We start from the raw sequence: 57001 nt of genomic DNA, 5'->3' as shown, positions 1-57001 counted from the left end.
TGTCAGCGCTGGCGATGTCAGGGAGGTCCGGAACGCCCTGAGTGAGATGTCGGGCATCAAGAGCCAGTAACACAGCGTCGGGAGCAAACGCGCGTAGTGCGTCGCTCGGCGTCTCAAGGTCGGTGACATACTGACCGTAGTCACCCTCCAGAAATGTGATCCAAATCCCACGGCGAAGGGCAGCGACCTTGATCGACGGCAGGAGATGGGACGTTGTTGACGAGCCGAGGACGGCGAGACGTACCGGCCGTGTAGACAGATGCGAAGGTGCCTCAGGGAAGCGCTTCGTAAGCGAGTGAGCGAGCCTCGTAATACCAGCGTGATCAAGGTTCGTGAGCGACAGCGCTCTTAATTCCGACCAAGCCCGAATGGGATCAGAGTCTGTCGTAGCAGCGGAAGCACGCTGGCGCCAATCCTGCGGCGGGATGGGAAGCCAGTGAAGACTTGCAGATTTCATAATATATAATATCTCAGCCTAGGTGATGAATGTACATTTTTGTATATTCTTCCCACGTAGGATGTCCCAGCGGAGCGTAGTGATAACGCCTGTCAGGCTGAGCCCAATCGAGACCTAATTGGTCAGCGACCATGGGGTGAATCGGAACTTGCATAGTACCCCACCCGTCAAGCGAAGATGGATCGGGTAGATGTATAGATAATCTCAGCTTATCGCAGCAATAGGACATCAACTCGCGATACAGCAATCCACTCGGATGGCCCAGCCAATGAAATAATTGCTTTGATCTTGCGTTTTGGCGCAAATATGCACCGAGCGCACATCCATAAGTTTGATCTAGATTTTCTAAGTTTTCATTTTCCATCTCAAGAAGTCGAGTGAAATTTTTTACTAGTCCGCGAACGTTCAAGTCTCGATAGGCATTAAATCGAGCCCCATGATCGGCAATCTCATTGCGGAGCTTCGCGAGGACGCCATCAGTGAAACGAACAGGCCCTCCGCGGGCTGCGTCAGCTTCTGCGATTGTGTCGCGGCCGTAGATTAGACCGTCAAAGGGCCAGAACGCCCGCCGAAGCAGATTGGGATAGCCGACGCGATGGACGCTATTCGGCACGAGCGTCCGCTCGAAATTCTCGGCTTCGGCAATGCCTTGGATGAAAATTGTGTCGGCAGCCTCGACCATTTTCATCATTTCAGGGCCTGGGACCGGAGTGATGTGAAAAGCGATAGGGTGAAACTCGAAATCATCTTTCAAAACCTCGACAGACGAGAAGAATCCGGCGAGATCAGTGGCGTTGCAATTGCCAGCAAATATAATTATCTTTTTAGATGATTTCATGGCTTTAATCTTGTTTTTGGATGTCGGACCGCAGATTGTTGTCTGCGTCTCTCGATCGTATAGTATTAACACGCGCTTTGTATGACAACCCCATTTTCGTCGAGCCCGTGTTATGCAATTTTAATTTTCGATATGCCGCATATACGGCCCGAAATTAGTGTTGCTGTCGACGGCGACGACAATAGCTCAGGATATGTGTCAGACATAGGCATGTGCTACGGAGCTAAAATTCAGACTTTTGTGGCAAACAGCATATTGCCACATGCAAGTTCAGCGAAGGCTTCTTTGGATAATGCGTTGAGAAATTTCCACCAAAGTGGATCTTGCTGTGACATCGAGACTAGATCGCTGACAGTCATCTGTGTGAATTCGTGCCTCAATGCCGGATCATTTAGATTGTGTGCGAAACGGCCAAGCAACCATTGTATGCTGTAAGCTGCTGTTTGATGCGCTCCAGTGAAAGCATGATCAACTTCGAACCCTTCATCTTCAAAGATCGAGGTAAGTCCTTCGCGTGTCGCATTGAAAAAGTGCGACGGATACCCATGCACAGGCTGCAGAAATGGCCAATCAATAAAAACTTGTCCGCCGGGTTTCAGCATTCGACGCATTTCCTGAACGACAATCCAGGGTTTTCTGGTATGTTCCAGGACTGCGAAGCATCCGATGCCGCGGAGAGAAGCGTCTCTTATGGGATATCGACAATTTGGCTCAACTATAAGGTCCGCAGATGCTGATGGATACACCTCAACATAGAGGACGTTATCCAAAGTGACCGCGCGCCTGCCGCAGCCAAGATCCATGAATAATTCGTCCGGCAAGGCTTTTGCTAAATTATCAAAGCTCTCGACTGAGTGATTTGCGCTTTCTTGTGCATAATCTTCAATATTAAAGTGCTTATCCGTCGTGTATGCCGGAAAGCGCGGCGGATCTATATTGTCGTATGGCGCCGACAATATTTCACGAAAGCGCTCGTATTTTTGATCTCGGGCGATAGACATCATCATCCGATCTTCAAGTATGCTTTGTTATAGCCACCCTTATCCCACCGCTATCATGGCGGCTTAAAGCCTGTCGATATAATTTTTCATCTTGAGGTTGCGACGAGAGCATCTGCCAGGACCCAACCATAGGTAGATACGTGGGAATTCTGCACACGCATCTGATGCACAAAGACTTTTCGGCGCTGTTGCCAATTGCAGACACCGATCGACTTTTGCCATGTGGACGACGTGAGGGGTCAAGATAGGCACCTCATCTGCGGTGAACCTATTGCAAGAGCCGACCCAAACTCGTTGAACCATCTATGCGCGGTCGCTTCGAAGGAACCCTATTTTTCTTCCGAATGCCCGGTCGGTGATGGCGCAAAATCTTTGCTTTATGACAATTCGTCAATATTTAGCTTCCGTTGCCACTTGTAGGGCGCCTACGACATTCGATCTGACCTTGCCCCGTGTTTGCCCCCGTTCATAACCAGAGTCCGTTCTGGTTCTGGTCCTGTTGGGACCGGGTTGCAAACGCGTTCTGGGTGAGCCCATCGAGGCTCGTGTGGGGGCGGCAGGTGTTGTAGTCGACCCGCCACGCCTCGATGATTGTCCGGGCCGCCGGCAGGCTCCGGAAGAGATGCTCGTTCAGGCACTCGTCGCGCAAGCGCCCGTTCAGGCTTTCGACAAGACCGTTATCCGGTATGTACCTGTGCGGTGCCTTCTCGTTCCGCTGCTCTCCCCGGAGAACGGCATTATGGTGAGCCCATCTGGGACGCGGGGCACCGGGAGCACGAAGGTGCGGGCAGGCCGTCGATAGACAGTGGGCTGAGAGCCCGAACTCGTTACATGGCCGCCCCTTGCGACTTTCCCGGATGCGCTGCGAGCGCGGATCAGTAGGTGTCGTGTTGCCCGCCAGCTCCCGTTTTTGTCGACGAACCATCATGGGGAGTGGGCATGCGGATTATCGGACTGGATATTCACCGCGCCTTCGCGGAAGCGGTAGCGTGGGATGATGGCAAGCTGAGGCGGCTGGGTCGCGTCGACATGCGTCGCGATCTTCTGACCGCCTTCGCTGAGCAACTTTCGGCGGATGACGTCGTGGTCGTTGAGGCCACCGGCAATGCCTCGGCCGTTGTGGCGGTTCTCGCGCCGCACGTGAAGAAGGTGGTGATCGCCAACCCGATGCAGGTGCGGATGATCGCGCATGCCAAGATCAAGACCGACACGATCGACGCCGGCGTGCTGGCGCAGCTCTACGCGAGCGGGTTCCTGCCGGAGGTGTGGGTTCCAGACGAGCCGACCCAGGCGCTGCGCCGGCAGGTTACCCGCCGCAACCAGATCGTCCGGCAGCGATCCCGGCTAAAAAACATCATCCAGTCGATCCTGCACAGCCACCTGATCCCATCCTGTCCCCACGCTGACCTCTGCGGGGCCAAGGGCCGGGCCTGGCTCGTCGAACAGGTCGTGCCAGAGGACGAACGGCTCGCGATCGAGCGGCACCTGCGCGAGTTTGACAGGCTTGGCGAGGACCTGAAGGTCATCGAGCGCGATCTCGCCCGTTCGGCCCTCGCTGACGAAAGCGTCAAGCGACTGATGACGGTCCCCGGCATCGACATGGTGGTGGCGCTTGCGTTGACAGCGGCCATCGGCGAGGTGACCCGCTTCGACGAGCCGCAAAAGCTTGTCAGCTACCTCGGTCTGAACCCGAGCGTGCGGCAATCAGGACCGGGACCCGCGCACCACGGCCGGATCACCAAGCAGGGTCGCGGTCACGCCCGCGGCATGTTGGTCGAGGCCGCCTGGGCCGCAGCCCGCGCTCCAGGCCCACTCCGAGCCTTTTTCCTGCGGGTCAGGGCGCGACGCGGCCAGCACGTTGCCGCTGTCGCAACCGCCCGCAAGCTCGCGGTCGTGATCTGGCATCTTTTGACCAAGAGCGAGAGCTACGTCTGGGCCCGCCCCTCGCTTCACGCGAAGAAGCTTCGCGATCTTGAGCTGAGGGCCGGCTACAAGGCGGCTCGCGGTCAGAAGGGGGCAGCTCACGCCTACAACAGCAAGAGCCACCGCGATGGGGAGCGGCGCTGGGTCGAACAGGCTGAGACGGTCTACGCCCGCTTCGTGACGGGCTGGAATCCGCAAGGGCCCAAGAAGGTGCGCACGGGCGCCGCAACTGAGGTGCGCCGATAGAGGCTGCGCGGCAGGGCTCCCACCTCACGCCCTGCTCTTCGCCACGCGGTCGCCCGTGCGCCAGCCGAAAATAGCGCAGATCTACGAAGAAAGCTCTTGTCGATTACATCAGTCTGCTGCGGCTTGCCGGGGGCGATCTAGTGCCACTCAACCGTACGCTCCTCCTGCCAGCGCAGGATGGCGTGCGAGGTCAGCTCGGTGCCGTAGCACATCGGGAAGATGGCTCGACGGTTCTGGGGCGGCGCGCGAAGCCGTGCTGAGCGCAGCGCGCCGCCCTAGGCGGTCATGGTCGATCGGCAGGTCTCTAGAGTGACGGTGTTCGAAGCCTCATTCCGGAGACGGATCGACCATGACCAGACCACAGCTTACGCCGCCGGCCGGCGTTCTCGTAGCCATCGACGTCGCAAAGGCCCGCAACGAGGTCCTGATCGAGGTGCCCGGCTCCGGCCGACGACGCCGGTTGAGCGTCCTCAACACCCGCGCCGAGCACGACCGCCTGATCGCGCTGCTGTCGGACCTCGGTCAGCCGGTGACCTGCGGCTTCGAGGCCACCGGCAACTATCACCGTCCGATCGCCTGGCGCCTGCTCCAGGCCGGCTTTGCCGTGCGCCTGATCTCCTCCGTGGGGCTCGCCCGCACCCGCGAGGCCCTGCACAACGGCTGGGACAAGAACGACCCGAAGGACGCCCAGGTCATGCTGCACATGATCCGCATCGGCACCTCGCAGGTGTACCACGACCCGCTCGCCGCCGGCATCAACGACGTGCAGGAACTGTCCAAGACGCACGACGCCGTCTCGAAGGCCAAGACCGAGGTGCTGCATCGGATCCTGACCCACTACCTGCCGCTGTACTTCCCGGAGGTCGACCGCTTCCGCCACAACAGCCGCTCGGACTGGTTCTTCGCCTTCCTCGATCGCTTCCCCACGCCCGCCAGCATCACCGCGCTGAGCAAGGAGGCCTTCATTGCCGCCGCCTGGGATGTCGTCGGGCGCAAGGTCGCCAAGGCGCAACTGCTCGGCGACATCTACGAGACGGCCCGCAGCTCGATCGGCCTGCCGGTGCCGCCTGACGCTCCGGCGGTGAGCATGTTCCGGCTCGTCATCGGCGAGGTGCGCGGGCTGATCCAGCAGCGCGACGCCATCGAGGCCACGGCCGACGCCCTCCTGACGGACAGCTCCGACTACAAGCTGCTGCGCCGCATCCCCGGCATCGGCCCGATCAACGCCCTGACCATCCTGGCTGAGGCCGGCGACCTGCGCCGCTTCGGCCATCACCGGCAGTTCCTGAAGTTCTGCGGGCTCGATCTGGCCACCCAGCAATCCGGCACCTTCCGTGGCCAGACCAAGCTGTCGAAGTACGGCAACGCCCGGCTCCGGCGTACGCTCTGGCTGGATGGGCAGGTGGCCATCCGGCAGCGGGAGAACGGCTTCCGCGACAAGTTCGAGCGCTATATCGCCTGCGACCGGCACAATGCCGACCTGCGGCGCAAGGCGCTGACCGCGATCACCGCCAAGATGGCGCGCGTGGTGCACGCCGTCATCAAGACCGGTGCCGATTACCGGCCCTTCGTCGAGGGGCCGGTGCCAGGTGGGAGAACCCCTCTCAGCAGAGCCGTGAGGGCGTGAGAACCACGACCCTGTAGACAATGCTCGGGTCTCCTGCCTGGATCGACATCTCGTGTTGAGGACGGTGAGGACCACGGCGCCACGTGCATCGGCTGGATCCTGTGTTCGCTATGGGCGAGAGTTCTTCCGGATCGGCAGGAGCCGCCTGGATCGACGTTGACGACAAACACACCGCGGGCGCATGTTCGCGGACGGAGACGTGTTGCCCGATCAGCCGTCCTTCCTCGCTACGTAGGACGTTGTCGACCCGCAGGCTCTTGGGCCGCCCCCGCAGCCGGACCAGGGCGTCCAGGGTCTCGGTCACCTGGAAGGCGCGGAAGTTGGCTTTCGGTGTGAGCGAGAGCGCCTCTCGCGTATGGCAATCGACCACCGTCAGGATCCGGAACGGACGTCCGTCGAACAGGCGATCAGACATGAAGTCCATGGCCCAGACCTCGTTGGGTCCACCGATGGCCGGCCGCCCTTGCCGGTAGCGCCAGGCCCGTTTGCGCTTGGGCAGCTTGGGCCGGATCGACAGTCCCTCGTCCCGGTAGATCCGGTAGGTGCGCTTGTGGTTCACCTCCCAGCCTTCCCGCCGCAACAGGATGTGCAGCCTTCGGTAGCCGTAGCGCGCCCGTGCGGCAGCGAGTTCCTTCAGCCGCATTCGCAGCGCCACCTGCGGGTCGGAGCGCTTCCTGTAACGCTGGGACGAGCGGCCGAAACCGGTGGCTTGGCAGGCCCGACGCTCGCTGATGTCGTAGGCCACCTGCAGGTGACCGGCGACCTCGCGGCGAGCGGCGGGCCTCACCACTTTCGCTTGAGCACATCCTGCAGCATGGAGCGGTCCAGCGTCAGGTCGGCCACCAGTCGTTTGAGCTTGCTGTTCTCGTCCTCCAGCTGCTTCAGCCGCCGGATCTCCGGCACGCCCATGCCGACGAACTGCTTCTTCCAGCGGTAAAACGTCGGCTCGGACACGCCCATCTTCCGGCAGACTTCGTCCACCGTCGCGCCGTTCTCCGCCTGCCGCAGGGCAAAGGCGATCTGTTCGTTCGTAAAGCGTTTGCGAGGCATGGCATCCACCCTCCTTCAGGGTTCAGGATGCCCGAAAATCTTGCGCTCGGCGCGGACCAGTTTGCTGGGTCAGGGTCACTCGCGGCTCCACTGGCCTCCGTGCCGGCTATCGCCTCCCCGACGTCCGACCTCGCTGAGGCTTGCAATGAAGCGGCCAAGAGATGGGCGTATGCCACGGACCGTCGTCATCCGGCCGAGCTTTTCACGGATGAAGAAATCGACGTAGAGATTAACCACTGCACCACTGTCTTAGAGCGGTGTATTCAAGAGCCGAGCCAAAGCTTTTCAGACCTTGCCGCGAAGGCGCGGCTGATGATTGCGGAGCACGACGACGGCGACCAATTCGTAGGGCACCGCGCGCTCATCGTCCTGTTGAAAGAGGTGGTGGCGCTATGCGGCTGATCTATGCCTTCCTCGCGGTCCGGATGCTTCGGCTCGCCCGCTTCGATCTCGCCCGGTCCGACATGCTGCACCGAAGCGCCGATGAGGCCTTCGAGCGGTCGCGCGATCGAGTCCGCCTAGCGGAGGTCCTGGCCGCGCGGGCGGAGCTGACCTCCTAAGTTTGACTTAGGGAGATGGCATTTCACCACCTCCTTCAGCGTCCACGCCCGCTATCCGAAGGATTGAGGGACCACCAGGCGGCGGGCGTGGAGGTCAGTGGCGCGGGGCTGCCACTGACTCAGTCAGACCATGCTGAAGTAGGCAACCAGCGACGGTCTTAAGGTGTGCGTGGTCGGTTCAAGTGGCAGACTTTGCCACTTGGGCGACCGAGGGTTTGGCAAGGCGGGGAGAGCACCCACGTCCGCTGACCTATCGCCCGAAGAGGGTGTGGCGATCACCGCGGACGTGGGCTGTCGAAGGCCCCATCCAGCCCCTCGACTACTGTACTTAACCTAGATCGTGCCGATCTTCGAATGGGGCGACAATCCCAGGCATCCACGCCCGCCTTTGTCGCTGAGGGGCGAACGGTAGGCGGACGTGGACGGCCAGCCCGAAGCCGGCGGCGGCGGCCTAATGTAAGTTAGTAAGCATATCAATCCGAAACCTGCAGCCCTTCCCACGAACGCCGCTCGCGCACCCGGCGTGAGACTACCCCTTCGCGACGCACACGGTGATCGCGGAAGCGCCAGCAAACGGACGGCCAGAGTCGGCGATCGCCTTCGACGCCGCTTGGCACGCTTCCTTGGTGTTGAACTCAACGGATCCGACCGACGCGCCGGATCCAGCCAGCATGATGATAAGCACGTAGACCATCGCATCCTCCTCAGTTCGAGGATGCCACCTAGGCCACAGAACGCCGCTCGCGCATCCGGTGCGGGCGGCAAACTCCACCGGGGTCCAAGAGCGTTTATTGGACAACGCTTGGACGGGAAGAGCTAGCGATTGAGCTAAGTCATTGATAAGATTGGCGCACCCGACACGATTCGAACGTGTGACCTTTGCCTTCGGAGGGCAACGCTCTATCCAGCTGAGCTACGGGTGCTGGCCGTGGCCATTCCCTAGCCCAAGCGCGCGAGGAGCGCAACGGCGGCGATACGATCACGCTCTGCCTCCAATCGCCTCGACGGGGACGTCGCGGGGGCTCCTGCGGCCAAGGTCGCAGGTTCGACGCGTGTCGGGAGCGCGTTTCGCTTCGAAAGCGTTGCGTCCCCGACCTTCGCCTACAGCCAGACCGATGCCGGCTTCGCGGTCCACGGATCCGACGAGGGCACGGAGGGTTGGGGATCAGGGTTGGGGACGAGGGCTCGGCCGAGGTCGACGGGGCGGCCTCTCGACCGCAAGACGCTGTTCCACCTCGATCAGGACGAGCAACGGTCGGTACGGAGGCGCGGCGCGCGCTGGAGCCGCGACGTCGCCCCCGACACGCGCGACGAGGGACGGCGCTTCCAGCATCCGCGTCGTGGTCGACGGTAGCTCGCGGGCGTGCGCGGCGCTTGGGACGACCATGCGGGTGGCGACAGAAGGCACACCCGTGTCGGCACGCCGGATCGTCCAGGACGTCACCCGCGCGGCAGCGGAGGTGCCGATACCGACACGAGCCCGACAGGCTGGATCTCGCGCGGCACTTGGGGTGGTGTAGGGAGGAACAGTGCCGTTGAAGGCGCACGTCGATCGTGCCGGACCGCCGGCCCGGCCCGACGGACGCGGCTTTCAGACGCGGCTTGCCCGCTGCGGAAGGCGGTCGCGGCGAGTTGCCCGATGAGGCCCAACGGCGCCGGGGGCGCGCCACACGCGATGACCGGCAGTTCGGCGATCGGCTCAGAGACTGAATTCTATCGCAGCCCTCAGCACCTTGGAGGGCCGGCCCCTCCAGCTTCGGAGGGCGACGCGCTGTCCGGCCGAGCTGCGGGCCCGGGCCACGGCCATGCCCTGATCCGACTGCGTCGACCGTGCAACGGCGCCCGTCCCATCGCGCGGCGCCGCCCGATCCCCATCCGGTGTGGCGCCGGCGTCCTTGCCTTCGCGCGCCGCTTCTTGACCCCTGAACACCGGGCAGAGGGGTCGGGAGCGAACAGCGGTGGCGGAGGTGACGGGCGGCCGGGATCCGCGGGCGAACAATTTCGGGTCCCTGCGCCTCCTGTTCGCGACCCTCGTGATCCTGGCCCACGCCCCCGAACTCGTGGACGGGAACCGGTCGCGCGAGTTGCTGACGCAGGCCTTCGGCACCCTGTCCCTCGGGGAGATCGCCGTCGACGGGTTCTTCCTCGTGAGCGGCTACCTGATCACCGCGAGCTACCGCGCCAAGCGCTCCTTCGCGGATTACCTGATGCGGCGGGCGCTGCGGATCTACCCGGCCTTCGTGGTGGCGTCCCTGCTCTGCATCGCCGTGGTCGCGCCCCTGGGCGGCGGCGACCTCGCGGCGGCCTCGCCGCTGGAGGCCCTGGCGCGGCTGTCGCTGCTCCTCATGCCGGTGGTCCCCGGCACCTTCGCCGGGCTGCCCTATCCGCTGCTCAACGGATCGATGTGGACGATCCCCTGCGAGTTCGGCTGCTACCTGCTGCTCGGCCTCGTCGGCACCGCCCGCGCCCTGCGCCGGCGCGGGCGCTATCTCGGTCTCCTCACGGGTCTCGGCATCCTCCTCGCCCTGCGCTGGCTCTACCTGCCCATCGGGCATCCAGGGGATGCCCTCGGCTCCCTGTCGGAGATGATCCGCCTCACCTTCGTATTCTGCTGCGGCGGCGCCTTCCGGCTCTTCGCCGACCGGATCGCCTACACGCGCCGCGGCGCCGGCCTCGCCGCCCTGCTGCTGGTGCCGCTCCTGTTCAGCCGGCCATTGGCCGAGCCGGCCTTCGCGCTCCTCGGCGGGTATCTGATCTTCTGGTTCGCCTTCGCGGTGCGTCCCAATGCCCTCAGCCGCGCCACCGCCCAGATCGATCCGTCCTACGGGCTCTACCTCTACGCTTGGCCGCTGCAGAACCTGCTGATCGCCCGGATCCCCGGCATTTCCCCTTGGGCGGTCGCGGCCCTGGCGCTCGGGGGCGCCATGCCCCTCGGCCTGCTGAGCTGGTTTCTGATCGAACGGCCGATGCTCCGGTTCCGCGCGGGAACGGGCGCCGCCGCAAGCCCCGAGCCCGGCCCCATCCCGGCGGCGCGTCCGGCGCTCAGCGCCTAGCGCCGGACGCGCCGCCGGGTAACCGGGGCCGCCCGGGCGCGTTTCGCGATAGACCATCGGGTCGCGGCCGGGGAGGGCGGGGCATGACGCAGGGTCTGGATCGCGGCACGCTCGACCGGCTGATCGCCCTCGGCCGGAGCCGGGGCGCCATCACGGCCGACGATCTGCGCACCGCGCTGCCCGTCGAGCGCATGGATGTCGATGCCCTGGTTCTGGTGATGCTGGAGCTGGAGGCGGCGGGCGTGAGCGTCGAGCCCGAGGCCGTCGCCCCCCCGGCCAACCGGCCGGTCTCGACCGCGGTGGAACTCCCGGCACCGAAGCCCGGCACGCCGCCGGACCGGGCAACGGAGGCAGGATACGGCGCCGCCGCCTTCGCGGCGCCCAGATCCGCTGCAGCGGCCCCGCCGGAGCCGATCCCGGACGACCGGGCCGATGCCAGCCGGGCGGTCATCCTGGCCGGCCTCGCGACCGTGCTGATCCTCGGCGCGGTGCTCCTGATGCTGTGAGCGTCGGGGGCGGAACGCTTCGGCCCGCGGCCCCGTTGGCCCGGGACGGCCGGAAACGGCCCCGAGGATTATCGTATCCATGCGTCAGACCCCGGACGGAACCCTCGCCCTGCTGATTGCGGCCTTGCGCGAGGGGACCGCGCACGTGGAGGCGCTGCTGACGCTGGCGCGGACGGAGATCGACGGCAACATCCGGGCGATCGTATCGCTGGTCGCCATCATCGGCACGATCCCGGTGCTCCTGATCGTCACCTTCTTCCTCGGCCTCGACGCCGTGGTGAAGCTGCTGGCGGTGCCGTTCGGCGCGGAGGCGCCGGCCGCGCTGCTCGTCGCCGCGCCGTTCCTGGCCGTCGCGCTCGGCCTCGGCTGGATGGGCGTGCGCCGGATGGCGCTCTCGAACCTGGAACCCTGGCGGACATGGCGGCAGGTGAAGCGGGACGTCCAGGAGGTTACACGCATCGGCACCTGATCCCGGGACCGAAAGGTCGTTTTCCGTCAGGTGGCTATGCCCGTTCGTTCACGTGTGACGCGAGCGGCCCGGCGCTTCGCCGGCAGAGGGGCTGCTTCGTCGTTCCGCATCCTGTCCAAGCGAGCCGGCCCATCGCGCCCGGCTGAGCCGGATGTGCTGAACCGATCAATCAGAATGTCGCCTCAACGCCCTGTCGCATCGGGACAATCTTGCTGAACCCCGTGGGCTCTAGCCCGTCGGTGCCAGCATCGTGCCGAGCCCCGGATCCAGCGGCACGTCGATCCGGCACTGGAGGCCTTGGGGCTCAAAGGCGAGATCGACCGTGCCGGCGAGTTCGCGCCGCACGCCGCCGGCGATCAGCCGCGTCCCGAAGCCGACCCGGGTCGGCGGCTGCACCGGCGGGCCGCCGCTCTCCTCCCAGCGGAACCGCAGATGTCGCGCGCCCGGCGCGAGCGACCACGTCACCCGGACGCGGCCCTCGCGGACCGAGAGGGCGCCGTACTTGGCGGCATTGGTGGTCAGTTCGTGGATGGTCATGCCGAGCGCGAGCACCTCGCGGGGGCTCAGCGAGACGTCCGGACCGTCCAGGCGGATCTGGTCGCCGCCGGTCCGGTAGGGGCTGAGTTCGTTCTCCAGCACCTCGCGCAGGGACGCACCGCTCCAGTCCTCGCGGGTCAGGAGGTCGTGGGTCTTCGACAGGGCCAGGATCCGCGCCTCCAGGACGTCCGCTGAGCCGCGGGACTGGCGGGCGAGGGCCTGGACGGTCGCCAGGGTGTTCTTCACCCGGTGGTTCAGTTCGTGCAGCATCGTGCCCTGCTGCGCCTGCAGGGCGCGCCCGTTCTGGATCTCCGCGTGCAGCGCGGCGGTGCTGCGCTGGAGGGTGCCGGCCATGGCGTCGAGCTTGCTGCCGAGGCGTTCGAACTCCGTGGCGCCGCGCAGGCCGGTGCGGGCGGCGAGATCACCGGCCTGCCAAGCCGCCGCGATGTGCAGGAGCCGCTCGACCGGACGGCGGATGAAGAGCCGCCCGGCCACGAGGGCCGCGGCCAGCGCCAGCGCCGCCCCGAGCGCGATCAGCACCAGCCCGCGGCGCGTGGCGGCGTCAATATCCGCGAAGGCGGCGGCATGGTCGCGCCCGACCACGACGCGCACCCCCGCCAGCGGGCCGTCCGGCGTTGCGGCCGCGATGATCCGCAGGCGGCCGTCGAGCCCCTCGGCGACGCGGACTTCGCTGCCCTGGATCTCCCGCATGGCGCGCTGGTCGGGCGGGATCGGCTTGCCGATCCAGGCGGCCTCGTCCGGACGGCGGGCGATGATCAGGCCGTCGCGGTCCGTGACGGTGATCGCCGTCTCCGCTTGATGGAGCGTCTGTTCCAGATGATCGGAGAGCCAGTCGAGGTCGACGGCGGCGAGGAGGACGCCGGTGGGGGCCGCCGCCGCGTCGCCGGCATGGACGGCCCGGGCGAAGTGGATCGAGGGCCGCCGCGTCTGGAGTCCGACCGCGTAGCCGCCCACCGCGTAGCCGCCCGTCTCCAGGGCGCGGCGGTGATAGGCGCGGTCGCGGCTCGTGTAGGAACCCGCCGGGGAGCCGGCACTGTCGCAGAGCACGGCGCCTTCGGGATCGGTGAGGGCGATCAGCAGCACGTGCGGCAGCCGGGCGGCGGCGCGCCGCAGGTAGGCGGTGCAGGCCGCCGGGTCGCGGGTCTGCACGGAGGCATCCCCGGAGATCAGGTCGAGGGCCTGCTGCATCCGCTCGGAAATCTGCGCGAAATCCTCCGCGACGTCCCGCGCGATGGCGCGGGCCTCGGCCCGCACGGCCGCGTCGCGGCTCGCCCGCAGGGCGACCTCGTTGTAGCCCTGGATCGCCAGCGCCGGGGCGAGGGCGAGCAGGACGAGCAGCAGGATGCGGGTCGTCAGCGACAGAGGCAGCGAGAGAGGCGGCGGCGGCGGTAGCGACGGCGGCGGCGCGGCGGGGCGTGGGACGCGGAGCGGCATCGGCGGTCAGTCGCGACCGGCGATCATCGCCCGCACCCGGGCGGCCAGCACCTCCACGGAGAACGGCTTGGTGATCATCTGCATCCCCGGTTCCAGGTGACCGGTGCCGAAGGTCGCGTTCTCGGCATAGCCCGTGATGAACAGGACCTTCAGGTCCGGCCGGTGCGGGCGGGCCGCCTCCACCATCTGTCGGCCATCGAGGCCGCCGGGTAGGCCGACATCGCTGATCAGAAGGTCGATCCGGCCCGGTCCCCGCAGCAGGGCGAGCCCCGCCCGGGCGTCCGCGGCCCGGACCGCGGTGTAGCCGAGGTCGGCCAGCACCTCGACGATCAGGTCCCGTACCACCGGCTCATCCTCCACCACCAGCACGGTCTCGCCGCGCGCCGCCCGGTGCAGCACCGTGCGATCCGAGGCCACGGATTCGGGCTCCGCGACGCCGCGGTGGCGCGGCAGATAGAGCGTGACGGCGGTGCCGCGCCCCGGCTCCGACTCGATCCGGACGTGTCCCTCGGACTGCCGGGTGAAGCCGTAGATCATCGACAGGCCGAGGCCGGTGCCCTGGCCCAGCGGCTTGGTCGTGAAGAACGGATCGAAGGCCCGGGCGGCGACCTCCGGGCTCATGCCCGTCCCGGTATCGCTGACGCGGATGCTCACGTAGGAGCCCGCCCTCGCGCCGGCCTCCAGCCTTGCGTCGGCGTCGCCCAGGCGGGCGTTTCCGGTCTCGATCACGAGGCGGCCGCCCTCCGGCATCGCGTCCCGGGCGTTGATGGCGAGGTTGAGGACCGCGTTCTCGAGCTGGTGCGGGTCGCACAGGGTCAGCCACAGGTCGGCCGCCGTGACCAGGGCGAGTTCCACCCGCTCGCCCAGGGTGCGGCGCAGGAGCTCCTCCATGCCGGCGATCAGCGGGTTGGCGGCGGTCGGCTGCGGCGCCAGGGGCTGGCGCCGGGCGAAGGCGAGCAGCCGGTGGGTCAGGGCCGCCGCCCGGTTGGCCGATGCCATGGCGGCGCCGGCATAGCGCTCGATCGCGTCGAACCGCCCCTGCCGGATGCGGGTCTGCATCAGCTCGAGGGAGCCGATGATGCCGGTGAGCAGGTTGTTGAAGTCGTGGGCGATGCCGCCGGTGAGCTGACCGATCGCCTCCATCTTCTGCGCCTGCAGGAGCTGTTCCTCGGCGCGGCGCTGCTCGGTCAGGTCCCGCCCGACGATGTAGAACAGCCCGGCCCCGGGCTCGGGCACCGCGGTCCACATCACGACCCGGCGGTCGCCCGCGCGGGTGAGGACGCGGTCGACGAAGCCCGTCACCCTCTCGCCGGCGGCGAGCCGCCCGACCACCGCGGCGGCCTCGGCATGGTCGTCCGGATCGATGAACGTCGCGAACGGGCGTCCGAGGAGCTCGGCCTCGGTCCAGCCGAGCATGCGCGCCCAGGCCGGGTTGACGCTCTTGAGGAAGCCGTCGAGCCCCGCCGTGCCCATCAGGTCGTTGGTGGTCTCCCACAACCGGTCGCGCTCGCGGGTGCGCTGCGTGACCTCGGAGAGCAGCGCCGCCTCGACCTCCTTGCGGTCGGTGATGTCCTGGACGAACACGTGGAAGCCGTCGACCGCCCCGCCGGCATCGCGCCGGGGCAGATAGCGGATCTCGGCATCCCGGTGGCGCCCGTCCGCGTGGGGCCACGCCGCCTCGAACAGGACGGCCTCGCCGGCGAGCGCGCGCTCGATGTAGGTGCGCCGCAACTCGGCATTCGCCGGAGTCAGGAGCGCACGCACGTCGCGGCCGACGATCTCGGAGGCCGGGCGGAAGAACCAGTCCTGATAGGCCGCATTGGCGAAACGGTAGATGTAGTCCCGGCCGATGAAGGCGATCAGCACCGGCAGCGCATCGGTGATGAGGCGCAGCTCGCGCTCGTTGGCCTCGGCGCGCCCCTCCGCGGCCTTGTGGTCGGTGATGTCGCGCACCGCGCCGACGAACCGGACCGCACGCCCCGCGCCGTCCCGCTCGAACGCGCCGCGCCAGGCGATCCAGCGCTCCGCGCCGGTATCGGCCCGCCGGATCCGGTAGGCGACGTCCCGCGCGGCGCGGCCGGCCGCGCGGTCGGCCCGCCGGGCGATCAGGCCGGCATCGTCCGGGCTGACGAGGCTGGTGATGACGTCGACGGGGAGCCGGTCCTGCTCGGGCAGCCCGTAAAGGCGAAAGAAGTTCGGCGTCCCGTGGACGGTGTCGCTGGCGATGTCGATGGTGAAGACGCCGACGCCGCCGGCCTCCTGGGCCCGGCGCAGGCGGCCCTCGGAGGCGCGCAGAGCCGCCTCGGCCCGGGCCTGCGCGCCGATCTCGGTATTGACCCCGAACCAGCGCGCCACCCGTCCGGTGGCGTCCCGCAGGGGCACGATCCGGGTGAGGAAGGGCCGGAACACGCCGTCGGCGCCCCGCAGGGGGAAGACCATCTCGAACGGTTCGCCGGTGGCGATCGCGGCGGCCCAGACCGCCTTGACCCGCGGCAGCGCGGCGGGGTCGTGGACAGCCTGCCAGCCCCAGCCCGCCATCGCCTCCTGGGTGGTGCCGCAATAGTCGAGCCAGCGGCGGTTGTACCAGAACAGGTAGCCGTCGCTGCGGGCGAGCCAGCACAGGATCGGCAGGTGGTCGGCGAGGTTGCGGAACTCGGCATCGTCGAGCCGTGCCGGGTCGGGATCGGGCAGGGTCGCGTCGATCCGCGCGGGCGCGCGCCAGAAGGCGCGGCCGAAGGCGGTCTCGTCCGCCGGTGCGACCGCGGCGTCGGTCTCCGCCCGGGCGGCAAGGGCGGCACGCAGGCCTTCGACCTCGTCCGCGAGCGCACGGTTGCGCTGCCGGAGATCCGCGACCTCGTCCACACTCATGAATCGCCGCCGGATCGGGCGGACGCGATCGACACGCGCGCGCAGGCGGATTCGAGAGCGGGATGCGGTGCCATACCGGCGTTTTTGCAGAACCGGCCGGCCCTTGCCAGTGCGCCGCGGGATCCGGGCGCCGGAAGCGTGGGCGGGATCGCCTCAGCGCCCGCGGGGGCGGCCGGCCTGCGGGCGCAGGTACAGGAAGCTGCGCTCGCCGGTAGCGGCTTCGGCCACGTGCTGGATCGTGTCGAGCAAGTCGGCCACGGCCTGCGGCGCGGCCGGACGGAACCCCGCCTTCGGCTCGACCCAGCGCTTCTGCGTGCGTCCCGCGGCGATCTGAGCTTCGCTCAGCGCGTCGAAATCCCGGCGTCGGGTCATGGTTCTGCCCTCCGCCTGGGATTCTGTCGGCGGTATGGTTGACGAAAGGTTAACGCAGGATCCGCTCTCCGCGAGGGGACAGCGCGCCGCATCTGCCGACCGGCTTGATCCAAGACCCGGCCCCCTCTAAACAACAAAAACTGAGGTAAATCAATAGATTAGTGTGATTATAAACTGCAGCCCCCGGGACGGCGCGGGACTCAGACCAGCGTGTGGGCCGCGGTGACCGGATCCGCCGGCCCCGCCATCGGCACCCGGGTCGTCGACGCCCTGGCCGGGCTGCGGCCGCTGGCGCCGTTCTTCTGCCTGTACGTGACCTTCGGGGCCACGCTCGGCTTCCTGTCCGGCGGGGCGCCGCTGATCCTGCGGGCCCGGGGCGTGGAGCTGGCCGAGGTCGGCCTGCTGCAACTGATCAACCTGCCGGTTGGGCTGACCTTCCTGTGGGCGCCCGTCCTCGACCGGCTGCGCCTGCCGTTCCTCAGCCATCGGATCGGCTGGATCGTGGTCGCGCAGGCCGCTTCGGTGCTCCTGCTGGTCGCCCTGAGCTTCGGCGAGACCTGGCCGCTCCCGGCGCTGCTCGCCCTGGCGATCGCCGCCTGCGCCTGCGTGGCGACCATGGACATCGCCCTCGAGGCGCTGGTGGTCGAGACCGTCCCGGCGGACGAGCGGGCCTACGTGGCCTCGGCCAAGCTGTGCGGGGCCTCCCTGGGCGGGATCCTGGGGGTCGGCGTGCTGGTCGGCTCCTACGACAGCCTGGGCTGGCACGGGGCGGTCCTGGCCTGCGCGGCGCTCGACGCCCTCTGCCTGCTGCCGATCCTCGGCTACGGGGAGGCGCGCCTGCGCGGGGCCGGGCCAAGCCTGGAGCGCGGGTCGGGCGCGCTGGCGCGTCTGCGCCGCCTGGCCGGACGGGTGCTCGTCCTCGGAGCCTATTTCGCCGCCTCCTATCTCGTCGCCGGGCCCAACACGCTGGCGCTCCTCGATCTCGGCGTGTCGCTCGGGCAGGTCGGATCGCTCACCGGCACCGTCCTGCCGGCCGTGAACCTGGTGATGGCCCTGGCGGCGGGGGGCTTGGCCGCGCGGTTCGGCACGGTCCGGCTGATCGCCGCGGGCGCCCTCGGCGTCCTGGCCTCAGGGGGCCTGATGGCCGTCGCCTGCGCCGGCCGGATGGCGGATCTCGGAATCGCCGCCACGGTGCTCAGCTTCGTCGCGGGCGGCTTCCTGGGCGTGCCGGTCTTCAACATGATCTACCGGTGGGCCCAGGGGCCGAGGCCCGCCACCGATTACGCGCTGCTGTTCGGGGCCGCCTTCTTCGCCGCCATGCCCCTGCGGGTCGCCGCTCCGGCGCTCGCCGGCTGGGTCGGCTGGCCGGGCTACTTCGCCGCCAGCCTGCCGCTCTACGCCGCCGCGGTGGCGTGGCTCGCCGTCGCGGTGGGCCGGACCCTGCGGGCCGACGGGGTGGCGCGATGATCGCCGAGGTCGCCGCGCAGATACCCGACTCGCTCGCGGCCTATCGGGACGGCGTCGCGGACGGTCCCGGCGGCCCGGAGGCGGTGCCCCTCGGCGCCCTGCGCGACCCGGACGTGTTCGACGCGACGCTGGCGGCCTTCGGGGCCGGGTTCGGCGCGGAGTTCCAGACCGCGGATCCGCGGATCCGGGTCTCGTACTGGAGCCAGTTCTACCTCGCGGCCCTGGCGACGCCGGCGCTGACGGCCCTGGTCCGCCTCGGCCGGCCGTTGCCGCTCGCCTTCGATGCGATGCGCCTCGAACTCGACGCGGCGGGGCGGCCGTGCCGCTTCCGCCTGCCCGCGGACGGGTCCGGCTGCGCGGCCTGCCCGGCGCCCGGCCTCACCGGGCTGGTGGAGGCGCATCTGCGCCCGTTCGTGGAGCTGTGCCACGCCCGATGTGGCATCGCCCCCCGGATCCTCTGGGGCAACGCGGCGGTGATCCTCGACTACGTCGCCCGGGAACTCGGGACCCCGCTCGGGGATGGGGATGGGGACGGGGCGGGGGCGCTCCCCGCCTGCGCCGCCGCCTGTGACGACGTCGCGGCCTGCCTCGGATGGCGTCCGGGCCCGGGCTGCGCTAGGAGCCCCCTGGCGCAGGCGCTCTGTCCGGGGACGTCGGGGTGCCGGCGGCGGCGCGTCTGCTGCCTGCGCCAGCGCCTGCCGGGGGTGCCGTCCTGCGGCGCGCTCTGCCCCGTCGCGTGCGCCGCCCCACGCTGATCCGAGCCGCGCGATGCTGAAGGCCTTCCTCGCCTATTACCGGCCGTACCGGACGCTGTTCCTGGTCGATTTCGGCTGCGCGGTGCTGTCCGGCCTGCTCGAACTCGGCTTCCCCATCGCCGTGAAGGGCTTCATCGACAGCCTGCTGCCCCGGCAGGATTGGGGCCTGATCCTGCTCGCCGCCGCGGCGCTGGCGCTGGTCTACGTGGCCAATGCCGGCCTGATGGTGGTGGTCACCTACTGGGGCCACGTGCTCGGCATCAACATCGAGACCACCCTGCGGGAACGGGCCTTCGACCACCTGCAGAAGCTCTCCTTCCGCTTCTACGACGGCCAGAAGACCGGCCACCTCGTCGCCCGGGTGACCAAGGACCTGGAGGAGATCGGCGAGGTCGCCCATCACGGGCCCGAGGACCTGTTCATCGCCGTGATGACGCTGCTGGGCGCCTTCGCGCTGATGCTCACGGTGCACGCGCCGCTGGCGCTGATCACGGCGGCGATCCTGCCGCTGATCGCCTTCGTGTCGATCCGCTACGGCGGCCGCATGACCCGCAACTGGCAGGCCCAGTACGGCCGGGTCGGGGCCTTCAATGCGCGGATCGAGGAGAATGTCGGCGGGATGCGGGTCGTGCAGGCCTTCGCCAACGAGCCCCACGAGCGCGCCCTGTTCGCCCGCGACAATGCCCGCTACCGCGACACCAAGCTCGAGGCCTACCGGCTGATGGCAGCGGGCCTGTCGATCAACTACCTGGGCCTGCGCCTCGTGCAGATCGCCGTGCTGCTCGGCGGCGCGGCCTTCGTGGTCTGGGGCGACCTGACGCCCGGCGGCTTCGTGGGCTTCCTGCTCCTCGTCGGGGTGTTCTACCGGCCGCTGGAGAAGATCGGCGCCGTGGTCGAGACCTATCCGAAGGGTGTGGCGGGGTTCCGCCGCTATCAGGAGTTGCTCGCCACCGCGCCCGACATCACCGACCGGCCGGAGGCCCGCGCGGTGGAGTCCCTGCGGGGCGACATCGGCTTCGAGGGGATCGGCTTCGGCTACGGCCCCGGGCGACCGGTCTTCGCCGGCCTCGACCTCGCGGTGACGGCGGGCGAGACGGTGGCGTTCGTGGGCCCCTCGGGGGTCGGCAAGACCACCCTCTGCGCCCTGCTGCCGCGCTTCTACGAGGTCGAGGCGGGCCGGATCACCGTCGACGGGATCGACATCCGCGACATCACCCTCGCGAGCCTGCGCCGGCAGATCGGCATCGTGCAGCAGGACGTGTTCCTGTTCGCCGGCACGATCCGGGAGAACATCGCCTATGGCCGCCTCGACGCCACGGAGGCGGAGATCGACGCCGCCGCCCGGCGCGCCCGGCTCGGCGGGCTGATCGACGGCCTGCCGGAGGGCCTCGACACGGTGGTGGGCGAGCGCGGCGTGCGCCTGTCGGGGGGGCAGAAGCAGCGCATCGCCATCGCGCGGGTCTTCCTCAAGAACCCGCCGATCCTGATCCTCGACGAGGCGACCTCGGCGCTGGACACCGAGACCGAGCGGGAGATCCAGCGGGCGCTCGCCGAACTCGCCCGCGGGCGCACGACCCTGGTGATCGCCCACCGCCTCGCGACCATCCGGGACGCCGACCGCATCGTGGTCCTGGGGGAGGGCGGCGTGGTCGAGGAGGGCCGGCACGCGGCCTTGCTCGCCGCCGGCGGCCCCTACAGCCGCCTGCACGCGGCGCAGTTCGGACTGGGCGACCCCGAGACGGGCATCCTCGCGGCGGAGTGAGGCGCCCATACGGGCCGCGGAACGCCGGCTTCGTTCGGCCTCCTAGGCCTGCGGCCGCGCCGCGGTCGATTCGCGCACGACGAGGCGCGTGGGAAACAGCCGCTGGGCGAGGTCGTCCGGCGCGCGCGTCCCCTCGATCAGCTCGACCAGGGTCGCGAAGGCGAACCGGACCATGTCGAGGGTCGGGACATCGACCGAGGTCAGGCTCGGGACCGAGTAGGCCCCCTGGGTGAGGTTGTCGAAGCCCACGACGCGGATCTCCGCGGGGACCCGCACGCCGCGCTCGTGCAGCGCCTTCAGCGCCCCGAACGCCACCCGATCGCTGGCGGCCACGATGGCATCCGGCCGGTCTCCCGCCCCCGTGTCCGGCCGCTCCAGCAGCGCGCGCGTCGCCCGATAGCCGCCCTCGGACGTGCAGTCGCACGCCACGACGCGGTCGTCGCGCAGCGGCAGCCCCGCCTCCGCGAGCGCGTCCCGGTAGCCGCGGAACCGCTCGGCCCCGGCACGCCACCGCCGACCGTCGCCCGCGCCCGTGAAATAGCAGATGGACCGGCTCCCGGCCTGGATCAGGTGGCGGACGGCGTCGCGGGCCGCGTCGCGCTCGGCCTGCATGGCGTAATGCGTGCCGGGAACGTCGAGGCCGAACACGACGAACGGGAACCGCTTGGCCTGCAGCAGGCCGATCAGCGGGTCGTCCTGGCGGTCGGCGAAGACGACGATGCCGTCGACCCGGGCCTCGCTGACCAGGCTGGCGATCCGGCTCAGGCCGTCCGGGTCGTCGCCGCGGCGACACCGGTGGACCAGGGTATAGCCCTGCTGGTCGGTCACGTACCCGAAGGTCTGCAGGACGAGGCCCTGATCGGCCTCCTCCCTCAGATGGAACGCGGCATCGGCGGGCTGCGCCCCGAGGGAGAACACGCAGGCGATGCTGCGACTGGGCTTCTTGCGCAGGGACCGGGCGGCGAGGCTCGGCACGAAGTCCAGGTCGCGCATGGCCGTCTCGATGGTCTCGCGCGTGGTCCGGGCGACCTTCTCCGGATGGTTCAGGACCAGCGAGACCGTCTGGAAGCTCACGCCGGCCCGTCGGGCGACGTCCTTGATCGTCATCTGGCCCATCGTCACCTCGGGAGCCGGTCTGCCCGGCAGGACGGCGCGCCCGCGCCGGGACGGGCCCGGTGCCGGCTCGTTGGGCCCGCGAATCTAGATCTGTATCGATTGGAGATAAAGCCGCTGGCACGGCAACGAAGACGGGTCGTGTCAGCACTAGACCGGTCGTTTCGGCGTGAAATCCGGTCAATCCCTCAGATTTTCGGCGGCTCCGCCGAGCCGTCCCCGGCCTGGACGGCGCGGTTCGCCAAGCAGGTTTTCCGGGCAGGATCTCCACGCAAGCCCCCAGGCGGAATCGGGGCGTGTCGCGTGGCCTGCCCAATCCACAGGCGTGCCCCCCGCACCCCACCGCGCCGCAGCCGAGGGAAGGGGCGCAAGACGGCCGCCCGACGCGGCCGGCGTCCGACCGCTGTCGCGTCAGCCGGCCCGGGCGCGCAGCCGCTGCATCAGCCTGAGCAGCACGCTACGGATATGGGATCGGAGGCGGGTGGTCTCGGCCATGGGACGCGGTTCGAAGCGCCGGAGCGCGGCGCCTTGAGAAACACGTCCATCGGACGAGCGTTGCTACGCAAAAAGCGGGTTCGCTCCGGCGGCGATGCCCCGGAACCACCGTCCAAGGGTGTAGCGCGAGACCCGCATCGACGCGCGGCCGCGCCCCGTATGATGACTGCGGATCGTCGACAGAACGTTCTTGATATGCGCCCGCAGCGTGGCTTTGCGGAGCGCGGCTTTCTCGGCGCGCGCGTTGGGCGGATCGGCGGAGGTCGACATGTCAGGGGTCCCGACTCCAAGAGCGCCACCTCAGCAAGCCATCGGACATCGGCGGCGGCGTGCCTGGTTCTTATAATCGATAATTCAATCGAGACTGGGCCGCCTTCGCACAGATACAGGCAAATCCGCGTTTTAAATGCATTAAGGTTTATCCGATCAAAGACCGGTCCCAGTCGTATTCCGGACTACGTAGAGAGATCAGGACGACCGCCGGAGGGCGGCAGCAGGGGGGAGGTCGGTGTCCGAACGCTTCTACTTCGACGTCGAGAGCGGCGAGGAAACGATCCGCGACGAGGAAGGCGTCGAGGTCGGCAGCCTGGACGAGGCCCTGGCCGAGGCACGCAGCGTGATCGCCGAGATGGCCGATGAGGTCTGCGCGGCCGATCCCGGCCGCTCCTGGAGCCTGGTGGTGCGCGACACCGCCGGGCGGCCCATCCGCCGGCTTCCGATTCGGCGGTAGCGCCGTGTCGGCGACATCCGACAAGGAGCCCGCCGCGGCAGGGCCGGGCGGGCTGAAGGTGATCTCGTCTCGGAGAAGTGGCGAGCGTAGAGACCGGCCGGGGACCGCGCATCCCCCATCCGGATGAGGCGGCCACACGATCCTGCGAGGATTGCGTCGAGGCCCGCGCGGACGCGGATCGGGCCGCCGCACGGATCGCGTCGGCCGCCCGGGACAACCCGGCCGCCATCAGGCCCCGCCGTCCGGGGACGCTACAGCCACAGGGAAAGGCCTTCCACGGCCGCCGGGCCGGTCAGCCCCCGAAGGCGCGGGGCGGCAGGCCGGTCACGCCGACATCGAGTTCGAACAGGGCCCCCGCCGCCGGCACGTGCTCGGCGCCCCGGGCGGCCGAGGTGACGAACAGGCGGTCGAGCCCTTCTCCCGCGAAGGCGCAGCTCGTGATGTTGGGGGCGGGCAGTGGGATCGCCCGCATCAGTCGCCCCTCGGAATCCACGCGGCTGAGCCGGCCGCCGCCCCAATGGGCGATCCAGAGGCAGCCCTCGGAATCCGTGGTCATCCCGTCGGGCCAGCCCCAGGCCTCCGGAAAGCGCAGGAAGGCGCGCTTGCCCGTCAGCGTGCCGTCCGCGGCGAGGTCGAAGGCGTAGACCGTCCGGGCGGCGCTGTCGCTGTGATAGAGGATCCGGCCATCGCGGCTGAAGGTCGGCCCGTTGGCGACGCCGTAGCTCGTGTCCATCCGCCGCCAAGTCAGGTCGGGATCGAGCCGGTGGAGGGATCCCGAAGCCGCGGTCTCGGCCTGGTGCATGCTCCCGGCCCAGATCCGGCCGGCGCCGTCGACCTTGGCATCGTTCAGGCGGTTGTCGGGCTCGTCGGGCTCCGGATCGCCGATCGGCGTGATCCGGTCGGCTTCGAGGTCGTAGATCGCGAACCCGCTCTTCAGCCCGACGATGAAGTCGCGCCGGCCGGCGCGGGGGATGATCCAGCCCAGCGGCTCCGGGAACGGATGCGTGCCGGTCTCGCCGCGGGCGAGGTCGAGCCAGTTCAGGGCCGGGGCCTCGATGTCGACCCAGAACAGCAAGCCCCGCTCCGGAACCCAGATCGGGCCTTCGCCGAGCCGGTCGCGCCGGGGCCGGTCCAGGATGCGGATCCGCGGGTCCATGGCAGAGCGCTCCCCGATGCCGCCGACGCTCAGGCGCCCGCCGGCCGCGCCGCGGCGGCGGGGCGGCAGCCCCAGAGGGCGTAGAACAGGACGTAGAGTTCGCAGGCGGCGGTGATCAGGAAGGAATGCTGCAGCCCGAACCGGTCCGCCGCCCAACCCTGCACCACCACCAGGGATCCGCCCGCGATCGCCATGATCAGCAGCCCGGCGCCCTCCTCGGTGAGCGGCCCGAGGCCGCGGATCCCCAGGGTGAAGATCGTCGGGAACATGATCGCGTGGAACAGGCCCACCGAGATCAGGGCCCACATCGCCCAGTGGCCGGTCGCGAAGGTCGCCACCAGCATCACCGCGCAGGCGCCGATCGCCGCCCCGGCCAGCACGGTCTCGGCCGCCCGAGCCTGCATCAGGTAGCTGCCGGCGAAGCGGCCGACCATCATGCCGCCCCAGAGCAGGAACAGGTAGCGCGAGGCCTGGGCGTGGGTCAGGTCGCCGATCTCCGGCTGTGAGACGAAGTTGATGAACAGGTTCGACACCCCGATCTCGGCGATCAGGTAGATGAAGATCGCCGGCACGCCGAGCACGAGGTTGCGGTGGCGCCAGAGGGACAGGCCGGCGCGCTCGGCCTTGACGGCCCGGGCCGTGGCGCCGCCGGCGCCGCCCAGGGCGGGCAGCCGGAAGCGGGCGATGATCACGGCGAGACCGACGAGGATCGCCGCCACGATCAGGTAGGGCAGCTGCACCGATTGCGCGTCGGCCAAGCGCTCGGCCGGTGTCAGGATGGTGCCGGCGGCGGCGTTGCCCGCGGCGGAGCGCCCGAGGATCAGGTAGCCGCCGAACAGCGGCGCCAGGGTCGTCCCGAAGGAGTTGAACGCCTGCACGAGGTTGAGGCGCGCCGGAGCGCTCTCGGCCGGGCCGACCACCGCCACGTAGGGGTTCGCGGCGACCTGCAGCAGGGTGATGCCGCTGGCGATCACGAACAGGGCCGTGAGCGTGATCGCGTAGGAGACTTGGTGCGCGGCCAGGATCATCCCGAGCGTGCCCAGCGCCATGATGCCCAGCCCCGCCACCAGGGCGCGCTGGTAGCCGACCCGTTCGATCAGCTTGGCCGCCGGGATCGAGGCCACGAAATAGGCGATGAACCAGACGGACTCGATCAACGTCGTCTGCGTGTAATCGAGGTCGAACACGCTGCGCAGGTGCGGCAGCAGCGTGTTGTTGATGACCGTGATGAAGCCCCACATGAAGAAGAGGCTCGCCAGCAGCGACAGGGCCGGGCGGTAGGCGCCCCGGTCGCGCGCGGCCTCCGCCCCCGTCCGGGGCGCCGTCGTCCCGACGGTCGCGATCGGTCCTGCCATCCGGCGTTGTCCTCTGCGTTCCGGGCCGCCTTGCCGACGGTCCCATGTTGTCCATTTCATTTGTCTGAGTATATATCGGATTCGCGGACGTCAACCGCGTCCCCGTCGCGTGCCGGCGCAGGATCGGCGGGACGGGCGGCTTCATCGAGGGGAGGATGCGATGCGTGGAGTGGGACCCCTGGCGCTGTGCGCCTGCGCGGCGATCCCGGGCCTGACCCCGGCTCCGGTCCGGGCGGCCGAGCCGGTCCGGACGGTGTTCGGCACCCTGCCGGACGGCCGGTCGGTGGAGGAGGTGACGCTGACGAACGGCAAGGGGATCACGGCCCGGATCCTGTCGTGGGGCGCGCTCCTGCGGAGCCTCGACGTCCCGGACCGGTCCGGCAAGGCCGCGGATGTGGTGCTCGGCTACAACGACCTCGCCTCCTACCTGACCAAGGGCAGTTATTTCGGCGTGAGCGTCGGGCGCTACGCCAACCGCATCCGCGCCGGGCGCTTCACCCTCGACGGCCAGACCTACACGCTGGCCACCAACGACGGCCCGAACGCCCTGCACGGCGGCGCGGCCGGCTTCGACAAGCGGCTCTGGACAATCACCGCGGTCAAGGGCGGCGCGGCCCCGTCGGTCACCCTGCGCTACGTCAGCCCGGACGGGGAGGAGGGCTATCCCGGAACGCTCACGGCCACCGCCACCTACACGCTCGACGCGACCAACACGCTGACGGTCACCTACGAGGCCACGACCGACAAGCCGACGATCGTCAACCTGACCAACCACAGCTTCTTCAACCTCGCGGGTGAGGGCTCGGGCCGCTCGATCCTCGATCAGACCCTGACCATCCCGGCGGAGCGCTTCACGCCGGTCGACGCCACCCTGATCCCCACCGGCGCGCACCTGCCGGTGGCCGGAACGCCCTTCGACTTCCGCAAGCCCACGGTGATCGGCGCGCGGATCCGCGACGGGCGGGACGAGCAGATCGTGCGGGCGCGCGGCTACGACCACAACTGGGTCGTCACCGACGCGCCCACGGCCGAGCCGCACCTCGTAGCGCGGGTCGAGGATCCGGAATCGGGCCGGATCCTCGAGGTGGCGAGCAACCAGCCGGGGGTGCAGTTCTATGCCGGCAACTTCCTCAACGCGACGGTGGTGGGTAAATCCGGCCTCGCCTACCGGCAGTCGGACGCCCTGGCGCTGGAGCCGGAACTCTTCCCCGACACGCCGAACCAGCCGGCCTTCGGCTCCGCCCGGCTCGACCCCGGCAAGACCTACCGGAACGTGATCGCCTACCGGTTCTCGACCAGCCCCGCTCACCGGACCCAGAAATGACCGACCGACCGATTGCACGGCCCCTGCGCTCCCGCGCCTGGTTCGACAACCCCGACAATATCGACATGACGGCGCTCTACCTGGAGCGCTACCTGAACTTCGGCCTCAGCCTGGAGGAGCTGCGCTCGGGCAGGCCGATCATCGGCATCGCCCAGACCGGCTCGGACCTGTCCCCGTGCAATCGCCACCATCTCGTCCTCGCGGAGCGGATCCGCGAGGGCATCCGCGAGGCGGGCGGGATCGTCCTGGAATTCCCGGTCCACCCGATCCAGGAGACCGGCAAGCGGCCGACCGCGGGCCTCGACCGCAACCTCGCCTATCTGGGCCTCGTGGAGCTGCTCTACGGCTACCCGCTGGACGGGGTCGTGCTGACCACGGGCTGCGACAAGACCACACCGGCCTGCCTGATGGCCGCCGCCACCGTGAACATCCCGGCCATCGCCCTGTCGGTGGGGCCGATGCTCAACGGCTGGTTCAAGGGCCAGCGCACGGGCTCCGGCACGATCGTCTGGAAGGCCCGCGCGATGCTGGCGGCCGGCGAGATCGACCATGACGGCTTCATCAAGCTCGTCACCTCGTCGGCGCCCTCGACCGGCTTCTGCAACACGATGGGCACCGCCACCACGATGAACACGCTTGCCGAGGCCCTGGGCATGATGCTGCCCGGCTCGGCCGCGATCCCGGCGCCCTACCGCGACCGGCAGGAGGCTGCCTACCAGACCGGCAAGCGCATCGTCGCCATGGTGGCCGAGGACCTGAAGCCCTCCGACATCCTGACCCGCGACGCCTTCCTCAACGCCATCGCGGTCAATTCGGCGATCGGCGGCTCGACCAACGCGCCGATCCACCTCGCGGCGATCGCCCGCCACATGGGGGTCGACCTCGACATCACGGACTGGCAGACCCACGGGCTCGACGTGCCGCTGCTGGTCAACCTGCAGCCGGCGGGCACCTATCTCGGCGAGGATTACTACCGCGCCGGCAGCTTGCCCGCGGTGGTGGCGCAGCTCATGCGCCGCGACCTAATCCGGGAGGGCGCGTTGACGGTCAACGGGCGCACCCTCGGCGACAATTGCCGCGGCGCCGTGATCGAGGACGAGGACGTGATCCGGCCGATCGACCGGCCCCTCAAGGAGGCGGCGGGCTTCCTGGTCCTGCGCGGCAACCTGTTCGACGCCGCGGTCATGAAGACCAGCGTCATCGGCGACGAGTTCCGCGCCCGCTACCTGTCGAACCCGGAGGATCCGGACGCCTTCGAGGGTCCCGTCGTGGTCTTCGACGGACCGGAGGATTACCACGCCCGGATCGACGACCCGAGCCTCGGCATCACCGCGGAGACCATCCTGATCATGCGCGGGGCCGGGCCGATCGGCTATCCCGGGGCCGCCGAGGTGGTGAACATGCGCCCGCCCGCGCAGCTGATCCGGGCCGGCGTGCACGCGCTGCCCTGCCTGGGCGACGGGCGCCAGTCCGGCACCTCGGGCTCGCCGTCGATCCTCAATGCCTCGCCCGAGGCGGCGGCCGGCGGCGGCCTCGCGCTCCTGCGCACCGGCGACCGGGTGCGGATCGACCTGCGCCGCGGCACCGCCGACATGCTGGTCGACGCGGACGAGATCGCCCGCCGCCGCAGCGCCCTGGAGGCGGCGGGCGGCTACGCCTATCCGGCCTCGCAGACGCCGTGGCAGGCGATGCAGCGCGCCGCCGTGGGGCAGATGCACACCGGGGCCATCCTGGAGGGCGCCGAGGCGTTCCAGCGCATCGCCCAGACCCGGGGCGTGCCGCGCGACAACCACTGAGACGAGGCCCGGGCCGGCGGCGCGGACGCCGCCGGCTCCGTCAGGGGCGCATCGCCAGCTCGGTGTCGGCGAGGGCGAGGCGGACCAGCTCGGTCATGGTCTCCCGGGCGGCGGCCGGGTCGCCCGCCACGATCGCGTCGTAGAGGGCGCGGTGGTCGGGCATCGGATCCCGGGGCAGGCCCTGGCGGCGATGCTTGAAGATCGTCGTCCACGTGACCGCGGCGGCGATGGAACTCGACAGGGCCATCAGCGCCCCGTTGCGGGCCGATTCCAGGATCGTGTTGTGGAAGGCCTGGTCGGCGGCCCGTCCGGCCTCGGTGGCGAGGCCGTGGCGGCCCATCTCCTCCAGGGCGTGGCCCATCCGGGCGATGTCGAGGCCCGAGCGCCGCTCCGCCGCGAGCGCCGCCGCCGCCGGCTCGACGATCATCCGCAGCTCGAACAGGTCGCGGATGAAGGACTCGCTCGGCTCCGACTCGAAGGCCCAGGCGAGGATGTCGGGGTCGAGCAGGTTCCAGCGGCTGCGCTGGCTCACGCGGGTGCCGGTGCGCGGGCGGCTCTCGACGAGCCCCTTCGCGCTCAGGATGCGGATCGCCTCGCGATAGGCGGTGCGCGAGACGTTCAATTTCTCAGAGAATTCGATCTCCCCGGGCAGCACGTCCCCGGGGGCGTAGCGGCCGCCGAGGATCGCCACCCCCAGATCGCGGGCGACCGAGCCGTGGATGCGGCGCGAGCCCGAGGCGAGGGGCAGCGTGACGTTCTCCGAACCGCGATCCTGCCTCACTCGTCCACCTCCAGTCCGGGCCACCGGGTCGGTCGGGGCGGGATCGGCGCGATTCTATCCTGAAGTTGTAGGAGCGCAAAGAGGAACACCCCCTGCACCGGAAACACGGCCGCGCTTGCGGCGGGAGGCGAACTGCCCTAGCCTAATTGTATGAGTAGTGAATCGCCAGGGTCCGTGACGATCCGCGGCAGCGTCCTGATCGGCGCCGCCGACGTGACCACAGCCGCGCTCTTCCGGGCCGTGGATCCCGCCACCGGAGCGCCCCTGGAGCCGGCCTTCTCGGCCGCAGGCCCTCGGGAGGTGGAGGCCGCCTGCACGCTGGCGGAGGCGGCGTTCCCGCATTTCGCGGAGACGCCACCAGAAACACGCGCTCGCTGTCTCGAAGCTGTGGCCGAGGGCATCGCCGATCTCGGCGCGCCGCTCGTCGAGCGGGCGATGGCCGAGACGGGCCTGCCGCGGGCGCGGCTGGAGGGCGAGCGCGCCCGCACGGTCGGGCAGCTGCGGCTGTTCGCGGATCTCGTCCGCTCCGGCGCGTGGATCCGGGCGACGATCGATCCGGCGCAGCACGAGCGGCAGCCGCTGCCCCGGCCGGACCTGCGCCGGCGCCACGTCGCGATCGGCCCGGTGGCGGTATTCGGCGCCTCGAACTTCCCGCTGGCCTTCTCGGTGGCGGGGGGCGACACCGCCGCCGCCCTGGCGGCGGGCTGCCCGGTGGTGGTGAAGGGCCATCCGGCCCATCCCGGGACCGGGGAGCTGGTCGCGCGGGCCGTGCGTGCGGCGGTGGCCACCGGCGGCCTGCCCGAGGGCACGTTCTCCTACCTGCCGGGACCGTCCACGGACCTCGGAAGCGCCCTGGTCGCCGACCCACGGATCAAGGCCGTCGGCTTCACCGGGTCGCGCGCGGGCGGGCTCGCCCTGATGCGGGTGGCCGCCGGCCGGCCCGAGCCGATCCCGGTCTATGCCGAGATGAGCGCGGTCAACCCGGTCGTGCTCCTGCCCGGCGCCCTGCGGGCCCGGAGCGCGTCCCTGGCGGCGGGCTTCGTCCAGTCGCTGACGCTGGGGGCGGGGCAGTTCTGCACCAATCCCGGTCTGCTGATCGGGATCGCCGGCTCCGACCTCGACGCCTTCGCGGAGGCCGCCGCCGCGGCGATCCGGGAGAGTGTGCCGCACACCATGCTCACCCCGGACATCCGCGACCGGTTCGCGCACGCCGTCGCCGCGCTGGCGGCCCGACCGGGAGTGACGGTCGCGGCGCGCGGGGCGGCCGCCGGGCCGGGGGGCGCCCCCGCCTGCCTGCTGCGCACGGAGGCGCGCCACGTCCTCGCGGATCCGGCCCTCGCCGACGAGATGTTCGGTCCGGCCGCGCTGCTGGTCGCCGCCGCCGACATGGCGGAGGTCACCCGGCTCCTCGAGTCCCTCGGCGGGCAGCTCACCGCGACGTTGCACCTCGACCGCGCGGACGAGCATCTCGCCGCCGGGCTCGTGCCGCTGCTGGCCCGCAAGGCCGGACGGATCCTGGCGAACGGCTGGCCCACCGGCGTCGAGGTCGCCCCAGCGATGGTGCATGGCGGGCCGTTCCCGGCGACCTCGGACGGCCGGAGCAGCTCGGTGGGCACGCTGGCGATCGAACGGTTCCTGCGCCCGGTCTGCTACCAGGACCTGCCCGACGCGCTCCTGCCGCCGCCCCTGCGCCCGGACAATCCCTGGCATCTCGCGCGCCGGATCGACGGCGTTCTCGACCCGCAATCCGGCCGCTGACAGGCCGCCGCGCGACCCTCGACGGCCGCGCGTTCAGGACGACCCGAAGCGGTCGTCCCCGGGAGGACACAGATGGGACGATCACTCCTACAATTCCGCGCCGCCGACGGGCAGCGGGGCGTCGCGCTGCTCGCCGACGGTCGGGCGCGGCGGGTGCTCGGCGTCGACAGCGTGCGCGCCCTGGCGCGCAGGGCTCTCGAGGCGGGGGACGATCTGGCCGCGACGGCGGAGCGGGCGGGACTCGGCGTGCCCGTCGATCTCGACACGGTCCGGCTCCTGCCGCCCATCGACCACGCCGATCCCGCCCACCTGATGCTGAGCGGCACCGGCCTGACGCATCTCGGCTCCGCGGAGGGCCGCGACGCGATGCACCGCGCGGCCGCGGCCGACCCGGCGCCGACCGACTCGATGCGCATGTTCCGGATGGGCGTCGAGGGCGGCAAGCCGGCGCCGGGCGAGGCCGGCGTGCAGCCAGAATGGTTCTACAAGGGCGACGGCTCCGGCCTGGTCGCCTCCGGCGAGCCGCTGGTCTCGCCGGCCTTCGCCCGCGACGGCGGCGAGGAGCCGGAGATCGCCGGGATCTACCTGGTCGACGCCGACGGCACCCCGGTGCGCCTCGGCTTCGCCCTGGCGAACGAGTTCTCCGACCACGTGACCGAGCGCGGCAACTACCTGTGGCTCGCCCATTCCAAGCTGCGCCCGGCCGCCCTCGGCCCGGAGCTGTGGCTCGGGGCGCTTCCGCCGGACGTGCGCGGGACCAGCCGCATCCTGCGCGACGGCGCCGTGCTCTGGGAGAAGCCGTTCCTCTCCGGGGAGGCGAACATGTCCCACAGCATCGCCAACCTGGAGCGGCACCACTTCAAATACGCACCCTTCCGGCGCCCCGGCGACGTGCATGTCCACTTCTTCGGGACCGCCACCCTGTCGTTCAGCGACGGCGTCGCGACCCGGCCCGGCGACGTGTTCGAGATCGAGGCCGCGCCGTTCGCGCTGCCCCTGCGCAACCCCCTGGCGGCCGCCCCGCCCGCCGATCCGACTGTGCGGGTGCTCTGAGATGGCGAGCCCGATCCGCATCGGTCTGGTGGGTGTCGGCAAGATCGCCCGCGACCAGCATCTGCCGGTCATCGCCGCCTCCCCGGATTACAGCCTCGTGGCGGTGGCGAGCCGGCATGGCGGGCTCGACGGCGTGCCGAGCTACGGCAGCCTGGAGGCGATGCTGGCGGCGCACGGCGACCTCGACGCCGTCGCCCTGTGCCAGCCGCCGCAGGCGCGGTTCGCGGCGGCCCTGGCGGGGATCGCGGCGGGCCGCCACGTCTTCCTCGAGAAGCCTCCGGGGGCGACGCTGGCCGAGGTCGGGCTCCTGGTCGAGGCCGCCCGGACCCGGGGCGTGAGCCTGTTCGCGAGCTGGCACTCGCGCTTCGCGCCGGGGGTGGAACCCGCGCGCCGCTGGCTGTCGGGCCGCCGGATCCGGTCGGTGGAGATCGCTTGGCTGGAGGATGTCCGGCACTGGCACCCGGGCCAGGACTGGATCTGGGACGCGGGCGGGATGGGCGTGTTCGATCCGGGGATCAACGCCCTGTCCATCGCCACGCATATCCTGCCGCCGTTCCACCTGACCGGCGCGACCCTGTCGGTGCCGGAGAACCGGCAGGCGCCGATCGCCGCCGACCTGCATTTCGCCGATGCCGCCGGCACCCCGATCCGGGCCCGGTTCGACTGGCGCCAGACCGGGCCGCAGACCTGGGACATCCGGGTCGAGACCGACGACGGTACCCTGGTGCTTTCGCAGGGCGGGGCCGTCCTGACGATCAACGGCCGCGACCAGCCGCTCCCGCCCGAGGCGGAGTACCGCGGCCTCTACGACCGTTTCGCCGCCCTGGTCCGCTCCGGCGCCAGCGACGTCGACCTGAATCCGCTGATCCACGCCGCCGACGCCTTCATGCGCGGCGAGCGCCGCACGGTGGAGGCCTTCACGGACCGACCGGACACGGACTGACCGGGAGGCCCCCTGCGGGACACGAACGCGACAGAGCCAGGCAAGGCCGCGCGGTTAAGGGGGAGTCACATGGGTAAGCAATGGAGAAAGCATAGGCGATGGGCCGCGCTCGCATTCTGTGCCGCGACGGTCACGGCGGGCGCGTGTCCGGCGGTCGCACAGGTTGAAGCCACGGCTCCGGACGGGGGACCGTCGCTGGTGAATCCGGGGCCGAAGGCGAATCCGGCGCAGAAGGCCCGGTACCGGGCGAACCGCGCCCGGCGGCGGGTCATCCGGGAGGCGCGGAGCTTCTCGGGCGCCAGCAGCGCCGCGGCCAGCCTCGACGTGCAGGGCAGCAGCGCGACGCCGCCCAGCCTGCCGCCGGGCACCCTCGATCTGGGCAACGGGATCAGCATGATCCTGAACTACACCGGCGAGTTCGCCGCCAACCCGTCCGGCGGCATCCGCCAGGGATCGGCCTATGCCGGCCAGATCGCCTTCGGCCTCGACGCCGATCTCGCGCGTCTCGCGGGGATCGACGGCGGCTCGGTCCACACCGTCGTCACCCAGCGCCACGGACGGAGCCTGGCGCAGGATTCCATCGGCTTCAACGGCAGCGTGCAGGAGATCTACGGCGGCGGCCAGACCGCCCATCTGACCCTGCTGTCCTACGAGCAGAAGCTGTTCGACAACCGCCTCGACCTCGAGGTCGGCCGCCTGCTGGCCAACCCGAACTTCCTGGCCTCTCCGCTCTACTGCAACTTCCAGAACAACGCGACCTGCGGCGCCCCGAAGTCCATCTTCAAGCTGACGAACTTCACCTACTGGCCGATCGCCACCTGGGGCGGCCATGCCAAGGCCTGGGTCAACGACAAGGTATTCCTGCACGCCGGCATCTACGAGGTGAACCCCCGCGACCAGTTGCCGACGCAGAACGGGATCGACTGGTCGACCAACGGCGCCACCGGTGTCCTGGTGCCGGTGGAAGTCGGCTACTCGACCAATTTCGGCAATGACCCGCTGCCGCGCAACTACAGCGTCGGCGTCGTCTTCGACCGGTCGGACTACAAGGATCCCGTGCTCGACCAGCGGGGCGGCGCCCGGGTCTTCAGCGGCCTCGATCCGCTGACCCGGTTCGGCCGCTCGGCGGTCTACGCCCGCTTCGACCAGATGGTCTGGCGGCCGGACCCGAGCGGCATCCAGGGCCTGTCGGTCTTCGGCGTCGCGATCGGCGGGACCGGCGGCCGGCAGACCCAGGATTACTTCCTGGAGGGCGGCGCCGTGCTGACCGGCACCTTCCCCGGCCGGCCCTACGACACCCTCGGCTTCGTCTTCGCCATGGAGAAGCTCTCGCCGCTGGGCACGGCCAACATCCGGGCGGCGCGCACGGCGCTCGGGCTCGGCACCCGGAACGTCGAATCCCTGCAGACCATCCTGGAGCTGAGCTACGGCATCCAGCTCACCCCGGCGGTGCGGCTGATGCCGAACCTGCAATACGTGATCGACCCGGACCAGACCCGCTTCCCGTTCCGTCCGAAGCCGATCCCGGATGCCTTCGTGATCGGCGCGAAGCTGTCGGTGGACCTGTTCACCCTGGCCGGCCTGGCGAAGGGTCCGGGCAGCCAGTGAGCGCGCGAACCCCCGGCGCCCGCAGGATGCGGGCGCCGGTCCTCCATCGCGGCGCCAATCCCGGCTGCCGCACGGCGCGGCCGTCCGGCAGGACCGATATCCCGGTCGCGCCGACGGTCGCGCTGACGGTATCGGCCGGCGCAGGAGCGCGGCGGACGGGGTTTCGCCCTGCGCGCTCCTTCGTGTACGAGACCGGGCTCCGCGTTCCGTCACGCGGTCGGTGGGCTGCCCGCCCGTCGGGCGACGGCAGAGACCTGGACATGGCAGTGACCGATCAAGACGCGGCGCCGGTCTGTACCGGAGTGGCCGGCCTCGACCACATCCTGGACGGCGGCTACGCGTCCCGGCGCTCGCACCTCATCGAGGGCCGGCCCGGATCCGGCAAGACGACGCTGGCGATGCAGTTCCTGCTCGACGGCGTGCGGCGGGGCGAGCGCTGCCTGTACATCACGCTGTCCGAGAGCCGGCGCGAGCTCCTGAACGTCGCGGGGCGCCACGGCTGGTCCCTCGACGGCATCGAGATCTTCGAACTCATCGCGCCGGAACTCAGCCTCGACCCGAACCAGCAGCAGAGCCTCGTCCATTCGTCCGATCTCGAACTCGGCGAGACCATCCGCATGGCGATCGCCGAGATCGAGCGGACCAAGCCGCAGCGCGTCGTGTTCGACAGCCTGTCCGAGATCCGGCTGCTCTCGCAGGGTTCGCTGCGCTACCGCAGGCAGGTCCACGCCCTGCGCAGCTTCCTGCTCATCCAGAACACCACCGCGCTGCTCCTCGACGATCTGACCGCCGAGGCGGACGACCTGAATCTGCACAGTCTCAGCCATGCCGTGATCCGGCTGGAACAGCTCGCGCCGCTCTACGGCGGGGAGCGGCGGCGCCTGCGCGTGATCAAGATGCGCGGCACGCCGTTCCGGGGCGGGTTCCACGACTACGTCATCCGGCGCGGCGGTCTCACGGTGTTCCCGCGGCTCGTCGCGGCCGAGCATCTCGGCACCTTCGCCGACGACCAGTGCGGCACGGGCAGCCCCGAGCTCGACCTGCTGCTCGGCGGCGGCATCGATCGCGGGACCAGCACGATGCTGATCGGCCCGTCCGGCGTCGGCAAGTCGACGGTGGCGCTCACCTGCGTCACCGCGGCGATCGCCCGCGGCGAGAAGGTGCTGATCCTCAGCTTCGACGAGACCACGAACGTGCTGCGCCGCCGGGCCCGCGGCCTCGGCATGCCGATCGACGCCGTGATCGCCTCCGGCGATCTCCGGGTCGAACAGATCGATCCGGCGGAGGTCTCGCCCGGCGAACTCGCCGACATCGTGCAGGAGGCGGTCGAGCACCAGGGCGTGACGACGGTCGTGATCGATTCCCTGACCGGCTATCACAACGCCATGCCGGAGGAGAACTACCTGCTCCTGCAGATGCACGAGTTGCTGACCTACCTGAACCAGCAGGGCGTCGTCACGCTCCTGATCCTGGCCCAGCACGGCATGATCGGGGCGATGGGCGCCAATGTCGACCTGACCTATCTCAGCGACACGATCCTGCTGTTCCGCACCTTCGAGGCCGATGGCCGGCTGCGGCGCGCGATCTCGGTGGTGAAGAAGCGGACCGGCAGCCATGAGAACGCGATCCGCGAATTGCGGATCGACTCCGACGGGATCCGCGTTGGCGAACCACTCAGCGCGTTCAGGGGTATCATGACCGGCGTTCCGACATTCGAAGGTGAACGGTCGTCCCTCTTGCCCACCCACGGGGCTGATGACCGACGCTGAACCGCCGGTTCTCCTCTTCACGCCGGGGGGCCGCGACGCCGTCGTCGCCGCGACCATCCTCGGCGAGGGACAGATCGCGTCGCAGATCTGCGGCAGCCTCGCGGAGGTGGTCGCCCGGCTCCACACGGCCGCCTGCGCAGTCCTGACCGAGGAGGCGCTGCTCTCCTCGAACCGGCAGGCGCTGGCGGATTGGATCGCCGCCCAGCCGCCCTGGTCCGACTTCCCGTTCATCCTCCTGCGACTGCGCGGCGCCGAGCCCAACACGCAGTTGACCGACCTCTTGGGCAACGTGAGCGTGCTGGAGCGCCCGTTCCATCCGGCGACCCTGATCATGGCGGCCCGGGCCGCCCATCGCGCCAAGCGCCGGCAGCTCGAGGCGCGGGCCCATCTCGAGGAGCGCGAGCGGACGACGGAGCGCCAGGCGCTCCTGATCCGCGAGCTGCATCACCGGGTGAAGAACACGCTGGCGACGGTGCAGGCGCTGCTCGGGGCTTCGGCCCGGTCCGCCACCACCGTGGACGCGTTCTACGAGGCGTTCTCGGCGCGGGTGATCTCGCTGGCCAAGACCCACAATCTCCTGACCGAGGATTACTGGCAGCAGGCCCCCCTGCGCGAGATGCTGATGAACGAGCTGGGGCCCTACAACGACGTCGAGGGCTCCCGCATCCAGCTGGACGGGCCGCCGATCGACCTGATGGGCGACCTCGCGGTCCCGACCGGCATGGCCATCCACGAGCTGACGACCAACGCGGCCAAGCACGGCGCCTTGTCGGTTCCGGAGGGCTGCATCCGGATCCGCTGGGGTGTCGAGCAGACGCCGGCGGCACGCATGCTCCATCTCGACTGGACCGAACGGGGCGGCCCGTTCACGGAGACACCGACGCGGAAGGGCTTCGGCTCGACGCTGCTGCAACGCGTCCTGAAGCTCCAGTGCCAGGCGGAGATCGCCTTCGATTTCCAGCCGGCCGGCCTGCATTTCACCATGCGTGCGCCGCTGCCCGAGACGCGCGTCGTCCCGACCTACTGAGCGCACCGGTCCTCGAAACCCGGCGGCCCGGATCCGACCGCGGGATGTGCGCTTTCACACAGAAGTGTGGTGCATCCTCCGGCTCAGGTCGAACCGATCGCAGGTGCGAGATTTGGGATGTCGCAGCACAGCGACACGTTTCTCGATGACCAAGTTTGCCCCTCTCGTCGCCGCCATCCTCGCCTGGGCCGCCTTCGGCACCTGGGCCGAAGCCCGGCGATCCGCGCTCCAGAAGGATATTCCGGCCCTGCGTCCGGGCATCGAAGCCGATCTGGCCGCCCGGAACTGCCCGAATGTCCGCATCGACACGGAGCGCTTCCGCCAGTTCTCGCGAGAGAACCACCTCAACCACGCCGATTTCTTCACGAAGAAGCGCTCGGTCGCCCTGCAGCAGGACCTCGACGCGGAGGCGACGCAGTTCCGGGAGCGTCCGGAGCAGGCCTGCGCGCAGATGTGGGACAAGTACGGCGACGACGGTACCGTGCTGCATCTCCTCGCCCGCAAATAGACAGACCGCCGGCCGGGCGCGTGCTGGAACCGGCCCGCCGCCCGGCGGGCCGCCAGGGTTCGCGGCCGACGGGTGAGCGTCTGCCGGTTGCCGGCCCGCCGGGCTCCCGGCCGACGAGGCCCTTCCAAAGCCCCGCGGAATGCGAGAGCGCCCTTCTCCCGCCGGGCCCTCCGGGAGACGAAAGCTTCGTTTCCCGCGCGACCACGCCGCCGCGGCACAAGATTTCGGCGCGAGTCCGCCCGGCATCCTGAGATAAAATCTCATCCGGGGCGAGATGTTTCGAGCAGAACGTTTTGCGTTCGCGAGACAATTGGGAACCGCGTTTCATTGACGGCGGAACGTGGGGCGATCAATTCTATCGACCTATTCGGATGTCCGGCCGCACCATCCTCGCTCTTCGAGATCGCGGCGGCTCGCCATCCTGTCCCGCAGCAAGGCACCCGGAATGACACGACCGAGACTCGTCGGCCTGAGCGCGAACGTGCAGCGGCCCTCCAAGACCCGGACGCTGGTGGATGCGGTGCTGCGCGAGGCCGGCGCCCGGGCGCCCCTCGATGTGCGCCTCCTCGACTTCGTCGATGCCGGAACCGGCCTCGGCGCCGCCTGGACCCGCGACCAGCTCCCGGCGTCTTCGCGCAGCGTGCTCGCGGCGATCGAGGAGGCGGACGGTCTCGTGGTCGGCTCGCCGGTCTACAAGGGCGCCTATACCGGCCTGTTCAAGCACCTGTTCGACCTCGTCGATCCGGGGGCGCTGGCCGGCAAGCCCGTGGCGATCGTGGCCACCGGCGGCGGCGCGCGCCACGCGCTCGTGGTCGAGCACGCCTTCCGGCCGCTCTTCGGCTTCTTCGGCGCCCTCCAGATCCCGACGGCCGTCTACGCTTCCGATCCCGATTTCAGCGACGGCGTGCTCACCGAGGCCGGCGTGCGCGCCCGCGCCGCCGAGGCCGGCGGGCAGCTCGCGGCCCTGCTGGTCCACCGGTCGGCCTCCGCCGCGCCCCTCGCCCTGGCCGCCGCCGAGTGAGCCGGGCGATGCTCGACCGCCGCAGCCTGCTGGCCGCCCTGGCGGCCCTGCCCCTCGCGCCGGCCCTGGTCCGGGGCGCCCGCGCGGCCGAGCCCGGCGTGGTGCGGATCGGCTACCAGAAGAACGGCATCCTGGTCGTCGCCAAGCAGCAGGGAATCATCGAGAAGCGCCTGGAGCCCCTCGGCCAGAGCGTGCGCTGGGTCGAGTTCTCCTTCGGGCCGCCGCTGCTGGAGGCCCTGTCGCTCGACGGGATCGACTTCGGACAGACCGGCGACGCGCCGCCGATCTTCGCGCAGGCCGCGCGCGCCAACCTCGTCTACGCGGCCGCCCAGGAGGCCGGCGGGTCGGGGGCGGGGATCCTGCTCCCGAAGGCCTCGGCGATCCAGAGCCTCGCCGAGCTCAAGGGCAAGCGGGTCGCCTTCGCCAAGGCGTCGAGCGCCCACAACCTGACCATCGCGGCCCTGGAGAAGGCAGGCCTCAGCTACGCCGACATCACGCCGGTGACCCTGGCGCCCGCGGACGCCGCGGCGGCCTTCGCCCGGGGCAGCATCGACGCCTGGACGATCTGGGACCCGTATTTCGCCATCGCCGAGCAGGGGGAGGGGGTGCGGGTGCTGGCCCGCGCCAGCGACATCACCCCGCAGAACAACTACTTCCTGGCGAGTCGCCCCTTCGCGGAGACCCGCGCCCCGGTGCTCCAGGCGGTGATCGACGCGCTCGGGGACGTGGCGGCCTGGTGCACGCAGAACCGCGGCGCCGTCGCCGACCTCCTGTCGCAGGGCACCGGCGTGCCGCTCGCCGCCACGCGCCGGGCGGTGGACCGGACCGACTACGTGATCGGCCCGATGAACGACCGGGTCGCCGCCGAGCAGCAGCGGATCGCCGACCGCTTCCACGCCCTGAAGCTGATCCCCAAGCCGATCCGGATCGCCGACGCGGTCTGGACCGCCCCCGCCCGCAACGGCTGACACCGACTGCCGAGAGCCATGACCGACCGCACGCCCCGCGCCCTGGCCCTGCCGCCGTCCGACCGCCCGGCGCCGAACCGCCGCCTGCTCCTGTCCGCCGGGCTCGGCCTCGCGGCGGCCGCGATGCTGCGCCCCGCCCGGGCCGCGGGCAGCATCCGGATCGGCTACCAGAAATACGGCTCCCTGGTGCTGCTGAAGGGCCGCGGCAGCCTGGAGACGGCGCTCCAGCCGCTGGGCGTCACGGTGGCGTGGTCGGAATTCCCGTCCGGGCCGCCGCTCTTGGAGGCGCTGAATGCCGGGGCGATCGATTTCGGCTCCGCCGGGGAGGCCCCGCCGATCTTTGCCCAGGCCGCGAGCCCGGAGCTGCGCTACGTCGCCACCGAGCCGCCGGCGCCGCGGGGGGAGGCGATCCTCGTGCCCAAGGACAGCCCGGTGCGCAGCGTCGCCGACCTGCGCGGGAAGACCATCGCCCTCAACAAGGGCTCGAACGTCCACTTCCTGCTGGTGCGCGCCCTGGCGCAGGCGGGCGTGCCCTATGACGGGGTGAAGCTCGCCTTCCTGGCGCCGGCGGACGCCAACGCCGCCTTCGTGCGCGGCTCCGTCGACGCCTGGGCGATCTGGGATCCGTATCTCGCCGCCGCCGAGCGCGCCACGGGCGCCCGGGTCCTGGCCGACGGGCAGGGGCTCGCCCCCAACCGCCAGTTCTACCTGTCCCGGCGGGGCTTCACCGATTCCAGCCCGGAGATCGTGTCGGCCGTGCTCAAGGCGATCGGTGAGGTCGATGCCTGGGCGGAGGGCCACGCGGACGCCGTGGCGGCGGAACTCGCCCCCGCGGTGGGCATCCCCGCGCCGGTTCTCGGCGTCGCCCTGGGACGGCTGTCCTACGGCGTCGCGCCCCTCGACGCCGCGGCGGTCGCCGACCAGCAGAAAGTCGCCGACGCGTTCCACGGGCTGGGCCTCCTGCCGCGACCGATCCGGGTCACCGACGCGGTCTGGACGCAGCCCGAGCGCCGGGCCGAGAATCGGGCGGAGACTCGCTGATGCGCAACGCCAAGCTCGATCGCCTCGGCGACACGGCCCTGCCCTGGCTCCTGCCGGCGGCGCTCCTTCTCGGCTGGCAGGCCGCGGTCTCGGCGGGCCTCGTCTCCAACCGCTTCATGCCGGCGCCCCTCGACGTGGTCCGGGCCGGCTGGGAGGCCGGGCGGACCGGGGAGCTCTGGACCAATCTCGGCGTCAGCACCCTGCGGGCGCTCGCGGGCTTCGTGATCGGCGGCGGCATCGGCTTCGCGCTCGGCCTCGCCAACGGCCTGTCGCGCCTGTCGGAGCGGCTCACCGACACCTCGGTGCAGATGGTGCGCAACGTGCCCCACCTGTCGCTGATCCCGCTGGTGATCCTGTGGTTCGGCATCGGCGAGGAGGCCAAGCTGTTCCTCGTGGCGCTCGGCGTGTTCTTCCCGATCTACGCCAACACCCTGCACGGCATCCGCTCGGTGGATCCGGGCCTCGTGGAGATGGGCCGGGTCTACGGCATGTCCCGCAGCGAGCTGTTCGCCCGGGTGGTGCTGCCCGGCGCCCTGCCGTCGATCTTCGTCGGCCTGCGCTACGGCCTGGGCATCATGTGGCTGACGCTGATCGTCGCCGAGACGATCTCGGCCTCGTCGGGGCTCGGCTACATGGCCATGCAGGCGCGCGAGTTCATGCTGGTCGACGTCGTGGTGCTGGCGATCCTGATCTACGCGGCCCTCGGCAAGCTCGCCGACGCCCTGACCCGCCAGCTCGAGCGCACCTGCCTCGCCTGGAATCCCGCCTACAGGAGCGCCTGATGCTGCTCGACGCCGTCCGCCGCGAGGCGATCCCCGACGCCGGATCGGCACCCCGTCAGGCCGGGGGATCCGCATCGTCACGCCCGCCCGCGGGCCGCGGCATCGCCGTCACCGTCCGCGACCTGCACAAGAGCTTCGACGGCACCGCCGTCATCGAGGGCCTGAACCTGTTCCTGCCGGCCGGCGGGTTCACCGCGGTGGTGGGCCGCTCCGGCTGCGGCAAGAGCACCCTGCTGCGCCTGATCCTCGGGCTGGAGACGCCCACCAGCGGCCGGATCGATCTGGAAGGGCCGGCGACGTCGCCCCGCCGGTCGGAGCCGCCGAAGCGGATCATGTTCCAGGAGCCGCGCCTCCTGCCCTGGGCGCGGGTCGTCGACAACGTCGCGGTCGGCCTATCGGGCCTCGGCTCCCGGGCCGAGCGCCGGGAGCGGGCGCTCGCGGCGCTCGCCGAGGTCGGGCTCGGCGACAAGGCGGGACAATGGCCCGCGACCCTGTCGGGGGGCCAGCGGCAGCGGGTGGCGCTGGCCCGGGCGCTGGTGAGCCGGCCGGGCCTGCTCGCCCTCGACGAACCCCTTGGCGCCCTCGACGCCCTGACCCGCATCGGCATGCAGGACCTGATCGAGCGGATCTGGCAGGCGCAGGGCTTCACGGCGCTGCTCGTGACCCACGACGTCGCCGAGGCGGTGGCGCTGGCCGACCGCATCCTCGTGGTGGAAGCCGGGCGGATCGCCCTCGACCTGCGGGTCGACGTGCCGCGCCCGCGCCGACGCGGGGATCCGGATCTCGCACGCCTCGAAGGCCGTATTCTCGATCATCTTCTGGGCGCGCCGCAGGCCGCCTGACCCGCAACGGAGCTTCCCGATGACCGCATCGCACGACGGGCGCGCCGACGTCCTCTGGTTTCTGCCGACCCACGGCGACGGGCGCTATCTCGGTGCCCAGGAGGGCGCCCGGGACGTGTCGCTCGGCTACCTCCAGCAGATCGCGCAGGGCGCCGACGCCCTCGGCTATTACGGCGTGCTGCTGCCCACCGGGCGCTCCTGCGAGGATTCCTGGATCGTCGCCTCGGCCCTGGCGCCCCTGACCCGGCAGTTGCGCTTCCTCGTGGCGGTGCGGCCGGGCCTGATGGAGCCCTCGGCCGCCGCCCGCATGACCGCGACCCTCGACCGGATCTCCGGCGGGCGCCTGCTGATCAACGTCGTCACCGGTGGCGACCCGGTGGAGCTCGCCGGCGACGGCGTGTTCCTGTCCCACGACGAACGCTACGCCGTCACCGACGAGTTCCTGACGATCTGGCGCGGCCTGCTGGCGGGGGAGACCGTGACCTTCCAGGGCGCGCATCTGCGCGCCGAGAACGGCCGGCTGATCTACCCGCCGGTGCAGAAGCCCTATCCGCCGCTCTATTTCGGCGGCTCGTCGCCCGCCGGGATGGCGGTGGCGGCCGAGCATTGCGACGTCTACCTCACCTGGGGCGAGCCGCCGGCGCAGGTCGCGGAAAAGATCGCCGCCGCCCGGCAGGCCGCCGAGGCGAAGGGCAAGACCTTCTCGTACGGCATCCGCCTGCACGTCATCGCCCGGGAGACGGAGGGCGAGGCCTGGGACGCGGCCGAGCAACTGATCTCGAAGCTCGACGACGCCACCATCGCGAAGGCGCAGGAGACCCTGAAGCGGCAGGATTCCGTCGGCCAGAGCCGCATGATGGCCCTCCACGGCGGCAAGCGCGACAAGCTGGTGGTGTCGCCCAACCTCTGGGCCGGCGTCGGCCTCGTGCGCGGCGGTGCCGGGACGGCTTTGGTCGGCTCGGCCGATCAGGTCGCCGACCGGATGAAGGAGTACATCGATCTCGGGATCGACCGCTTCATCCTCTCGGGCTACCCGCACTTGGAGGAGGCCTACCGCTTCGCCGAGCTGGTCTTCCCGAAGCTGCCGCTGCGCGCCACCACGGGTCGCCCGGCCACCAATGCCCGCAACGACGGCCCGTTCGGGGAGATCGTCGCCAACGACATCGTGCCCAGCCGCCGCGTCGGCGCGCACTGACCGGAGGATCGGGCCGCCCTCCGGGACCGGGCATGGCTGATCTGCATTCGCGCTGCCCGGGTGTCATGGTGACGCCATCCTTGGCGTCCATCCGCCCCGCCCATCGCCGCGCGCCGTACGCGCGCGGCCGGGACGAGTGAAGGATGTCCATGACTTCGACCAAGACGGCCCTGCTGGCCATCGGTCTCTGCCTCGGCCCCGCCGCGGCCTTCGCGGAGCAATCCCCGGCCCGGGAAGCGCTCAAGCAGTACTGCACCGGCGACTACATGGATTTCTGCAGCGCCTACGCGCCGGGCGGCCCGGAAGTCGAAGCCTGCTTCAAGGCCAATCTCAAGAAGCTCTCGCCCAACTGCTCGGCGGCGATCACCGCCTACAAGAAGGAGCAGCGGGCGACCAAGCGCTTCAGCGAGGCGCGCTGAACCGTCACCGCACGGCGACGCCCAGAGGCGCGCCGCTGCAGTCGAGATGCGCCGGGTTGGTCGAGACCACCCCGGCATTGCACCCCGCCTGCGTCCCGACATAGAGGGGCGTCCCGCCGGATCCGGGCCGCGCGAGGTAGCCGATCGGCCGCGTGCCGGCGTCGAGATGGCGGGGATTGCTGGTGACGAGGCCCGCATCGAGCCCGGCCGCCGTGCCGACATAGACGGGCGGGTCGCCGGGGTTACCCGGTTGCGCCAGCGTGGCGCCGATCGGCGCCGTGGCGCAGCCCTTGTACCCCGGGTCGATCGTCACCTCGCCGGCGTTGCAGCCGCCCTGCGTGCCGACATAGAGCGCCGTACCGGGCGCCCGGGCGGCCGGGGGCGGCGCGACGGCCGCCTGCGGCGCGATAGCAGCCCGCGGCGCTTGGGCGGCCTGCGGCGCTTGGGCAGCCCGCGGCGCTTGGGCGGCCGGCCCGCCGCCGAGCGCCGTCCGCAGGGCCGCGATCCCCGCCTTGACGTCCTCCAGCGTGCCGACCACCACGTAGCAGGTGTAGCTGTGCGCCCCGGCCGGGACGTTGTTCTCGCGGAAGACGCAGTTCCACTTCACCGTCGCGTTGCCGGGGCCCGGCAGGGTCGCGAAGTTGAAGCGGCCGTAGCCCGCGTTCGGCACGCTCGGCTGGGGGAGGGCGGGGCTGTACACGCCCATGGCCCGGGATCCGTCGGCATTGGCCAGGATCACCGGCACGCCCTGCTCGGCCGGCCCCGCGGAGAGCGGCGCGGAGCGGCCCGTCGCCGGATCGTAGCTCCAGAACTGCGCGAAGTCGGGGGGCATGTAGGCGGTGGCCGCCTCGAAGGTCGCGGAGGCATGCGGCTCGGCGGTGACGTAGGTGGCGCGGTACGCGATGGCGTTGGCCACGCCCTCGGCCCCGAGGGTGACGCGCTTGGCCAGGACATCGTTGGAGCGCGGCCCGGCATGGGGGCCGGGGCCCTTCGGGCAATTGCCGGTCGTCGCACCGGGCCCGATCCAGTAGGCCATCTGGGACCGGGTCTCGAGCGTGTCGGCGCCGACCTGCAGGGCCGTGAGCAGGCTCGTGCTGCGCGGGCCGGTGCCGTCGGCATCGCTGCCGGCCTCCGTGGGGTTCAGGCACTCCCCGTAGCCGTCGAAGGCGGCGGCCGATTGCAGCTCCCGGCCGTGGTCGCGGGCGTTGATGAACTGCGTGCCGCCCCAGGTCAGGCTGTCGATGGCGCCCGCGGTCCGGGACGAGACGCCGACGGAGAGGGGCGATCCCTTGAACGGCCGGCTGATCGTCGCCCGGCCGCCGGGCTCGGGCCATGCGATCGACGGCGCATCCGCGGCGCGGGCGGACCCGGCGAAGCCGGCGAGCAGCAGCGCCGCGCAGGCGGGACGGGTGGGTCGGATCGGTGCGGTCATCGGCGGCTCCTGGGCGCCGTCGGCTTAGCAGGTGCGGGCGCGCCGTCCAGGATCGCATCCCGGATACCGGACCGGGACCCGCGCGCCGCAACCGGGCTTTGCGGTCCGCCGCCCGCGCCGATGCTGCCTTCGGGCAGCCTCACGCCTGCACGATAATTTAAGCCCGTGGCCGCCATCAGGTTAGGACACGCGCGGCCGAACTCCGAGTCCTGCGGCTCTGAGATGATCGGCCCGCGCGACTATCGGGAACCTGTCTCGGCAGTCCCGGAGACTGCACGATGTGGAGGCCGTGCCGATGACGACACCCGACCTGACGTCCGCCGGAACCGCCTCCCGGGCCGGCGGCCGCGAGGGGCTGCTGCGCGGTGCACGCATCGGCGCCGCCGCGGCGGTGACCGTGATGGTGCTGCTGCTCGATCTCATCAGCTACTCCCAGCTCATCTTCGCGGGGCCGCTGGCGGAGAGCCGCGCCGCCGGCCTGTCGGGCCTGCTCGCGGCCTACGTGCTGGGCAGCCTCGTCTTCATCGCGCTCCGCCGGACCGCGCGGATCTCGCTCTCCTTCATCGGCGCGGCCGCGATCGTGCAGGCGGCGATCGCCGCGGGCGTCGCCGGGCAGCTGGAAGCGGCGGGCGTGACCGATCCGGAGACGGTGGGCCAGCTCGTCCTCGTCGCCTGCGGCGTCTCGACCTTCGCCACCGGATTGGTCTTCGCGCTGCTCGGCACCCTGCGGGCCTCCCTGCTGGTGCAGCTCCTGCCCTATCCGGTGCTCGCCGGTTTCCTCGGCGGCGTCGGGCTGCTGTTCCTGCGCAGCGGCGTGCAGATCGGCGGCCATGTCGACGATCCGCTGGCGGCCCTGCTCCGCACCGTCGACCCGGCGGCCCTCGATCCGGGCCGGATCGATGCCGGAGCGCTGGCGCGCATCGCCCTGACCCTCGGCATCGGCTTCTGCGCCTTCTACCTGCCCCGGATCGTCCGGCACTGGGGGACCTATCCCACGGTCATCCTGTCGAGTCTCGCCGTGGTCCATCTCGGACTGGCCTGGACCGGCACCAGCGTCGCCGCCGGGCAGGCCGCGGGATGGCTGATCGAGCCGCTGCCGGCGGGATCGCTGCTGCGGCCGCCCGCTATCGGCAGCCTCATGGCCTTCGACCCGCACCTGCTCCTGCCGATCTGGCCCAAGATCGCCACCCTGGTCGTCGTGGCGGTGATCATCCAGATCCTCTACGTGGTGAGCGTCGAGCTGGAGATCCGGCGCGACCTCGACATCGACCGGATGTTCGTGGCCTCCGGCGCCACCAACATGGTCGGAAGCCTGTTCGGCAGCTCCGCGATGGGCTTCGGCCGGACCTCGACGCTCCTGCTGCACAACATCGGCGGCGGCCACTGGCTCGGCTGGTGGCTGACGCTGGCCGTCATGGCGGCGCTGCTCATCGTCGGCGCGAGCCCCCTGGCGCTTCTGCCCCGCCCGCTGGCCGGCGGCGCCCTGATCGCCATCGGCATCGGGCTGCTGTTCAACCTGAACATCGCCTGCCGGACCCTTCCGGGCTGGGAGATCGCCATCGCGCTGGTCGTGTGCGCCGCCACGGCGTTCTTCGGGGCCACCACGGGCTTCCTGGTCGGCGTCCTGCTGGCGATCCTGATCTTCGGGGTCCAGTACGGGCAGATCGGCGCGATCCGCCGGTCGCTCTCCGGGGCGGAGCGGCGCAGCAGCGTCATCCGCGGTCCCGACGCCGCGGCGCGTCTGCAGGAAGCCGGCGGCCGCACGCGGATCTACACCCTGCAGGGCTACCTGTTCTTCCTCAACGCCCAGGCGATCTACCGGCGCGCCGGCGCGGAGGCCGGGGATCTGCGCGTCCTGATCCTGGATTTCCGCGAGACGGTCGGGCTCGACAGCTCGGCGCTCATCGCGTTCCGCAAGGTCGGCCAGCTCGCCGAGCAGCGGGGCTTCGACGTGCTGCTGGTCCATCTCGATCCGGCCGCACGCCTGCAGATCGCCCGCAACGGCCTCACCGCGGACCCGCATATCCGGATCCGCGACACCCTGGACGAGGCCCTGCGCGAAGCCGAGGCCACCCTCCTGGCGGAGGCCGGGGGGGCCGGCCCGGGGGAGGTCGCCGTCTTCGCCCGGCACATGGCCGATCGGCTGGGCAGCACGTTCGGGCCGGACGACTTCGCACCGTATCTGACGGTCCGCGACCTGACGGCCGGCGCGACGCTGATGCGCCAGGGTGAGGCGGCCGACGCCCTCTACTTCCTGGAGCAGGGCGTCGTCTCCATCGAGATGGAGGTTCCCGGCCGCGGAAACCTGCGCCTGCGCACCACCACCGCGGGCACGGTGATCGGCGAGATCGCGCTGGTCCAGGGCGGCCGGCGCACCGCCACCGCCATCGCCGAGAGCCCCTGCCGGGTGGTCGGCATCGACCGCGCCGGCCTCGCCCGCATGGAGCGGGAGCGCCCCGATCTGGCGCTCACCTTCCAGCGCTTCCTGATGCTGGAACTCGCCGGCAAGGTCTCCGACACGAACCGGCTGCTCGAGGCGGAGATGCTGTGACGCGCCCGGCGGCGCCCGCCCTCCGCACCGCGGATCAGGCCGCCGCCAGCATCACGGCGAACCCGAGATGGGTCACCTGATGCAGGAACTGGTCGATGCCGACCAGCCACCAGAACCGGGCATCCGTGGCGGGCAGGCGCGTCCGCTGGGCGACCAGCGCCTTGCCGCGGTCGATCGCCGTGTGGATCGCGAAGTCCGCCAGCGCCAGCCACCACAGGGCCGGCTTCACCGCGAGGGCGATCAGCAGCGTGCCGAGGCCGTGCAGGCCGGTATGGGCGCAGAGCGGGACGAGCCACGCGGACGGCCGTTGCTTGCCTTCAGCCATCCAGTTGGTCTGGAACAGGAAATCCGCCGCGAGGTGCTTCACGGCGAACGCGAGGACCAGCAGCGCGAAGGCACCCACCGGGACGAGCGTATCGACGGACGGCATCGCGGCCCCGGCTCTCCCGACGCGATCCTGCGGGAAGGGTTCGGATGCGCATCCCGCGCTCCGAATCGACAGGCCGCCAGCATACACGCGCCGACCGGCCCTGGCGCGGACGGAAATCCGATCCCACGGCCGCTCCGGCACCGGACGCCAGACACCAGACGCCGGACCGCAGGATTCAAGACCCAGAAAGTCGTCACGCCCTTCTTCGCACCCGAAAACCAGATCTTTTCGATAATCACTGCGAAAACATCCCGAACAGCGAATATTTTAATCATTCTAATTCACGAAGATAGACATTGTTGTCCAAATCGACCGCATGATAGCTGTCCCGGCTGCGTGAGCTACGCAGGCGGGACAATGTGAGCGGGATCGTGGCGGCCCGGAATTACGACGCTGGCCTCTCCGGCCAGAGGATCACGGCGGCTCCCGTGCCCGGCCCCGGCCGGCAGCCGCCCGGCGGATCCTGGAACCTCGCGGCGTTCGAGCGCCATCGCGCCGCCTATCTGGCGAGCGCGCGCCGCATCCTCGGCTGCCCGGCCCAGGCCGAGGACGTTGTGCAGGACGTGCTGCTCCGGCTCATCGCGGATCCGCCTGAGGCCGCGGATGCGGTCCAGGCCGCCTATGTCGGGCGGATGGTTCGCAACCTCGCCCTCGACCGGGCTCGGCGGCAGGGCTTCGAGCGGCGCCTGTTCACCGGCCTCGATGCCGCCCCGGATCCGGCCGACCCGGGGATCGGAACCCCCGAGGCGGCCGCGGCGTCGCGCGAATCCCTGCGGCAGGTGGAGGCCGCGGTGGCCGAGCTGCCGGAGCCGGTGCGGACCGCCTTCCAGCTCCACCGGGTCGAGGGCGTTCCGCAGATCGAGATCGCGGCCCGGCTCGGGGTCTCACGTGCCCTGGTGTGCGGCCTCGTGCGCCGCGGCCACCTGCACTGTCTCGCGGCCCTCGACCGGCGCTGCGCCGCCTGTCCGGCGCGCGCCGACGCACCACGCGAGCATCAGCGCCAAGCCGATCCCGTCGGCCAGGAACTCGGCCGCGACCCGGCTGGCGAGCACCCCCGTATAGCCGAGGAGCGGCGGCAGGATCAGGAGCGGCGGGATCAGCGCCAACCCCTGCGCCGCCAGCGACACGGCGGCGGCCCGGCGCGGCGCGCCGATCGCCTGGAACAGGGTCGCGGCCGTGAGCTGTAGGCCCACCGGCATGAAGGCCACGGCGAAGATCGCGGTGGCGCGCGCACCCTCCCGGGCGGTCCCCGGATCCTGCGCGAACAGGCCCGCGAGGGGCTCGGCCAGCACGATCATCAGGCCGCCCACGATGGCTCCATAGGCGAGGGCGGCGGTGAGCACGAAGACGAGGGCGCGGTGCAGGCGATCCCGGCGGCCGCCACCGGCGGCGTGGCCGAGGACGGCCTGGGCGCCCGCCATCGTCCCCAGGAGCGGCAGCGCCGCCACCAGGGTCAGCCGCAGGGCGATGCCCTGCGCGGCGACGGCGGCGTCGCCATAGGGGGCGGCCGCCTCCACGAACAGCGCCATCGCGAAGGCCGCGAGGAGGCTGGAGCCGGTGGCCGGCACGGCGAGGGTCAGGGCCTCGGCGAGAGCCGCCCGCCCGACCCGGCTGCCGGGCCACCGGACGCTGATGCGGTCCGGCCCCCGCGCCCGGGCGAAATGCAGGCCGTAAGCGGCCGCCCCCGCGAGTTGCGCGCCGATCGCCGCCCAGCCGGCTCCCGCCGTGCCGAGACCGCAGACCCGGATCAGCACCCCGTCGAGCAGGATGTTGAGGCCGAAGCTGCCGACCATGACGGCGCCGCTGAGGCGCGCATGGCCCTGGGCGCGCACGATGAAGCCGCCGACGATCATCACCAGCATCAGCGCCGTGCCGACCGTGGCGAGCGCCGTGTAGGGCGCGGCCTCCGCGGCGAGGGCGGCATCGGCGCCGAGGAGGCGCAGCCAGAACGGCGTGTCGGCGACGATCGCGGCCGTGACGGCGAGCCCGGCCGGCAGGCTCAGCCAGAAGCCGAGGCCGGCAGAGGCCGCGGCGCGGTCGTCGTCCCCCGCCCCGAGGGCGCGGGAGACCTGCGAGGCCGCCGCGATCCCCGCCCCGTAGCCGAGCGCCGCGACCAGCAGCGTGACCGGATACGCGATGGCGATGGTGGCGATCGCGGCCGCGCCGAGATCGGCCACGAACCACGCATTGACCAGCATCTGCAGCGCGTGGGCCGAGATGCCGAGGATCGCCGGCCCCGACAACCGCAGGACGAGGGCGACGACCCGGTCCTGGTCGAGATCGACCGGCCGCCTCACGGGGCCGCCGCAGCCGACCGGATGGCCGCCCGGGCGGCGCGTTCCTCTTCGAGGATCGTCTGCGCGATGGCGCCGGCCCGCACGGGCAGGATCGACAGCAACGTCTCGGTCAGACCGTGCGTCGGCTCGCTGAAGCCCTGGAGGTGCAGGCTCACCCGGGGCTCGGCGCGCTCCAGCGGCAGGCGGTAGTGCCGGTCCGCGGTCTCGCCGGCCATGAACGGGCGCACGGGATCGAGGATCGCCGGCACCGCGGCGCGCTGGTAGCCGGTGGCGCAGATCACCGCCGCGTAGCTCTGCCGCTCCTCGGTGCCGGCGACGTCGTCGCGCAGGGTCGCGCGCAAGCCCTCCGATGCCGCCTCCAGCGCCACCACCCGGGTGCTCCGCCGCAGCCGGTAGCGGGTCACGCCGCTCACCGTCTGCTCGTAGAGCGTGGCGTAGAAGTCCTGGATCAGGTCGGCGTCGACCACCGCGTAGTTGGTGGCGCGGTGGGCGGCGATCAGCTCGGCCCGGACCGGCGCGGGGGCGCCGTGAATCCGGTCGACGGCCGCAGGGTCGAAGATCTCGTTGACGAAGGGACTGTCGTCGGCGGGCTTCAGGGCGGGCCCGCGGATCGCGAGGTCGACGAGCGCCCGCGGGTAGCGTGCGCCGAGATCGGTGACGATCTCCACGGCGCTCTGGCCGCCGCCCACCACCAGGATGCGGGGCTCCGGCCCGTCCAGGCGCGGCGCCCCGAGGGCCTGCGCGATCCCCGGCAGGTACCAGGAGGAGTGGATCAGCCGCCGGTCCTGCGCGTGGGCCGCGAAGGGGGCGGGGATCGCCGGGTCGCCGCCCGCGGCCACGACGAGGTGACGGCAGCGGCGCAGGCGGCGCGTCCCGGCGCCGTCCCGGGCCTCGACCACGAAGGCGGCGAGCCGGCCGTCGCGGATCTCCGGCCGCACGGCCTCCACGGTCTCGCCATACGCGACCACGTCCGAGAAATGGTCCGCCGCCCAGGCCAGGTAGTCGTTGTACTCGACCCGGGACGGGTTGAACGTCTTGAGGTTGAGGAAGGTGCTGAGCCGCCCCTTCACGTGCAGGTAGTTGAGGAAGCTGAACGGGCTCGTCGGATCGCGCAGGGACACGAGGTCCTTCACGAAGCTGATCTGCATGTCGGCGCCGGGCAGCATCATCGCCCGGTGCCAGCCGAACCGATCCTGCCGCTCGATGAACCGCAGGGACGTCCGCGGCGGCCCGTCGCCCATCGCGTCCCGCAGGGCGATGGCCAGGGACAGGTTGGCCGGGCCGAAGCCGATGCCGATGATGTCGTCGGTCGCGGGGTGATCCGTCATCGCTCGCATCTCTGTTCGCTCGGGGGGCGGTCTAGGCCGGCACGGCGGGGGGCCGCGGCGCGGCGTCGGCGGCGGCCGCGCCCGGCACCCAGAGCCGGTCGCGGACGAAATGCTCGCGCGACAGGGCGACCAGGGCCGCCCGCTTGTGGGGGAAGTCGACGGTGGCGATCGTCGCGAAGCCGGAGGCGTGAAGATTCCGGATCTGCTGGGCGTGATCGGCCCGGGGCTCGCCGACGATCCGCTGCGTGCGCGGCTCGTCGAGGAGCAGGTAATGCATCAGCGACGGCAGCCACGCCGAGAGAACGGGCCGCCCGCGGACGGCTTCGTCGCCGATCGCCACGTGCCAGCCGCGGTCGTAGGGCCCGGCTTCGTAGAGCGGCCCGAGGCGGCTCTCCCGCGCCCAGTACAGCTCGAAATAGCCGAACGGCTTCCCGTCGAGGCAGCCGAACAGCGGCAGGGTCGCGGGATCGGACTGGAGCTTGGCGATGTAGGCGGCATGCGCCGCGAGGGTGCCGGTCTCCTGCCAGATCGCGGCGACCCGGGGATCGTTCATCCAGGCGGAGAACAGGGCGACGTCGCCGGGCTCCGTCATCGTGCGGAAGCTCACGGTGCGGCCGAGCCAGGGGATCGCCCGCGCGTAGACCGTGCCGGCGGGCGTCCCGGGCCGCAGCGGGTGGCGGCGCCCGTCCGTGGCGGTGAACAGCTCGGGGAACGGCGGCCGGACCGCGGGAAGCCAGCGGGCGGCGCATTGCCAGAGAAGCCCCGGCAGGATCTCGACCCCGTCGCCGCTGCGCCGGGCCGCGCCGAGGTCGAGCAGCCGCCCGGTCGTCGCCGGATCGGCCGTCACGGCGATGCGCAGGACCCGCGTGTCCTCGGCGGTCAGCGCCTCGGCGCGCGCCAGGATCGCATCCACGGCGGCCGCCGGCTCGACCGAACCGGCGAGGCGGATCACCGGCACCTCCCGGGTCCCCTCCAGGGTCAGCGGCACCCGCGCGTCGGCGTGCGCCGTGTCGTCGTGCATCCCGTCCCTGGACATGCTGGGCCTCGAAGCGTCCGTCATCCGTCCTCCGCGTGTCGCCGGCACCTCCCTGACGGATGGGGCCGCCCGGCGTTCAGACCTTTCGTGCGGGCGCGGCCCGGAGGCCCCGGGGCGCCGCCGTGAACGGCCCCCCGCCTCAACCGTCAGTTCATCGAGGCCAGGAGCGGCGCAGGAGCGGGCGGATGGACAGGCAGACCGGCCAGGCGGCGATGGCGGACGAGGCGGCGATCGCGGACACGGGCGCGGACACGACCGCGGACGCGGCCGGGGATTGGACCCTGGCACCGGTGGTGGTGGCCTTCGACCGGGCCGGGCACGGCGCCTTCTGGCCGGCCGGCCGGGCGCTGCCCGCCGGCTGGAGCCGGGCATACGGCCCCTGCGGGATCGCGGCGGCGCGGGACTGGATCGCCGATCCGGCGCACGCGCCCGAAGCCGCCCCCCTGTCGGAGCCAGCCCCCGACGCCGACCGCGAGAGCGTCCCGGCCCGGCTCGCCCGCCTCGCCGCGGCCGAGCCCGGGCGGCCGGCGGTGGTGTTCGGGAACCGGACGCTCACCCGGGGCGAGCTCGACACCCGGGCCTGCGCCCTCGCGGCCGGGCTCGCGGCCCGCGGGATCGGGCGCGGGGACCGCGTCGCGGTGGCGCTGGAGCGGTCGCCGGAGATGATCGTGGCGCTGCTCGGGGTTCTGCGGGCCGGCGCGGCCTTCCTGCCCCTCGATCCGGCATACCCCGCCGCCCGGGTGCAGCTGATGCTGGCGGATGCCGGCATCGCGCATTGCGTCACGACGCCGGCGATCGCCGCGCGCCTGGAGCTTCCGGCGGGCCTCGCCCGGCTCGATCCCGCCGCCCTGGAAGCCGACCGAGCCGCCGCCGTCCCGTCGATGCCGGAGCCGGGGGATGCCGCCTACCTGATCTACACGTCGGGCTCCACCGGCATGCCGAAGGGCGTGCTCGTGGAACACGGCCCGCTCGCCATGCACTGCCGGACCACGGCCGCGGCCTACGCGATGGACGCGGAGTCGCGCGAGCTCCATGTCCTGTCCTTCGCGTTCGACGGCGCCCACGAGCGCTGGATGACGCCCCTCGTGGCCGGCGGCTGCATCGTGCTGCGCGGCCCCGACCTCTGGACCGCCGCCGAGACCCTGGCGCAGATCCGCCGGCACCGGGTGACCCATGCGGGCTTCCCCACGAGCTTCATCGGCCAGCTCGCCGACTGGGCCGAGCGCCTGGGCGAGGCCCCTTCGGTCCAGGTCTACTCCTTCGGCGGGGAGGGGATGCCCCGGGAGACCTTCGCGCGGCTCGGACGCGCCCTGAAGCCCCGGCTGCTGATCAACGGCTACGGCCCGACCGAATGCGTGATCTCGCCGCTGATCTGGGCGGTGCCGCCGGACGCGACCTTCGACGAGCCCTACGCGCCGATCGGCGGCCCGGTGGGCGCGCGGGCGGCCTACGTGCTGGGGCCCGATCTCGAACCCGTGGGCGCGGGGGAAACCGGCGAGCTCTACATCGGCGGCGGCCTCGCCCGGGGCTATTGGGCGCGTCCGGCGCTCACCGCCGAGCGGTTCCTGCCGGACCCCTACGCCGCGGGCGGCGGCCGGATGTACCGAACCGGCGACCGCGTGCGGCGCCGCCCCGACGGCAGCCTCGCCTTCGCCGGACGGGCGGACGATCAGGTCAAGATCCGCGGCCACCGGATCGAGATCGGCGAGGTCGAGGCGGCCCTGCGGGGGCTGCCGGGCGTCGCGGAGGCCGTGGTCCTGCGCCGGGAGGGCCCGGCCGGCGCCTATCTCGCGGGCTACGTCGTGCCGTCACGCGGGCGCCGCCCGGAGCCCGGCCGCCTGCGCGCCGGCCTGGCCCGCACCCTGCCGGAGCCCATGGTGCCGGCGAGCCTGACCCTCCTCGACCGGCTTCCGGTGACCGCCAACGGCAAGCTCGACCGCCACGCCCTGCCGGACCCCGCCGCCGACGACCGGCGCGGGCGGCCCCCCGGCACCGCCACGGAGCGGCGGCTCGCCGGGATCTGGTCCGAGGTCCTGGGCTTTCCGGTCCGGGTGGCGGACCGGCGCTTCTTCGAACTCGGCGGCGATTCCCTGTCGGCCCTGCGGCTGGTGGCGCGCCTGCGCCTCATCGCGCCCCGGGGCGGGATCGGCGTGGCGGACCTCCTGCGCGATCCCACCATCGCGGAGCTGGCGGCGCGGATCGATGCCGGATCGGAGGCCGCCGACGAGGGCCTCGCCCCCACGGTCCGGCTGTCCGCCGGGCAGCCGGAGAGCGACCGGCCGGTGCTGGTGCTGTTCCCGGGACTCCTGGTGAGCACCCGGGAATACGAGCCCCTGGTGGCCCATCTCGGTCCCGGGCAGGAGGCGCACGGCTTCCTGTGCGCCTCCCTGGTGGAGGCGGTCCGGCCGCTGCCGGCGGTGGCCGACCTCGCCGACGCCTATGCCGAGCGGGTGCGCGGCCTGATGCGCGGCCGCGCCGGCACGTGCGTCTTCCTGGGCTGGTCCTGGGGCGGAGTGCTGGCCTACGAGACCGCCCGCCGGCTCGGCCCCGGCGTCCCCCTGGCGTGCGTCGGCATGCTCGATGCCTGCGGCCTGGAGGCCAATTTCGCCCCCGGCGCCGGCCGGCCGATCGCGCCCGAGGAGCGGGCGGCCCACGAATCGCTGGTCGGCGCCTGGCTCGAGCGCTCGCCGATGCGTGCGCATTGGGCGGCCCTGCGCGCCCGCATGGACCCGGAGGCCGACCTGCAGTTCCTGCGCTTCCTGGCCGCCGAGCCGCAGCCCCTGCCGACCGACGGACCCGAGGTCGGAAGCCGGGAGCGGATGCTCTGGACGCTGGTCGACCATGCCATTCAGTTCCGCGGCCTCCGGCTGGAACCCGCCGCGGTGCCGGTCCACAGCTTCGTGGCGGCGGAGTCCCTGACCCGCGGCCTGCCGGTGATCGACTGGTCCGCGCTCACCAGCCGGCTTCTCGCGGTGGAGACCGTACCGGAAACCGATCATCTCGACATCGTCCTGTCGCCGTATCTCCACGACCGGATCGCCGCGCTGATGGCGCCCGGTGCCGGGGCATGGGGCCGGGCCGCGCGGACCGTCGCCGGGACTGCCGCCGGAGCCGCCGCCGGGACCGCCGCATGACTCCGCGGGACCCCGATCTGACCTTCGAGGCCCTGCGCGACGCCCATGTGGCCGCGCTCACCGGCTCCCTGATCGACGGCGTCGAGCACGGCCCCGGGGGGGCGGGTTACGTCTGGTCGCGGAGCATTCCGGACCCGACCCTGAACTTCGCCTTCGGGGTGCA

Annotated in this window: 47 protein-coding genes, 1 tRNA gene and 3 pseudogenes (2 of these 51 cut by a window edge); 31 read left to right on the top strand and 20 right to left on the bottom strand. The window is 70.9% G+C overall.

Annotated elements, in window-relative coordinates; genetic code table 11:
• The 4 genes and pseudogenes from ABC766_RS02555 to ABC766_RS02540 all read right to left on the bottom strand — a co-directional run.
• Positions 1-457, bottom strand: the beginning of a protein-coding gene (locus ABC766_RS02555) for an HAD-IIIC family phosphatase (protein ID WP_345821024.1). Its footprint begins 1445 nt before the window's first position; 457 of the gene's 1902 nt are visible here — the first part of the coding sequence; its start codon is at positions 455-457; its stop codon lies beyond the left edge, outside the window.
• Positions 458-470: 13 nt separating this feature from the next.
• Positions 471-1295 (bottom strand): WcbI family polysaccharide biosynthesis putative acetyltransferase, encoded by an 825-nt coding sequence (locus ABC766_RS02550; RefSeq protein WP_345821023.1) that lies wholly within the window; start codon positions 1293-1295, stop codon positions 471-473.
• Between the two features lie 230 nt (positions 1296-1525).
• Positions 1526-2299 carry a methyltransferase domain-containing protein gene (locus ABC766_RS02545; RefSeq protein WP_345821022.1) on the bottom strand — a complete coding sequence of 258 codons (774 nt, stop codon included), beginning with the start codon at positions 2297-2299 and terminating at the stop codon, positions 1526-1528.
• Positions 2300-2762: 463 nt separating this feature from the next.
• Positions 2763-3035, bottom strand: a pseudogene (locus ABC766_RS02540) (integrase core domain-containing protein); the annotation flags it as partial.
• A gap of 215 nt (positions 3036-3250) precedes the next feature.
• On the opposite strand from ABC766_RS02540, the gene ABC766_RS02535 reads away from it, so the two are divergent.
• Positions 3251-4465, top strand: coding sequence for an IS110 family transposase (locus tag ABC766_RS02535; RefSeq protein ID WP_427902310.1), 1215 nt, complete (start codon positions 3251-3253; stop codon positions 4463-4465).
• A 349-nt stretch (positions 4466-4814) separates the two neighbouring features.
• Complete coding sequence (locus tag ABC766_RS02530; RefSeq protein WP_345821020.1) at positions 4815-6092, top strand: IS110 family transposase; 1278 nt, start codon at positions 4815-4817, stop codon at positions 6090-6092.
• A gap of 238 nt (positions 6093-6330) precedes the next feature.
• Here ABC766_RS02530 and ABC766_RS02525 read toward each other — a convergent pair.
• Positions 6331-7142 (bottom strand): annotated as a pseudogene (locus ABC766_RS02525) (IS3 family transposase); the annotation flags it as partial.
• A 27-nt stretch (positions 7143-7169) separates the two neighbouring features.
• Here ABC766_RS02525 and ABC766_RS02520 point away from each other — a divergent pair.
• Complete coding sequence (locus ABC766_RS02520; RefSeq protein ID WP_345821018.1) at positions 7170-7544, top strand: hypothetical protein; 375 nt, start codon at positions 7170-7172, stop codon at positions 7542-7544.
• Positions 7535-7702 carry a hypothetical protein gene (locus tag ABC766_RS02515; RefSeq protein ID WP_345821016.1) on the top strand — a complete coding sequence of 56 codons (168 nt, stop codon included), beginning with the start codon at positions 7535-7537 and terminating at the stop codon, positions 7700-7702. The genes ABC766_RS02520 and ABC766_RS02515 overlap by 10 nt, the downstream gene beginning before the upstream one ends.
• Before the next feature lie 529 nt (positions 7703-8231).
• On the opposite strand, the gene ABC766_RS02510 is transcribed toward ABC766_RS02515, so the two are convergent.
• Positions 8232-8396, bottom strand: a complete 165-nt coding sequence (locus tag ABC766_RS02510) for a hypothetical protein (RefSeq protein WP_173009321.1) — start codon at positions 8394-8396, stop codon at positions 8232-8234.
• Between the two features lie 152 nt (positions 8397-8548).
• A tRNA-Arg gene (locus tag ABC766_RS02505) sits at positions 8549-8625 on the bottom strand.
• Positions 8626-9660: 1035 nt separating this feature from the next.
• Here ABC766_RS02505 and ABC766_RS02500 point away from each other — a divergent pair.
• The 3 genes from ABC766_RS02500 (at position 9661) to ABC766_RS02490 (ending at position 11730) form a co-directional block, all read left to right on the top strand.
• The gene (locus ABC766_RS02500) at positions 9661-10755 is read left to right on the top strand and encodes an acyltransferase (protein WP_345821013.1); all 1095 of its coding nucleotides are present in this window, start codon (positions 9661-9663) and stop codon (positions 10753-10755) included.
• A gap of 83 nt (positions 10756-10838) precedes the next feature.
• The gene (locus tag ABC766_RS02495) at positions 10839-11261 is read left to right on the top strand and encodes an RNA polymerase sigma factor region1.1 domain-containing protein (protein WP_345821012.1); all 423 of its coding nucleotides are present in this window, start codon (positions 10839-10841) and stop codon (positions 11259-11261) included.
• Positions 11262-11340: 79 nt separating this feature from the next.
• The gene (locus ABC766_RS02490; RefSeq protein WP_345821011.1) at positions 11341-11730 is read left to right on the top strand and encodes a phage holin family protein; all 390 of its coding nucleotides are present in this window, start codon (positions 11341-11343) and stop codon (positions 11728-11730) included.
• Between the two features lie 228 nt (positions 11731-11958).
• On the opposite strand, the gene ABC766_RS02485 is transcribed toward ABC766_RS02490, so the two are convergent.
• The 3 genes from ABC766_RS02485 to ABC766_RS02475 all read right to left on the bottom strand — a co-directional run bounded on the left by ABC766_RS02485 (position 11959) and on the right by ABC766_RS02475 (position 16962).
• Positions 11959-13722 carry a sensor histidine kinase gene (locus ABC766_RS02485; RefSeq protein ID WP_345821009.1) on the bottom strand — a complete coding sequence of 588 codons (1764 nt, stop codon included), beginning with the start codon at positions 13720-13722 and terminating at the stop codon, positions 11959-11961.
• 6 nt (positions 13723-13728) lie between these two features.
• Positions 13729-16590 (bottom strand): PAS domain S-box protein, encoded by a 2862-nt coding sequence (locus tag ABC766_RS02480; RefSeq protein WP_345821006.1) that lies wholly within the window; start codon positions 16588-16590, stop codon positions 13729-13731.
• Between the two features lie 153 nt (positions 16591-16743).
• Positions 16744-16962: a hypothetical protein gene (locus ABC766_RS02475; RefSeq protein WP_043356299.1), complete on the bottom strand. Its 219-nt coding sequence runs from the start codon at positions 16960-16962 to the stop codon at positions 16744-16746.
• Positions 16963-17184: 222 nt separating this feature from the next.
• On the opposite strand from ABC766_RS02475, the gene ABC766_RS02470 reads away from it, so the two are divergent.
• Genes ABC766_RS02470 through ABC766_RS02460 form a run of 3 tightly spaced genes read left to right on the top strand, consistent with a single transcriptional unit; the run spans position 17185 to position 20946 of the window.
• Positions 17185-18429 (top strand): MFS transporter, encoded by a 1245-nt coding sequence (locus ABC766_RS02470; protein ID WP_043382488.1) that lies wholly within the window; start codon positions 17185-17187, stop codon positions 18427-18429.
• Positions 18426-19184 (top strand): siderophore-iron reductase FhuF, encoded by a 759-nt coding sequence (gene fhuF, locus ABC766_RS02465; RefSeq protein WP_345821004.1) that lies wholly within the window; start codon positions 18426-18428, stop codon positions 19182-19184. The genes ABC766_RS02470 and fhuF overlap by 4 nt, the downstream gene beginning before the upstream one ends.
• Before the next feature lie 13 nt (positions 19185-19197).
• Complete coding sequence (locus tag ABC766_RS02460; RefSeq protein ID WP_345821003.1) at positions 19198-20946, top strand: ABC transporter ATP-binding protein; 1749 nt, start codon at positions 19198-19200, stop codon at positions 20944-20946.
• A 42-nt stretch (positions 20947-20988) separates the two neighbouring features.
• Here ABC766_RS02460 and ABC766_RS02455 read toward each other — a convergent pair whose 3' ends face one another.
• Complete coding sequence (locus tag ABC766_RS02455; protein WP_345821002.1) at positions 20989-22053, bottom strand: LacI family DNA-binding transcriptional regulator; 1065 nt, start codon at positions 22051-22053, stop codon at positions 20989-20991.
• A 564-nt stretch (positions 22054-22617) separates the two neighbouring features.
• Positions 22618-22824, bottom strand: coding sequence for a hypothetical protein (locus tag ABC766_RS02450; protein WP_043382414.1), 207 nt, complete (start codon positions 22822-22824; stop codon positions 22618-22620).
• Between the two features lie 238 nt (positions 22825-23062).
• On the opposite strand from ABC766_RS02450, the gene ABC766_RS02445 reads away from it, so the two are divergent.
• A complete protein-coding gene (locus tag ABC766_RS02445; protein ID WP_043382412.1) occupies positions 23063-23284 on the top strand; it encodes a DUF6894 family protein in 222 nt (73 codons plus the stop codon).
• Positions 23285-23576: 292 nt separating this feature from the next.
• On the opposite strand, the gene ABC766_RS02440 is transcribed toward ABC766_RS02445, so the two are convergent.
• Positions 23577-24440 carry an SMP-30/gluconolactonase/LRE family protein gene (locus tag ABC766_RS02440; RefSeq protein ID WP_345821000.1) on the bottom strand — a complete coding sequence of 288 codons (864 nt, stop codon included), beginning with the start codon at positions 24438-24440 and terminating at the stop codon, positions 23577-23579.
• A 29-nt stretch (positions 24441-24469) separates the two neighbouring features.
• Positions 24470-25795 carry a sugar MFS transporter gene (locus tag ABC766_RS02435; RefSeq protein WP_345820999.1) on the bottom strand — a complete coding sequence of 442 codons (1326 nt, stop codon included), beginning with the start codon at positions 25793-25795 and terminating at the stop codon, positions 24470-24472.
• 160 nt (positions 25796-25955) lie between these two features.
• Between ABC766_RS02435 and ABC766_RS02430 the strand changes: the two genes are divergently transcribed.
• Together ABC766_RS02430 and ABC766_RS02425 are read left to right on the top strand one after the other, a co-directional pair.
• Positions 25956-27119 carry an aldose epimerase family protein gene (locus tag ABC766_RS02430; RefSeq protein ID WP_345820998.1) on the top strand — a complete coding sequence of 388 codons (1164 nt, stop codon included), beginning with the start codon at positions 25956-25958 and terminating at the stop codon, positions 27117-27119.
• Positions 27116-28915, top strand: a complete 1800-nt coding sequence (locus tag ABC766_RS02425; RefSeq protein ID WP_053610133.1) for an IlvD/Edd family dehydratase — start codon at positions 27116-27118, stop codon at positions 28913-28915. Before ABC766_RS02430 ends, ABC766_RS02425 begins: the two co-directional genes overlap by 4 nt.
• Before the next feature lie 40 nt (positions 28916-28955).
• On the opposite strand, the gene ABC766_RS02420 is transcribed toward ABC766_RS02425, so the two are convergent.
• Complete coding sequence (locus ABC766_RS02420) at positions 28956-29696, bottom strand: FadR/GntR family transcriptional regulator (protein WP_345820997.1); 741 nt, start codon at positions 29694-29696, stop codon at positions 28956-28958.
• A 150-nt stretch (positions 29697-29846) separates the two neighbouring features.
• Between ABC766_RS02420 and ABC766_RS02415 the strand changes: the two genes are divergently transcribed.
• The 14 genes from ABC766_RS02415 to ABC766_RS02350 all read left to right on the top strand — a co-directional run bounded on the left by ABC766_RS02415 (position 29847) and on the right by ABC766_RS02350 (position 44630).
• Positions 29847-31454 carry an aldehyde dehydrogenase (NADP(+)) gene (locus ABC766_RS02415; protein WP_427902281.1) on the top strand — a complete coding sequence of 536 codons (1608 nt, stop codon included), beginning with the start codon at positions 29847-29849 and terminating at the stop codon, positions 31452-31454.
• A 72-nt stretch (positions 31455-31526) separates the two neighbouring features.
• Entirely contained in the window at positions 31527-32507 is a 981-nt protein-coding gene (araD1, locus tag ABC766_RS02410) for an AraD1 family protein (RefSeq protein ID WP_345820995.1), read from the top strand.
• A 1-nt stretch (position 32508) separates the two neighbouring features.
• Positions 32509-33450: a Gfo/Idh/MocA family oxidoreductase gene (locus tag ABC766_RS02405; RefSeq protein ID WP_345820994.1), complete on the top strand. Its 942-nt coding sequence runs from the start codon at positions 32509-32511 to the stop codon at positions 33448-33450.
• 69 nt (positions 33451-33519) lie between these two features.
• Entirely contained in the window at positions 33520-35058 is a 1539-nt protein-coding gene (locus ABC766_RS02400; protein WP_345820993.1) for a carbohydrate porin, read from the top strand.
• A gap of 260 nt (positions 35059-35318) precedes the next feature.
• Complete coding sequence (locus ABC766_RS02395) at positions 35319-36827, top strand: ATPase domain-containing protein (RefSeq protein WP_345820992.1); 1509 nt, start codon at positions 35319-35321, stop codon at positions 36825-36827.
• The gene (locus tag ABC766_RS02390; RefSeq protein ID WP_043355225.1) at positions 36814-37854 is read left to right on the top strand and encodes a sensor histidine kinase; all 1041 of its coding nucleotides are present in this window, start codon (positions 36814-36816) and stop codon (positions 37852-37854) included. The genes ABC766_RS02395 and ABC766_RS02390 overlap by 14 nt, the downstream gene beginning before the upstream one ends.
• A 145-nt stretch (positions 37855-37999) precedes the next feature.
• Positions 38000-38362 carry a hypothetical protein gene (locus ABC766_RS02385; RefSeq protein WP_043382391.1) on the top strand — a complete coding sequence of 121 codons (363 nt, stop codon included), beginning with the start codon at positions 38000-38002 and terminating at the stop codon, positions 38360-38362.
• Between the two features lie 445 nt (positions 38363-38807).
• Positions 38808-39383, top strand: coding sequence for an FMN reductase (gene msuE, locus ABC766_RS02380; RefSeq protein WP_043355222.1), 576 nt, complete (start codon positions 38808-38810; stop codon positions 39381-39383).
• Positions 39384-39391: 8 nt separating this feature from the next.
• Complete coding sequence (locus ABC766_RS02375; RefSeq protein WP_053610129.1) at positions 39392-40351, top strand: aliphatic sulfonate ABC transporter substrate-binding protein; 960 nt, start codon at positions 39392-39394, stop codon at positions 40349-40351.
• 18 nt (positions 40352-40369) lie between these two features.
• On the top strand, positions 40370-41392 hold the full coding sequence (locus ABC766_RS02370; RefSeq protein WP_345820991.1) for a sulfonate ABC transporter substrate-binding protein: 1023 nt from the start codon (positions 40370-40372) through the stop codon (positions 41390-41392).
• Positions 41392-42174 carry an aliphatic sulfonate ABC transporter permease SsuC gene (ssuC, locus tag ABC766_RS02365; RefSeq protein WP_043357563.1) on the top strand — a complete coding sequence of 261 codons (783 nt, stop codon included), beginning with the start codon at positions 41392-41394 and terminating at the stop codon, positions 42172-42174. The genes ABC766_RS02370 and ssuC overlap by 1 nt, the downstream gene beginning before the upstream one ends.
• Positions 42174-43016, top strand: coding sequence for an ABC transporter ATP-binding protein (locus tag ABC766_RS02360; RefSeq protein WP_345820990.1), 843 nt, complete (start codon positions 42174-42176; stop codon positions 43014-43016). Before ssuC ends, ABC766_RS02360 begins: the two co-directional genes overlap by 1 nt.
• 19 nt (positions 43017-43035) lie before the next feature.
• The gene (gene ssuD / locus ABC766_RS02355) at positions 43036-44211 is read left to right on the top strand and encodes an FMNH2-dependent alkanesulfonate monooxygenase (RefSeq protein ID WP_043382379.1); all 1176 of its coding nucleotides are present in this window, start codon (positions 43036-43038) and stop codon (positions 44209-44211) included.
• Positions 44212-44360: 149 nt separating this feature from the next.
• Entirely contained in the window at positions 44361-44630 is a 270-nt protein-coding gene (locus tag ABC766_RS02350) for a hypothetical protein (RefSeq protein ID WP_043357569.1), read from the top strand.
• Positions 44631-44634: 4 nt separating this feature from the next.
• On the opposite strand, the gene ABC766_RS02345 is transcribed toward ABC766_RS02350, so the two are convergent.
• The gene (locus ABC766_RS02345) at positions 44635-46062 is read right to left on the bottom strand and encodes a hypothetical protein (RefSeq protein ID WP_345820985.1); all 1428 of its coding nucleotides are present in this window, start codon (positions 46060-46062) and stop codon (positions 44635-44637) included.
• Positions 46063-46357: 295 nt separating this feature from the next.
• On the opposite strand from ABC766_RS02345, the gene ABC766_RS02340 reads away from it, so the two are divergent.
• On the top strand, positions 46358-48613 hold the full coding sequence (locus tag ABC766_RS02340) for an SLC26A/SulP transporter family protein (RefSeq protein WP_182592963.1): 2256 nt from the start codon (positions 46358-46360) through the stop codon (positions 48611-48613).
• A gap of 34 nt (positions 48614-48647) precedes the next feature.
• Here ABC766_RS02340 and ABC766_RS02335 read toward each other — a convergent pair whose 3' ends face one another.
• The gene (locus ABC766_RS02335) at positions 48648-49043 is read right to left on the bottom strand and encodes a DUF3307 domain-containing protein (protein ID WP_043357581.1); all 396 of its coding nucleotides are present in this window, start codon (positions 49041-49043) and stop codon (positions 48648-48650) included.
• 359 nt (positions 49044-49402) lie between these two features.
• Here ABC766_RS02335 and ABC766_RS02330 point away from each other — a divergent pair.
• A pseudogene (locus ABC766_RS02330) lies at positions 49403-49903 on the top strand (sigma factor); the annotation flags it as partial.
• A 24-nt stretch (positions 49904-49927) separates the two neighbouring features.
• On the opposite strand, the gene ABC766_RS02325 reads toward ABC766_RS02330, so the two are convergent.
• From ABC766_RS02325 to ABC766_RS02315, 3 genes are read right to left on the bottom strand one after another with little or no spacing between them, the layout of a single operon-like run.
• Positions 49928-51340: an MATE family efflux transporter gene (locus ABC766_RS02325; protein WP_182592962.1), complete on the bottom strand. Its 1413-nt coding sequence runs from the start codon at positions 51338-51340 to the stop codon at positions 49928-49930.
• Positions 51337-52668 (bottom strand): lysine N(6)-hydroxylase/L-ornithine N(5)-oxygenase family protein, encoded by a 1332-nt coding sequence (locus ABC766_RS02320; protein WP_043354124.1) that lies wholly within the window; start codon positions 52666-52668, stop codon positions 51337-51339. Before ABC766_RS02320 ends, ABC766_RS02325 begins: the two co-directional genes overlap by 4 nt.
• Before the next feature lie 31 nt (positions 52669-52699).
• Positions 52700-53704 (bottom strand): GNAT family N-acetyltransferase, encoded by a 1005-nt coding sequence (locus tag ABC766_RS02315; protein WP_244538854.1) that lies wholly within the window; start codon positions 53702-53704, stop codon positions 52700-52702.
• A gap of 185 nt (positions 53705-53889) precedes the next feature.
• Here ABC766_RS02315 and ABC766_RS02310 point away from each other — a divergent pair, with 185 nt between their 5' ends.
• Both ABC766_RS02310 and ABC766_RS02305 read left to right on the top strand, forming a co-directional pair.
• Complete coding sequence (locus tag ABC766_RS02310; RefSeq protein WP_345820977.1) at positions 53890-56838, top strand: amino acid adenylation domain-containing protein; 2949 nt, start codon at positions 53890-53892, stop codon at positions 56836-56838.
• On the top strand, positions 56835-57001 hold the 5' end (the start) of the coding sequence (locus ABC766_RS02305) for a GNAT family N-acetyltransferase (RefSeq protein WP_043382476.1). Its footprint extends 613 nt past the window's final position; 167 of the gene's 780 nt are visible here — the first part of the coding sequence; it begins with the start codon at positions 56835-56837; its stop codon lies off the right edge, out of view. Before ABC766_RS02310 ends, ABC766_RS02305 begins: the two co-directional genes overlap by 4 nt.

Origin of the sequence: Methylobacterium fujisawaense (assembly GCF_039619325.1) — a bacterium.
In the GTDB taxonomy this organism is placed as follows: domain Bacteria; phylum Pseudomonadota; class Alphaproteobacteria; order Rhizobiales; family Beijerinckiaceae; genus Methylobacterium; species Methylobacterium fujisawaense.
The sequence above is the reverse complement of the archived record's forward strand: the minus strand, read 5'-3'. Positions and strand labels throughout refer to the sequence as shown.

Bases quoted from the DNA above. Each gene is read 5' to 3' on its own strand.
- ABC766_RS02335 (WP_043357581.1), bottom strand. From the start codon at position 49,043: ATGCCGTCCGTCGATACGCTCGTCCCGGTGGGTGCCTTCGCGCTGCTG.
- ABC766_RS02530 (WP_345821020.1), top strand. From the start codon at position 4,815: ATGACCAGACCACAGCTTACGCCGCCGGCCGGCGTTCTCGTAGCCATC.
- ABC766_RS02485 (WP_345821009.1), bottom strand. From the start codon at position 13,722: ATGCCGCTCCGCGTCCCACGCCCCGCCGCGCCGCCGCCGTCGCTACCG.
- ABC766_RS02375 (WP_053610129.1), top strand. From the start codon at position 39,392: ATGCTCGACCGCCGCAGCCTGCTGGCCGCCCTGGCGGCCCTGCCCCTC.
- ABC766_RS02440 (WP_345821000.1), bottom strand. From the start codon at position 24,440: ATGGACCCGCGGATCCGCATCCTGGACCGGCCCCGGCGCGACCGGCTC.
- ssuC (WP_043357563.1), top strand. From the start codon at position 41,392: ATGCGCAACGCCAAGCTCGATCGCCTCGGCGACACGGCCCTGCCCTGG.
- ABC766_RS02495 (WP_345821012.1), top strand. From the start codon at position 10,839: ATGACGCAGGGTCTGGATCGCGGCACGCTCGACCGGCTGATCGCCCTC.
- msuE (WP_043355222.1), top strand. From the start codon at position 38,808: ATGACACGACCGAGACTCGTCGGCCTGAGCGCGAACGTGCAGCGGCCC.
- ABC766_RS02475 (WP_043356299.1), bottom strand. From the start codon at position 16,962: ATGACCCGACGCCGGGATTTCGACGCGCTGAGCGAAGCTCAGATCGCC.
- ABC766_RS02480 (WP_345821006.1), bottom strand. From the start codon at position 16,590: ATGAGTGTGGACGAGGTCGCGGATCTCCGGCAGCGCAACCGTGCGCTC.
- fhuF (WP_345821004.1), top strand. From the start codon at position 18,426: ATGATCGCCGAGGTCGCCGCGCAGATACCCGACTCGCTCGCGGCCTAT.
- ABC766_RS02430 (WP_345820998.1), top strand. From the start codon at position 25,956: ATGCGTGGAGTGGGACCCCTGGCGCTGTGCGCCTGCGCGGCGATCCCG.
- ABC766_RS02415 (WP_427902281.1), top strand. From the start codon at position 29,847: ATGAGTAGTGAATCGCCAGGGTCCGTGACGATCCGCGGCAGCGTCCTG.
- ABC766_RS02425 (WP_053610133.1), top strand. From the start codon at position 27,116: ATGACCGACCGACCGATTGCACGGCCCCTGCGCTCCCGCGCCTGGTTC.
- ABC766_RS02455 (WP_345821002.1), bottom strand. From the start codon at position 22,053: ATGACGATCAAGGACGTCGCCCGACGGGCCGGCGTGAGCTTCCAGACG.
- ABC766_RS02385 (WP_043382391.1), top strand. From the start codon at position 38,000: ATGACCAAGTTTGCCCCTCTCGTCGCCGCCATCCTCGCCTGGGCCGCC.
- ABC766_RS02545 (WP_345821022.1), bottom strand. From the start codon at position 2,299: ATGATGTCTATCGCCCGAGATCAAAAATACGAGCGCTTTCGTGAAATA.
- ABC766_RS02310 (WP_345820977.1), top strand. From the start codon at position 53,890: ATGGACAGGCAGACCGGCCAGGCGGCGATGGCGGACGAGGCGGCGATC.
- ABC766_RS02320 (WP_043354124.1), bottom strand. From the start codon at position 52,668: ATGACGGATCACCCCGCGACCGACGACATCATCGGCATCGGCTTCGGC.
- ABC766_RS02520 (WP_345821018.1), top strand. From the start codon at position 7,170: ATGCCCGAAAATCTTGCGCTCGGCGCGGACCAGTTTGCTGGGTCAGGG.
- ABC766_RS02350 (WP_043357569.1), top strand. From the start codon at position 44,361: ATGACTTCGACCAAGACGGCCCTGCTGGCCATCGGTCTCTGCCTCGGC.
- ABC766_RS02345 (WP_345820985.1), bottom strand. From the start codon at position 46,062: ATGACCGCACCGATCCGACCCACCCGTCCCGCCTGCGCGGCGCTGCTG.
- ABC766_RS02460 (WP_345821003.1), top strand. From the start codon at position 19,198: ATGCTGAAGGCCTTCCTCGCCTATTACCGGCCGTACCGGACGCTGTTC.
- ABC766_RS02360 (WP_345820990.1), top strand. From the start codon at position 42,174: ATGCTGCTCGACGCCGTCCGCCGCGAGGCGATCCCCGACGCCGGATCG.
- ABC766_RS02390 (WP_043355225.1), top strand. From the start codon at position 36,814: ATGACCGACGCTGAACCGCCGGTTCTCCTCTTCACGCCGGGGGGCCGC.
- ABC766_RS02515 (WP_345821016.1), top strand. From the start codon at position 7,535: ATGCGGCTGATCTATGCCTTCCTCGCGGTCCGGATGCTTCGGCTCGCC.
- ABC766_RS02405 (WP_345820994.1), top strand. From the start codon at position 32,509: ATGGCGAGCCCGATCCGCATCGGTCTGGTGGGTGTCGGCAAGATCGCC.
- ABC766_RS02315 (WP_244538854.1), bottom strand. From the start codon at position 53,704: ATGTCCAGGGACGGGATGCACGACGACACGGCGCACGCCGACGCGCGG.
- ABC766_RS02510 (WP_173009321.1), bottom strand. From the start codon at position 8,396: ATGGTCTACGTGCTTATCATCATGCTGGCTGGATCCGGCGCGTCGGTC.
- ABC766_RS02370 (WP_345820991.1), top strand. From the start codon at position 40,370: ATGACCGACCGCACGCCCCGCGCCCTGGCCCTGCCGCCGTCCGACCGC.
- ABC766_RS02450 (WP_043382414.1), bottom strand. From the start codon at position 22,824: ATGTCGACCTCCGCCGATCCGCCCAACGCGCGCGCCGAGAAAGCCGCG.
- ABC766_RS02400 (WP_345820993.1), top strand. From the start codon at position 33,520: ATGGGTAAGCAATGGAGAAAGCATAGGCGATGGGCCGCGCTCGCATTC.
- ABC766_RS02490 (WP_345821011.1), top strand. From the start codon at position 11,341: ATGCGTCAGACCCCGGACGGAACCCTCGCCCTGCTGATTGCGGCCTTG.
- araD1 (WP_345820995.1), top strand. From the start codon at position 31,527: ATGGGACGATCACTCCTACAATTCCGCGCCGCCGACGGGCAGCGGGGC.
- ABC766_RS02395 (WP_345820992.1), top strand. From the start codon at position 35,319: ATGGCAGTGACCGATCAAGACGCGGCGCCGGTCTGTACCGGAGTGGCC.
- ssuD (WP_043382379.1), top strand. From the start codon at position 43,036: ATGACCGCATCGCACGACGGGCGCGCCGACGTCCTCTGGTTTCTGCCG.
- ABC766_RS02340 (WP_182592963.1), top strand. From the start codon at position 46,358: ATGACGACACCCGACCTGACGTCCGCCGGAACCGCCTCCCGGGCCGGC.
- ABC766_RS02435 (WP_345820999.1), bottom strand. From the start codon at position 25,795: ATGGCAGGACCGATCGCGACCGTCGGGACGACGGCGCCCCGGACGGGG.
- ABC766_RS02550 (WP_345821023.1), bottom strand. From the start codon at position 1,295: ATGAAATCATCTAAAAAGATAATTATATTTGCTGGCAATTGCAACGCC.